We start from the raw sequence: 57,089 nt of genomic DNA, 5'->3' as shown, positions 1-57,089 counted from the left end.
GCTGCCGTCGGCGATCAGTGAATTTAGCGCTGCCTGCACCGGTTTCACCAGTTCGGAGCCTTTTGGCAGGGCGATGGCCACCGTGGTGCCGTCGATGTTGATATCACCGGCCAGCGTCAGCGGTTTGACGTGGGCGGCCTGGTAGCGCAGCCCTTCATACGGGCCGAAAAACATCGGTACGCGGCCGCTGATCACCGCTTGCACCCCGGCCGGGCGGTCCGGGAAGATCGGCATGGTGATGGCCGGTTTGCCGGCGGCGACGCATTGATCGCTGGCCTGCTGCAGACGGGTTATTTGCGAGGTGCCTGCGCCGGCGCCGACGGTCTGGCCGCACAACTGGGCCAGCTCGGTGTAAGGGCCAAGCGCAGCGTCTTTGCGGGCGATCAAGGCCAGCTTGGAAGCGTTGTAATAGCCGACGAAGTCCACCTGCTGGAAGCGCTTTTTGTTGGCGTCAATGTTGGCTAGCGCGACGTCATAACGGCCGGACTTCAGGCCGGGGATGATGTTGTCGAAACCGCCGGTGTCCTTCCAGTGGATCGCCACGCCCAGGCGATCGGCAATCGCGCTCATCACGTCGATTTCACGCCCGGCCAGCGTTTTGTTGTCCGCCTGGTAAAAAGTGGTCGGCGGGGTGTTCGGGTTAGTGCCGGCAACGATATAGCCGGCCTTTTTGATTGATTCAGGCAGGCTGTCGTGCAGCGCCGGATCGGCGGCAGCTTTCACCGCCGCCTTGAAGGGAACATCGCCTTCAGCGGCATGACCGGCGGCCAACGGCGCCAGCGTGGAGGAAGCCAACAGCAGGGACAGTACGGTGCGTTTGAATGTGGTTTTCATCATAATTTCCCTGCGGATTAAGCCGATTTTACGTTAGCGAAGTTGATTGCCGGTTCAGGCAGGCCCAGGTTTTCACGCAGGGTTGCATACTGATACTCCTCACGGAACAGGCCACGGCGGCGCAGCTCCGGGATCACCAGCTCGACGAACAGTTCCAGTTGGTTGGGCAACACCGCCGGCATGATGTTGAAGCCGTCTGCGCCTTGCTGTTCCAGCCATAGCTGGAAGTCGTCGGCGATCTCTTCGGCGGTACCTACCACCACGCGGTGGCCGCGCGAACCGGCCGCGACGGCCGCCAGCTCGCGCAGCGTCAGGTTTTCCCGCGCGGCCAGATCGGTCAGCAGTTTCACGCGGCTTTGGCCGCCTTCGGTGGCGCCCACGTTCGGCACCGGGCCGTCCAGCGGGTAATCGCTCAAATCGAAACCAAAGCGCGCCGACAGCTGTTCAATGCCGTTATCGATATCCACCAGTTGATTCAACTGATACCAGGTTTCCTGCGCTTCTTCTTTGGTACGGCCGACAATCGGCATCACACCTGGCAGGATCAGCAGGTGGTCCGGGTTGCGGCCGGCGTCGACCACGTATTTTTTCTGACTGCGGTAGAAAGCCTGTCCTTCTTCCAGGCTGGCGGCGGCGGTGAACACCACTTCGGCGGTTTCCGCCGCCAGCTGTTGGCCGGCCGGGGACGATCCGGCCTCAATGATCACTGGCCGCCCCTGCGGTGAGCGGGAAATGTTCAGCGGGCCCTGCACCGAGAAATGCTTGCCTTTATGGTTGGCGGCGTGGATTTTCTCGTCTATGGCGTACACGCCATTTTGCTTGTCGCGCACGATGGCGTCTTTTTCCCAGCCGTCCCACAGTTTGTAGCTGGCCTCGAGGAATTCCCGCGCCACTTCATAGCGCTCGGCGTGCGACGGCAGATCTTCACGGCTGAAGTTGCGCGCCGCATCGCTGGAGAAAGAGGTCACCACGTTCCAGGCGGCGCGGCCGTGGCTGATATGGTCGATGGAGGCCATGGCGCGCGCCAGGTGGAAGGGTTGATCGAAAGTGGTGGAGGCGGTCGCCGCCAGCCCGATATGGCGGGTGTTGACCGCCAGCGCCGCGAGCAGCGTCAGCGGCTCCAGGCGTGACATCGTCGAGGGCAGTCGGTGCACGCTGGTCGCTAATGCGTCGCCGACGAAGAACATATCGAAGGTGCCTTCTTCGGCTGTTTTTGCGATCCAGGTGAACCAGTCGATATCGGTCGGCGAACCGCTGGCGCCTTCTGCGCGCCATCCCCCGATGTGGTGCCCCAGCGCCTGAACGAACAGGCCGAGACGGAGTTGGCGCGAGGGTGTTGAAGGTGAAGTACTCATAATTATTCCTGTTTTATTATTAATTTAACAATGCAATCAGTCGCGGCAGCGCGCCAGGGGACATGAGGGCGCAGTCGCGGATAACGCTTTCGCCTTCGAGGCCCGGAAGCAGCTGGAGAATGGCGCGCAGCTTGGCGTCGAGGTCTGTTGGCCGGGCGGCGGTTTGCTTTCTTGTGACCATGTCACTTATTTGCCTTCCGTCCTGCAGTGTCAGGGTCAGGCGATGGAAGCGCATCTCCGGATCGAGCGCGTCCGGCGGGGCCGCGGGATCGACATGGCGCTCAACTTTTGCCGCCAGGGCGGCGATAGCCGTATCGACCGGCTGTTCGCCGTAATGCATCAGCGGGACCTCGCCGTGGTATAGCGCATCGGCGATGACGTATTCGAGGCTAAAGCGCGCTTCCACACCGGTGGCCGGTTGGCGAATATAGGGCGCGGTATCTGCACCGGGCGGAAAACTGACCTCAATCTTTGCGATCTCCGCAAGGGCGTCGCCTTGTTCCTGCAGCCGCGCGCGCAGAGCGAGCGCCGCCTCGGCCGCGCTGTGAGTGCCACCGCAGGTCGGATACCGCTTGAACTCCAGCCCCGGCTGCAGGATGCGCCAGGGAGTGCCCCAACCGGCGGTCAGACATTCCGGTTTTTGCCGGCCGCCGCCGTGGGAAGTCAGCAGGCTGTCCAGCACGCCCTCCGGTTGGCCGATGAAACCGGCCTGAGCCAGCAGGGCGGCGTTGACCGCGTTGCGTGCCGCCAGGCCGGCGTGCAGCGGTTTGGCCGCCGAACCGAACTGGCTGCGCAGGCCCGCCGCCTGCGTAGCCGCCAGGCCCAGAGCAATCTGCGTTTGCCGCTGGTCAAGCTGCAGATAACGCGCCACGGCGGCGCAGGCGGCGACCGCGCCCAGGGTGGCGGTGCTGTGAAAACCCAGTACGTAATGTTGCGTGCCAGCGGCCAATCCCAGCCGGCCAGCGGCCTCTACGCCGATGACATAGGCGGTTAACAGCTCAGCGACATTGTCACTCTCACCGTTCAGCGCCAGCAGGGCGGAGAGCACTACGGTGCTCGGATGGCCACGCAGCGCAGGATGGTAATCATCGAAGTCCAACGAGTGGCTGACATAGCCATAGCGCAGTGCGCGGTTCTCGCTGCCGTTCGGCGGAAACGTCGTGCCGATCGCTGCCAGACCGGCATCGCTCAACGCCCCGCGGGCAATCGGCAGCGCGCAGGCGAAGTAATCTTTCACGCCGCGGCGAGCGGCTGACAGGGCGGTTTCATCCGGCTGGCTGTTCAATATCAGATGAGCGAATTGGGCGGTTATCGGTAATGACAAGGCGTTAACACCTGAATTTATAGATGGTTATGCACGAGTGCGGGGTGAAAGGTATTGTGTGGCGGTTTTCTTTGTCCCGAAAGAACGAACGGCGCTTCCATATCGCTGAATGGAATATCACGACGGCGCTGCGCCGCCGTCAGGGCTGCTGGTAGGCGCGGCAGGCTGCGCTTTAGCTATTTTTGTGCAAAGCAAAACTGAATTTGTTCTAGCACGGTAGAGGACTTAGGCCGAGAAAAGGCGAACGCTCATGATGTCGATAAATGCCCTGAGACGCGGGGTAAGATGTTTGCTTGAAGGCCAGAGAATTTTGAGACTGCCACTGTGTTGGCAGTGGTCGCCAAGCACCGGTTGGAGCCGCTGCTGCTCCAGCGCCTGTCGCACCGCGAAATCGGGCAGGCAGGCGATGCCCAGGCCCTGTTCCGCCAGGTAAATCAGCGTATCGACGGTGTTGCATACCGTGCGCTTGCCCAGGCCTTCGTCGAGCAGTTTATCTCCGCCCGCCACCGGCCAGGTCTCGACTTTGCCGGTGGTGGGGAATCTGTATAACAGGCAGGCGTGATCGCGCAGTTCTGCCGGCTGGCGGGGTATTCCCGCCCGGCGCAGATAGTCCGGCGCCGCCACCAGCTGTAGGTGAAACGTGCCCAGTTGGCGGCTCATTAAGCGAGAATCCTCGGTATCGCCCACGCGGATCACCGCATCGAACCCTTCTTCGATCACCGCGACCCGACGGTCGGAAAAATCGGCTTCCAGCTCAATATCGGGATAGTTCCGGACAAATTCCGCCAATACCGGATTTAACAGGCCTCCCACCAGCGGCAGACTGACGCGCAGTTTGCCGCGCGGCGCGCTATGCGTATCACTGATATCCCGTTCCGCCGCCGCCATCTCCTCCAGAATGCGCTGACACCGCAGCAGAAACCGCCGCCCCTCGGCGGTTAGCGTCATGCTGCGCGTGCTGCGGTGAAACAGACGCACGCCCAATCGGTTCTCCAGGCGGGCGATGCTTTTCCCCACCGCCGAGGCCGAGATGCCGAGCACGCGGCCGGCGTCAACGAAGCTGAGAGTTTCAGCGGCCTGCACGAAGGCGCTCACGCCGGCTAAGTTATCCATCGTTTGTCCTATTACGGACGTTAATGTCCGTTATGAAGGGAAATCTAGCCTGTTTTTCCGCTAATCGCCAGGCCCTATGCTCGGTGACTACAGCATGGGCTGATTATCTGGAGCAATGACGATGAGTGCATATGGGCATACCGCGGGCGTGATAGACCGGGCGATCGATAACGCGCTGGCGGAAAAACGGCTGGTTGGCGCAGTGGTTTTGGTGGCGCAGGGGGGCGATATGTTTTATCGCCGCGCGGCGGGGCTGGCGGATCGCGAAGCCGGCCGGCCGATGGCGTTCAATACGCTGTTCCGTCTGGCTTCGGTATCCAAACCGATCGTGTCCACGGCGGCGCTGGCATTGATGGCGCAAGGCCGTATGCAGCTGGAAGATCCCATCACCCGTTGGCTGCCGCATTTTCGTCCGCGGCTGGCGGATGGCACCACGCCGTTGATGACGTTACGGCATCTCATGACCCACACCGCCGGACTAAGCTACCGTTTTTTCCAGCCGGAAGGGGGATTTTACGCCCAATCGGCGGTCTCCGACGGCATGGATGAGGCGTCTGTCAGCCTGCAGGAGAACGTGCGGCGTATTGCCTGCGCCCCTTTGCTGGCGCCGCCCGGCGCGGCGTGGCGCTATTCCATCGCGACCGATGTCCTGGGCGCGGCGATCGAACAGGCGAGCGGCCTGCCGCTGGCGCAGGCAGTAAAAAAATGGGTGACCGGGCCGCTGGCGATGACGGATACCGATTTCCTGGCGGTGGATCCTGCACGTTTGGCGGCCGCTTACGCCGATCATCCCGGCGAGCCGCGCCGCCTGCGCCAACCGGATCATTTACCGTTTATCGATGGCAGCGCCGGTTTTCATCTGTCGCCGGCGCGAGCGTTGGATCCGTTGGCTTACGCCTCAGGCGGTGCCGGCATGGTCGGCTCGGCCGAGGATTTCCTGCGCCTGCTGGAAGCGTTGCGCCAGGGAGGAACGCCGGTGCTGCCAACCGATTGGGTGACGGCGTTCACCAGCAACCAAATCGGCGATTTGTCGATGCCGTTTTGGCCGGGGCGCGGTTTCGGCCTCGGCATTACCGTACTGAAAGACCCCATCGCCGCGCAAACGCCGGAGTCCGTGGGGACCTGGCGAATGGGCGGCACCTATGGCCATTCCTGGTTCGTCGATCCTGTCCGGCAGCTCAGCGTCGTCGCGTTTACCAACACGGCGCTGGAGGGCATGTCCGGCGCCTTTGTCGGCGAGATTTGTCAGGCGGTCTATGCCGCGACGGGAGCGATGCAATGCGCCTGATGCCGCCGATTTTCTTCCTCGCGCTGGGGTTGTTCGGCGTCTACTGCATCGAGTTCGGCGTGGTGGGCATTTTGCCGCAGATCATCGCACGGTATGGCATCTCCACGGCGCAGGCCGGCTGGCTGGTCGGGATCTTCGCCCTGACCATCGCGCTGTTCGGGCCGCTGTTGGTGCTGCTGGCGTCGCGATTCAATCGCAAACGCATGTTGTTGATCGCGTTGACCGTGTTTGCGGCGGCCAGCGCGCTGTCCGCTCAGACGGACAGTTTCGCCATGCTCATGCTGCTGCGTATTGTGCCGGCGCTGTTTCATCCGATCTATTTTTCGCTGGCCATGGTGGCGGCCGCGGCGCTTTATCCCCCGCATCAGGCCACCAAAGCAACCGCCTATGCGTTCATCGGCACCAGCATGGGCATGGTGTTGGGGATACCGTTGACGCAATGGATCGCCGGGCAGTTCAGCTATGAAGCCTCGTTCCGGTTCTGTGCCTGGGTCAATCTCCTGGCGGCGGCGGGATTGCTGATGCGGTTGCCCGACGTCGTCGTTCAGCGCCTCAGTTATGGCAAACAGCTGACGATCCTGCGCAGCGGGACGCTGTGGCTGAATATCATCACCTGCGTGCTGATCTTTGCCGCCATGTTCGCCGTCTATGCTTACGCGGCTGAATATCTCAGCCGTGAAATCGGCCTCAGCGGCGGCGCCATCGGCTTTCTTCTGGTGGCGTTCGGCGTGGGCGGTGTCGCGGGCAACCTGTTGGCCGGCAAGGGGTTGAGCCGCCATCGAGCGCTGACGGTGCTGCTGCACCCGCTAGCCTTGATTGCGGCTTATGCGCTGCTGTATCACTACGGCAGCGCGAATATCGGTTCGATGACGGCGCTTTGTCTGTATTGGGGAGCGGCGCACACCAGCGGTTTGATCGTGACGCAGATCTGGCTGACATCCGAAGCCCCCCAGGCGCCGGCGTTCGCCACCGGGCTGTATATCGCCTTTATCAATCTGGGCGTGGCGCTGGGCTCGCTGGCGGGCGGCTGGTCCATCACCGCGTGGGGGCTACAGGGCAGCCTGCTGTGCGGAGCCTTATTCGCTGCGCTGGCGGTGATTACGATCGCCGCCAGGCTCCGGCTGCAGCGGCAGGCTACCGTTGCGTTGCGTCGATCATCGCCATCACCTGCCGGAACATCGCGCTTTCCGCATCCGCCAGCTCGTTGACCAGCGTAAAGTGATTGCAGTGACGGTCGGCCAGCAGGTGGACGTCGAGGCCGCGCGCCAGGCAGGCGTCATAATAGGCCTGCGTCTGGTTTTTGAACCCCTGGGTTTCGCGGTGGCCGACGTCGAGCAGGATCTGCGGCGCATGCGCTTTCTCCGGCAGCAAAAACAGCGGGCTGAGAGTTTGCGCCTGTTCGGGCGTCAGGTGCAGCCAGTCGTTGATGTAGATATCGCACAGCGGGCGCAGATCGTAGAGGCCGCTCAGCGCCAGCGCGCCTTTGATCGCATCGGGCGGCAGGCGATAGCGTTGCTGCCAGCCGTCGGCGATCAGCATGCCGCACAGGTGGCCGCCGGCCGAACTGCCGCTGACGAAAATGCGCGCCGGATCGATGCCGAACGGCGCCCCGTGATGATAAAGCCAGGCGACGGCGCTGCGCACCTCATGCACGATCTCCGCCAGCGTCGCTTCCGGCGCCAGCGTATATTCCAGCGTGGCGACCGCCACACCGCGGCGGGCGAACGCGGCGGCCATCGAGCAGGCTTCCTCTTTGCGCTGCGAATGCCAGTAGCCGCCATGAATAAAGATCAGCAGCGGGGCGGGCTGTGCGCTGGCCGGGAACAGATCGAGACGCTCGGCGGCGCTCATGCCGTAGCGCAGATCGTAAATGCCCGGTGTCTGCGCTTTGGCGCGCTGCGCCAGCGCGGCATAGTCCGCCATGCAGGCGTCAAAATCCTCCACCGAAGCGCGGGCGTTGTATTGCGCGGCGCGGGCGCTCAGGTCTTCAAACGTCAGATCGATGTTCATGCGTTTCTCCGGATTGTTATGCGTTATGTCTTCATCATCGTCCCGCAGGGGAAAAGATGTTTGATCTCCGGTGCGCACAATTGCGGCTTCTCCAATGCTGTTATCTGCTGTATATTGCCGTTTTATGCTTTTTTAATGCGGAATAATCCCATGCACAAAGCGGCACGACAGCGCCATTTACTGGATTTGCTCAGCGAACGCGGGCAGGCGGCGGTGGCGGAGTTGGCCAGCGCCATCGGTGTTTCGGTCGATACCGTGCGCCGCGACTTGGCCGATCTTGAGCGGCAGGGGTTGGCGCAGAAACATCACGGCGGCGCGATAGCGCTCGAACCGTCCGGCATGCCGCGCCAGGCGCGCGCGGCGCTGTTGCCGCAGGTCAAGCAGCGGCTCGGCCGCGCGGTGGCCGCACAGATCCCGCCCGGCAGCACCCTGATGCTGGATGCGGGCAGTACGCTGTTGGCGGTGGCGCAAGCGTTGCGCGGCCCGGCGACGGTGATCACCGCCTCGCTGGATATCGCGCAGTGCCTGAGCGATAAGCCGGAGATCCAACTGATCCTGCTCGGCGGCCAGTGGGACGCGCGCCAACGGCTGTTCGCCGGCAGCGCGACGCTGGCGTTGCTGGAACGCTACCGCGCGGACATCGCTTTGCTGGGCGCCTGTGCGGTGCATTCTCAGCTGGGGCTGAGCGCCGGCGAAGAGGCCGATGCAGAGGTCAAACGCGCCATGCTGGCCAACAGCGGCGAGCGCTGGCTGGTGGCCGACCATATGAAGCTGGATCGCTGCGAGCCGCATCACGTGGCGGATCTGGCGCAGATCCAACGCCTGTTTACCGATCGCCCATGGGATAACCTGGACGAGCAATCAATGATTGAACTTTGTGTCGTCGCCGACGACCGCTAGAGGAGAACACTGATGAACGATAACGCTCAACCGTTGCAGGTGGCGCTGATTGGTTACGGCTTTGTCGGCAAGGCGTTTCATGCGCCGCTGATTAACGCGGTGCCGGGTCTGGCGCTGAACGTGGTGGCTTCGCGCGATGCCGCCAAAGTCCATGCCGATCTGCCGCACGTGCGCGTGATCGCCGATCCGCTGGAGGCGATCCGCTTGCCGGAAGTGGACCTGGTGGTGATTGCTTCGCCGAACGCCACCCATGCGCCGCTGGCGCTGGCTGCGCTGGAAGCGGGCAAGCACGTGGTGGTGGATAAGCCGTTTACGCTGGATTTGGCGCAGGCGCGCACGCTGATTGCGGCGGCGGAGAAGCACGGCCGTCTGCTGTCGGTATTCCAGAATCGCCGCTGGGACAGCGATTTCCTGGGCGTGAAGCAGGTGATCGAGCAGGGACTGATCGGCAAGGTAACGCACTTTGAGTCGCACATCGATCGTTACCGCCCAGAAGTGCGGGTGCGCTGGCGCGAGCAGAATCTGCCGGGTAGCGGGCTGTGGTTCGATCTGGGGCCGCACATGGTCGATCAGGCGCTGCAGCTGTTCGGTTTGCCGCACAGCGTGCAGGCCAACATCGCCACGCTGCGCGCCAATGCGCAGATCAATGACTGGGCGCATGTGGTGCTGAACTACCCGACGCACCGCGTGATTTTGCATGGCAGCATGCTGGTGGCGGGCGGCGTCGCGCGCTTTACCGTGCACGGCGAGAAAGGCAGCGTGGTCAAAGCGCGCGCCGACGGGCAGGAGAGCCAACTGCTGGCCGGCGTAACGCCGGGTTCGGCGGAGTGGGGTAAAGACGACGACGCGATGCGCCTGTTTATCGGCACGGAGCCGGTGTGTACGTTGCCGACGCCGGATGGCGATCAGCGCCAATATTACTTCCAGGTGCGTGACGCGCTGCGCGGCGCCGGCGCCAACCCGGTCACCGCATCGCAGGCGTTGGCGGTGATGGCGGTGCTGGAAGCGGCCACCCTGGCGGCGGAAACCGGCGTAACCCAAACGCTGCCGCTCACCGAGGCGGAGATCGCCGCCTGGTAACGCATCGCGCCAGATAAGGCGTCAGATGCATTGATACAGTGCATCGCATGCGCCTTCCGCCATCCCAACCCCTGACATAGGCTAACCCTCAGTCTATGTCAGGAGTGCTTATCATGTTATCCCATCCTTCGCCGCAGGGCGTCCGCGGCATACTGGCCGCACTTTCTCTGTGTATGCTGCTGTCATCGCTCGGCATCAGCATCGCCAACGTCGGGCTGCCGGCGCTCGCCACCGCATTCCATGCGTCGTTCCAGGCAGTGCAGTGGGTGCTGCTCTGCTATTTGTTGGCCGTCACCACCTGCATCATCGGCATCGGCCGCTTGGGCGACAGCCTCAATCGTCGCCGCCTGCTGCTGGCGGGCATCGCGCTGTTTACCGCCGCTTCGCTGGCTTGTGCGTTGGCTCCGCAGCTGTGGCTGCTGCTGGCGGCGCGCCTGGCGCAGGGGCTGGGGGGCGCAGTCATGATGTCAATCACCATGGCGCTGGCGGGCGAGGCGCTGGGCACGGAAAAGATCGGCCGCGCGATGGGGCTGCTAGGCACTATGTCGGCCGTGGGCACCGCGCTGGGGCCGTCGTTGGGCGGCGCGCTGATCGCCGGCTTCGGCTGGCGAACGATATTCCTGATCAACCTGCCGCTGGGGCTGCTGGCGCTGTGGCTCGCCTGGCGATACTTGCCGAATGGGGCGCGGGCTGCGACGCGCCCTGAACCGTTCGACCGCGCCGGCACGCTGCTGCTGGGCGGCGCATTGCTTTGCTACTCGCTGGCGATGACTCTGGGACGCGGTGATTTCGGCGCGCTTAACCTGGCGTTGGTGTTGGGCGCTCTGTTGGCGGCAGGGGTGTTTATCCGCGTGGAGCGCCGCGCCGTGTCGCCGCTGTTGGCGCCGACGATGTTCCGCCATCCGGCCCTGACGGCGGGGCTGGCGGCCAGCGCGTTGGTCATGACGGTGATGACCGCCACGCTGGTGGTCGGGCCGTTTTATCTGTCGCGCGCGCTGGGGTTAAGCGCCGCGCAGGTGGGGCTGGTGATGTCGGCGGGGCCGGCGGTGGCGATCCTGACCGGTATTCCGGCGGGTTATCTGGTGGATCGCTTTGGATCGCAGCGCATCGCCCAGCTTGGGCTGGCGGCAGTGGCCGCCGGGGCGGGATTGCTGTCGCTGCTGGGCCGCTGGGGCGTACTCGGCTATGTCGCGCCGATCGCGCTGTTGACCGCCGGTTATGCGCTGTTTCAGGTGGCCAACAACACGGTGCTGATGAAGGATCTGTTTCCCGAACGACGCGGGTTGATCGCCGGCATGGTCAATCTGGCGCGCAATCTGGGGGCGATCACCGGCGCGTCGGCGATGGGGGCGCTGTTTTATCTGGCCTCGCAGCGGGTGGCGGGCGCTGCGGCGGCCGCGGCTTACGGCATGCGCGTCACCTACGGCGCGGCGGCGTTGCTGGCGTTGGCGGCATTGCTTATCGCCTTCGGCGGCCGCCGACTGGCGCTGCGTTATGACGCGCGCTGAACGGCGTAGCGTTCTTGCACGAAACCGTTGTCCGACTGGGTGACGGCGAGCAGACGCAGGCGCTGCTCAGGGGCATCGGCGCCGAACAAGGGAATGCCGCCGCCCAGCAGCAGCGGCACGCGCGTAATCGTCAATTCGTCGATCAACCCGGCCTGCAGGAAACGCTGCACGGTCTGGCCGCCGTCGATATACAGGTGACGGCAGCCGGCTTCGGCCAACCGCGCCACGACGCTGGCCGGTTCGCCGCTCATCCAGCGGACAGGCTCTGCACTCTGCGGTGCGGATTGCGTCGTCAGTACCACCACCGGCAGTTCTCCATAGGGCCATTCGGGAAAGGCGCGGACTTTTTCATAGGTATGGCGGCCCATCACCAGCGCGTCGATGTCGGCGATAAACGCTTCAAAACTCAGGCCATTGAGCAACGACACCGCGTACTCGGGCCGCAGCAGCCAATCGATGTCGCCGTCCGGGCCGGCAATGAATCCGTCTACGCTGGTGGCGATGTAAACCGAGCATTTCATCAGGCGAGATCTCCGCGGTAAACCACATGGACCTTGTTGCCGTCGGGATCGCGCAGGTAAGCGCCGAAATAGCCTTTGCCGTAGTGCGCGCGCTCGCCGGGTTCGCCTTCACTGATGCCACCCGCCAGCAGGCCGGCGGCGTAGGCGCGTTTAACCGCCAGCTCGTCGGCGGCGAGAAAGGCCAGCATGCTGCCGTTGCCGGCGCTGGCGGGCTGTCTGTCGAAGGGTTGGTAGGCATAAAACCGCGGCAGCGTTTGGCCCGGCATCACCCAGCAGCGGGCGGCGGGGCCGCCGTCCGGCGTCACTTCCCGCCGTTGTAAACCCAATGGCAACAAAATGGCGTCGTAGAACGCGGCGGCGGCGTCCAGATCGCTGACGCCGACGGTAATATGGCTGAACATGGCGCGTTTCCTTTCCCAAGAGAGAATAATGAACGGATAAAACAGTAGCAGCGATAGCGCAGGATGGACAGACCGCCGTGGAGGATTCGGATTAGGGACGCGCGCAGGGGGGCAAAGCGCGCTTCACGGTTTGTGGGGCGGGCCGCCTCAATTGCTCTCTACGCGAGGATTGGCGTGGGTCGGCTGGCTGGGATAATCCACCTGATGCTTGTGCAGATAATCGCGTATCAGCTGGCGCACCACCTGGGAAGGGGTGACGTCCTGCTGCAGGCACAGCTCTTCCAGGGCTTTCTTTTTGTCCGGGTCAATCAGCACCGTTAGCCGCGCCGTTTTCTTTTCCATCAGGATCCTCCAGAGAATGATGACTGAATGATAATACCATGTGAGCGAAGCGGCCAGCCAGACCGCGCCGCCGCTCGTCTTTAGCGGAAATGCAGCCGCTCTATCTTGCGTGACAGGTAGCCGAGTTCGCAGTTGAACAGCTCGCCGCTGCCGGCGGCCAGCGTGCGCAGCGTGCTGAGCGGCAGCGACACCTGGGCCGGCGTAGCATAAATGATCACGTTGCCGCTGGGGGCGATGCAAAACAGCACGGTGGCGAATATCCGGTGCAGGCTGTGGTACAGCAGGCTGTTTTCGTCGGGCAGATCGTGGTAATTCAGCACCAGCCAGCCCCCGTTATTCAGCCGCGCGGCGCAGTTCTCCAGGAATGTCTGGGTGCCTTGCTGCGGATCCATGGCGAACGCCGAATAGAGATCGGAGAAAATCAGATCGTAACGCGTCTCGGCGGGCGGGCGCACGAAGTCCATGGCGTCGGCGGTGCGCAGGCTGATGGTGTCGGTGGCCGGCAGCGTAAAATAGCGGCTCGCGACGGCGATTACCGCGGCGCGCAGCTCGACGACCTCCAGGCGCATAGCCGGATCGAGCGCGTGCAGCGCACGCAGCAGGCTGCCGCCGCCTAACCCCAGGATCAACGCCGACGTCGGCGGCTGCCAGGCCACCGCCATCAGCATCGCTTTGATGTAGTTGTGGATCGGCTGCGCGGGGTTGCTGAGGCTCATCTTGCTTTGCTCGCAGATGCCGTCAAACCGCAGCGTGCGGTAGTCCTTGTGATCGGAAACGATGATTTCGCCCCAGGCGTCGGCTTCGCGAGCGATCACCTGGCCACGCGGGGAGAAATCGAGGGTTCTGAGTAAGCTGTCAACCAGAGACATGGTATTCGCAGGACTCCTTTGGCAAGCGGCCTGTTTACTTACGGGCGCACATGAAATCGGCGGTGCAAATGCGCCGGCCATCGATGCTGGCACGGCCGGTGAAGCGGGCGATCGCGCCGCGCCGGCGTACAAAGGCGACCTCCATCAACACCTGGTCGCCGGGACGGGCGGCGCGATAAAACCGCGCCCGCTGAATGGAAGCGAAGTAGTAATGTTCCCCTTCGTTCAGCGCCCCGAGATAGTAATGCGCCAGCAGACCGGTGCTTTGCGCCAGCGCTTCCACCAACAGCACGCCAGGAAAACCGGCGAAGCGCGCATGGCCGCTCCAGAACGTCGGCTCATTGGCAGTGATGTTCTTGATGGCGCTCAGCCGCCCTTCGGCGATGCAGGTGCCGGCGGGCAGCACGCGATCGACCAACAGACAGGGATAGCGATGAGGCAGAATCGCCTGAATATCGTGGAATTGCAGGGGGTGACCATGTAATGGCATGAGGGAGCGTGATCCTGTCTGCGGCGAATCCGGCGCGATGGCCGGCGTTCGGTCCATAATGAGTGTAATGACATTATAATAAAATTATCATCAGATGTGCCAGATGAAAGACATGACGGCGACGACGGTTGGGAAACAGCGAAGGAGGGGAAGACACCCGATCCTGACGATCGGGCGTGGCGGCGCGTTTAGTGCCTGGAGCGGGTCACCTTGTCCAGATAGCCCATCACGAAGGCGGAGAGCACGAAGGTGAGGTGGATGATCACATACCACATCAGCTTGTTGTCCGGCACGTTCTTGGCGTCCATAAACACCCGCAGCAGGTGAATGGAAGAGATGGCGACGATGGACGCGGCGACTTTGTTTTTCAGCGAGGTGGCGTCCATTTTGCCCAGCCAGCTCAGCTTTTCTTTCCCTTCGGTGATATCCAGCTGCGAGACGAAGTTTTCATACCCGGAGAACATCACCATGACCAACAGCCCGCCGACCAGCGCCATGTCGACCAGCGACAGCAGGGTCAGGATCAGGTCGGCTTCGGCGATAGAAAAAATGTTGGGCAGGACGTGCAAGATCTCCTGAAAAAATTTGATAGACAGGGCGACCAGGGCCAGTGAAAGGCCGAAATAAACCGGTGCGAGCAGCCAGCGGGAGGCGTACATCGTGTTTTCGAGCAAGCGTTCAATCATAAAATTTTATTAAATACGTGGCTAAAAGAGCGCTCAGTATAACGCAGGAGACCCGGACGAAATCAACCGCTTGCGCCGGTAAAGGGCAATATCAGGCCGCTGCGCGCGCCGTTTTGCGCCCGCTGCGGATCCACAGCGCCACGGCCCCCGCAGCCGTCGCCAGCGCCACGACGCCCGGCCAGCCCGCGCTTGCCAGAATGCGGCTGCCGAGGACGGCGCCGGTCGCCATGCCGATGAATACGCCGGTGAACAAGAGGGCGTTCAAGCGGCTGCGGGCCGCCGGTTCGAGACCGTAGACGATGGTTTGGTGCGCGATCAGCGTCGCCTGGATGCCCAGATCGAATCCGACGGCGCTCAGCGCAATGAGCGCCAGCTGCGCCGGGAGCGGCAATAGCGGAAGCAGAAACATCAGGGCGAAGGCGGCCAGAACCAGTCCCGCGCCGATGCGGGTCACGGCGTCAGGGCCGTGCCGATCGGCCAGACTTCCCGCCAACGGGGCCGCCAGCGCACCCGCCGCCCCCGCCAGGCCAAACGCGCCGGCCGCCGCGCTGCCGATCTGGTAGCGCTCCGCCAGCATCAACGCCAGCGTTGACCAGAAAGCGCTGAAGCCCAATGACAGAAAACCTTGCGCCAGCGTTGCGCGCCGCAGCTCGGGATACGCGGCCCACAGATGCCCCAGCGAGCGCAGCAGCGCGGGGTAACTCAGCGCGTTATGAGGGCGAAGACGCGGCAACATGCGCCAGATCGCCAGCGTGATCGGCAAAACGCCCAGCGCCGCCAGCGCGTAAACGCTGCGCCAGCCGGCGTACTCGGCGAGCGCGCCGCTGAACACGCGCGACAGCAGAATGCCGGCCAACAGCCCGGTCATCACCGCGCCGACGGTTTTGCCGCGGCTGGCCTCCGGCGCCAGCGTGGCGGCGGCGGGGATAATGTCCTGCGCGACGGTGGCGGTCAGGCCTATCGCCAGGCTGCTGAGCAACAACAGCGGGAACGAGGCGGCAAACGCGCAAAGCAGCAGCGTCAGCGTCAGCAGCGCGCCTTTGATCAGAATAATCCGCCGGCGATCGTATCGGTCGCCAAGCGGCGCCAACAGCAAAATGCCCAGCGCATAACCCAACTGGGTCAGCGTCGGCACCATGCCGGCATCGGCGACGCCGGCGTGAAAATCGGCGCCCATCATGCCGAGCATGGGCTGGCTGTAATAGATTGAAGCGACGCTGAGGCCGGCGCCGGCCGCCAGCAGAAACACGACGTTGGCGGACGGGGCGCCGTAGGTGGCGGAAGTGCTCATGACAAAGATCCCTGCAAAGTGAATGTGCGGCTATTTTTACCGCTTGCTTCATTCCGCTGTAGCCCCCTCGCAGGTAAAACTGTTATACACTTAACGTATGAATAAAATTAATTTACCCAACGGCGACCGCATAACTTTGCTGCATACGCTGGTGCGCATCGTCGAGAGCGGCAGCCTGTCGGCGGCGGCGCAGCAGCTGGGCACCTCACAACCGACGATCAGTCGGCGTCTGCAGGCGTTGGAGCAGCTGCTGGGCGCCAAACTGATCCAGCGGACGACTCACGCCCTCAAACTGACCGACGACGGCGAGCGCTGTTACCGCCAGGCGCGGGGGCTGATCGAACAATGGCAAAGCCTGGAAGAAGGGCTGGGCGGCGCGCGCGACGAACCGGTCGGGGTGTTGCGCGTGCGGGCGCCGCACGCTTTCGGCCAGGATCAGCTGATCGGTCCGTTGGGCGAGTACTTGCGGCGCTACCCGCAAACTTACGTTGAGTGGACGCTGAACGATCATTCTCCGGACTTTATTCCCGAAGGCGTGGATTGCGCCATTCACGTCGGTGCGGTGACCGATCCGTCGGTCGTGGCGGTGTTGCTGGCGGAGGTGCCGCGCAGCACGGTAGCGTCGCCGGCGCTGCTGACGAGCCGAGAGCCGGTTCGCTGTCTTGACGATTTGGCGCGGTTGCCGTGGCTGGCGTTGAACAGTTTTTATCGCAATGAAGTGGTGCTGACCCATGTTGAGCGCGGCGAGCAGGGGCGGTTCGATATCACGCCGAGGTTGAGCACCGACAGCCTGTACGCGGTGCGCAAGGCGGCGCTGGAGGGGCTGGGCGTCGCGATTGTCTCCTCCTGGCTGGTGCGGGACGATGTGGCCGACGGGGCGCTGCAAACCGTGTTGCCGGCCTGGCGCGCCGCGCCGCTGCCTATCTACCTGCTGTATCCCTACGCCAGCTATTACCCGGCTCGCCTGCGCAAGTTCATGGAAATGATGAAGGAAGTGATGCCGCGCATTCTCGGCGCGCGGCCGCCGGCGGCGGGCTGACGCCGTTCAGTGCCGGGCTTTTTTGCCGTCGTTGTGGCCGAGGGAACGCTCGGGAAAGCTGTGATCGCGCAGCCGCTGCTTTAACTGCGCCGCATCGGGGAAGCCGCCGTCAATTTTGCGATCCCAAATCATCACGCCATCGACGCTGATTTGATATACCCCGCCGGTGCCCGGCATCAGGGTGACGGAGGCGAGATCGTCGCCGAAGGTATTGAGCAGCTCTTGCGCCATCCAGCCGGCGCGCAGCAACCAATTGCATTGTGAACAGTAGTGAATCGTAACGGCGGGGGCATTTTTCATCGTTGATCGACCGGTTAGTGGTGACGGCTTGCAATCAGCCTGATGGCTCGCAAGCGATGGTGGCTGTGTATCGCCAAATAGTCAAGCGCCTGCGGAAGCCGCGAGGCGCGGATAACGATGACGGTCGCTATGGCTTGCTTTTGGCAAACCATTCGACCCCGCGCAACATGCCCGCCCAGTAAAATTTGGGTAAAAACCAGGCCTTCAGCCACCATGCCATACGGCTGGGATGCGTGTTGTCGAACAGAGGAAAGGTGGGGAGCAATTTACTGTCGTAACCAAACTCCGCCAGAACAACCTTGCCTTTCTCTACCGTCAATGGGCAGGAGCCATAACCATCATACCGTGCCGCATCAGGAGCGCCGTTAAGCTGCGCCGCGATGTTCTCTGCCACCACCACCACCTGTTTGCGAGCCGCCGCCAGGGTTTTGGCATTTGGCGTGGCGCAACAGTCGCCAACCGCAAAAATCGTCTGCCACTGCTTATGCCGTAGGGTGAATTTATCCACGTCGCACCAACCTGACTCGTCAGACAACCCACTTTGCGAAATGAACGCCGGCGCAGATTGCGGCGGCACTACGTGCAGCATATCGAAGGGCAGTGTCACTTCGCGTTTGCCTTCTTCATCACCGTCCAGAGAAAAGGTCGCTTGCCGGCGCTGCCCATCAACGCGAACTAAATTATGCCGGAAGTTGACCTGTGCGCGGTATTTTTTCAAGTAATCGGTCAGCGGAGGAACAAATTGCGGCACGCCGAATACCGCCGCGCCCGCCAGGCAAAAATTGACGTTAATATTATTAAGGACACCTTGTCGCCGCCAGTGATCGCATGAAAGGTATAAGGCTTTTTGCGGCGCGCCGGCGCATTTTATCGGAATTGGTGGTTGAGAAAATATCGCCTCGCCGCCTTGCATTTCACGAACCAGTTTCCAGGTGTATTCCGCAAGATCAAAACGATAATTAGAGGTGACGCCATTCATTCCCAACGTTTCTTCAAGACCCTCTATTTTATCCCAACGTAAAACGAGGCCGCAGGCAACAATAAGGAAGTCGTAGTTTATTTTCTGCCCTTGGCGGGTCTCGACATATTTTTGGCCGGGCTCCACTCTGACCACGCTATCCTGAATCCATGCGGTTCCTGGGGGGATGACGGCGTGCATCGAACGCCGCGTTTTATTGATATCAAAGAGCCCGCCGCCCACCAGGGTCCATGCCGGTTGATAATAATGACAGTCGCCAGGTTCAATTACCGTTATATCAATGCCTTTAACTCGCTTCCTTATGCTTGCCACGACGCTTATTCCAGATGAACCACCGCCAATAACAACAACTTTTTTCTGGGTGTTTATTTTTTCCGGTTTCATGCAGGCCTCCTTTCATAAGAAAGTAGGGGGTTGATGCCCAAATTAAAAGGGAATTCATAGAACTTATGGTTATATTGAAAATCACATATTCGATTTAGCTATATGTAATAGCTGAGTGTAATAAGTTATTTGACAATCAATGCGAACTGATCGTTAATAAATACCACAAACACCGTTCAGGAATTAACGCATTGGATTTTTTCCATTTTACTTTTTATACCCTGATGTTATTGGTGATAACCGGAGGAATAGTCGGATTTCTCTTGGCCCTGACAGGCGGAGGCGGCTCCATCGTTTGTGTGCCGCTGCTGCTGTATATGGTGCAAATCCCGGATACGCATTTGGTGATCGGCACCAGCGCCATGGCCGTCGCCGTCAGCGCGCTGCTCAACCTTTTTGCGCACGCCGCCAAAGGAAACGTCCGGTGGCGAACCGGCATTGTCGTGTCGCTGGTCGCGGTGGCAGGGACGCTGGCAGGTTCACAGATGGGAAAAATCACGGACGGGCGCTATCTAACCCTGCCTTTCGCTTTGCTGATGTTGATTGTCGCCGGATTAACGCTGAAAAAAAATCACCGGGCCGGCAACGGTTTGGCTTCTCCGGATGCAACCTTTCATCCCGCCATCGTGTGGCCCGGCGTGTTGGCGCTGGGCGCGGTGGCCGGCTTTCTGGGTATCGGCGGCGGATTTTTAGTGGTGCCGGCGCTGCTCTGGTTTTTCCGCTTTTCGCTGCTTGAAGCGGTGGCCACCTCGCTGGTGGTGGTTTCTGCCATGGGTTTATCGACGAGCGCAAGCTATGCCTTGTCCGGCAAGGTGTCGCTCGTCATCACGTGCTGGCTGATCGTCGGCGGTGTTCTGGGGGGCGTCGTGGGGGTTGCGCTCACCGAACGCCTGAAGAAACGCGAGGACATTATCCGTGTGCTCTACGCCGCCATGCTCTTGGTGCTGGCCCTTTATATGCTTTTTAAAAGCTTATAAGACAGAAGGAAAAAATATGCGCATCCGTACATACCATCATCAGCTCTCCTTTTCGGGGGCGCCCGCAGCGAGTGATTTCGCTACCCTGCATCAACAAGGCTACCGGCTTATCGTCAACAACCGGCCAGATGAAGAACCGGGGGAGCATCTATCCCATCAGCAAGAGAAAACGCTGGCTGAAGGCATGGGCATAGACTACGTCTATCTTCCTTACACGTTCGACACGCTGACCTGGGAGACCGTTTATACCTTCCATTACCTGTTGCGGCGAGGCAAGAAGACCCTGGCGCACTGCCGGAGCGGGGCGCGCTCAGCCTGCCTTGCTCTGCTGCATGCGCTGCGCGAAGGGCGGATCGATGAAGCGCGATTCCGCAGCCAATGCGAAGAATATGGCGCGGATGCCGATAAGGCGCTCAGCTGGTATCGCCGGCATCAGTCCGTTCAGTCTCATGCGCAAGTGCACGCATTTTATGAGCCGGAAAGCGGCAGCCTGCAGTATGTCGTCGCCGATCCCGAGGCGCGTCGCTGCGCCATCATCGACCCGGTACTGGATTTTGACCGCCGATCGGGCACGGTATCGCATCAGCAGGCGCACACCATTTTGAGCTTTATCCGGCAGCAAGGGTGGGGCGTGGCCTGGGTGCTGGATACGCACCCGCATGCCGACCATTTTTCTGCCGCAACCTGGCTGGCGCAGAAAACCGGCGCCCTCAGCGGCATAGGCGAAAAAATTACCGCCGTGCAGGGGCTGTGGCAAGACATCTATAATTTGAAGGAACTGCCTCCCGCCGAGACCGTGTGGGATGCGCTGTTTGCGGATGGGGACGTCTTTTTTATCGGCAACCTGCGCGCTGAAGTCTTGCTGTCTCCTGGCCACACCCTGGCTTCCGTCACATATCACATTGCCGATGCGGCGTTTATTCACGATACGTTTTTCATGCCTGACAGCGGCACCGCAAGGGCCGATTTCCCCGGCGGAAATGCGGAAGCCCTGTGGGATTCGTTGCAGCGGATCTTGAGCCTGCCAGCGGATACCCGCCTGTTTACCGGCCACGATTATCGCCCGGCGGGGCGTGAGGCCCGCTGGGAAAGCACCGTGCGAGAGCAGCGCGAGAACAACCCCTGGGTGGCCAACATGGATAAAGCCCAATTTATCGCGCAAAGAAAGCAGCGAGACGCCACGTTGCCGCATCCGGAATTGATGTTGATGGCGCTGCAGGTCAACATTCGCGGCGGCGTTCTGCCTGATTGCGAAGATGATGGGCGGCACTACCTCAAAATCCCTGTTAATCGCTTCAAGGGGTAAATCAAGCCAGAGAGGCGCGATCGTTCACGGCTGCCAATCTCAAGGCGATCGCGCCGTCTGTTAATGGTTTTTTATGAAATAATCAGACTGATTCATATTTAATTATTTGTTTTTACACAAAACACGCGGCGCTTGCCCTCGCCGAATACAGTCACTACATTAACAACTGTACTTCCCACACTGCTAAGGAAAACACCATGAAAGCTGCCGTAGTGACGAAAAACCATACCGTAGACATTCAGGATAAAGTGCTGCGCCCGCTGAAGCACGGCGAAGCGGCGTTGAAAATGGAGTGTTGCGGGGTGTGCCACACCGATTTGCACGTGAAAAACGGCGATTTCGGCGAGGTGCCGGGCATTACGTTGGGGCATGAGGGCATCGGCGTGGTCTCCGCCGTCGGTGAGGGCGTCACCTCGTTAAAAGTGGGTGACCGCGCTAGCGTCGCCTGGTTTTACCAGGGTTGCGGCCACTGCGAATACTGCGTCAGCGGCAACGAGACCCTGTGTCGCTCGGTGAAAAACGCCGGCTACAGCGTTGACGGCGGCATGGCGGAAGAGTGCATTGTGGTGGCGGACTATGCGGTGAAAGTGCCGGACGGGCTCGATTCTTTCGCCGCCAGCAGCATCACCTGCGCCGGCGTCACCACCTACAAGGCGGTGAAGATTTCCGATATCAAGCCGGGGCAGTGGATCGCCATTTATGGCCTGGGCGGGCTGGGCAACCTGGCGTTGCAGTACGCCAAGAACGTGTTTAACGCCAAAGTGATCGCCATCGACGTCAATGATGGCCAGCTGGAGTTCGCCAAACAGATTGGCGCCGATCTGACTATCAACTCCAAAACGCAAAACGCGGAGGAGATCATTCAGCAGCAAACCGGCGGTGCTCACGCGGCGGTGGTGACGGCGGTGGCGAAAGCCGCCTTCAACTCGGCGGTCAATGCGGTGCGCGCCGGCGGTAAAGTGGTGGCCGTGGGGCTGCCGCCGGAGAGCATGGATCTGAGCATTCCGCGCCTGGTGCTGGACGGCATTCAGGTGGTGGGTTCGCTGGTGGGCACGCGCGAAGATCTGAAAGAGGCGTTCCAGTTCGCCGCCGAAGGCAAAGTGACGCCGAAAGTGACCAAACGGCCATTGGGCGATATCAACGCCATCTTCGAGGAGATGAAGGCGGGCACCATTCGCGGTCGCATGGTGATCGATCTCGGCATGGCGAAGTAGGCCACGCGAAAAAAGAAGGCCACCTGCGGGTGGCCTTCTTGTTATCTCATTACGCCGGCTTCAGAACAGGCCCAGCGGTTTGGCGTCGTAGCTGACCAGCAGGTTTTTCACCTGCTGATAGTGCGACAGCGCCGCCTTGTGGGTCTCGCGCCCGATGCCGGAGTTTTTGTAGCCGCCGAACGCGGCGTGCGCCGGGTACAGGTGGTAGCAGTTGGTCCATACGCGGCCGGCCTTGATCGCGCGTCCCATGCGGTAGGCGCGGTTGATGTCGCGGGTCCACAGCCCGGCGCCCAGCCCGAACTCGGTGTCGTTGGCCAGCGCCAGGGCTTCGGCTTCATCCTTGAAGGTGGTGACGCCAATCACCGGCCCGAAGATCTCCTCGCGGAAGAAACGCATGCTGTTGTCGCCGGTGATCAGCGTCGGCTGCAGGTAGAAACCGTTTTGCACTTCGTCGCCGCGCTGAGCGGGCTCGCCGCCCGCAACGATTTTGCCGCCCTCGTTTTTAGCGATGTCGATGTAGGACAGGATCTTGTCGTACTGCTGTTTTGACGCCTGGGCGCCGATCATGGTCTCGGTGTCGAGGGGATCGCCCTGGCGGATGGTGGCGATACGCGCCAGCACTTTCTCCATAAACTGCGGGTAGATGGACTCCTGGATCAGCGCGCGTGAAGGGCAGGTGCAAACCTCTCCCTGGTTGAAAAAGCCCAGCACCAGCCCCTCAACCGCCTTATCGATAAACGCCGGCTCCGCCTGCATGATGTCTTCAAAATAAATGTTCGGCGATTTGCCGCCCAGCTCGACGGTGCTGGGGATGATGTTCTCCGCCGCACAGGCGAGAATGTGGCGGCCGACCGGCGTGGAGCCGGTGAAGGCGATTTTTTCGATGCGTTTGCTGCGCGCCAGCGCTTCGCCGGCCTCGGCGCCGAAACCTTGCACCACGTTGAGCACCCCCGGCGGCAGCAGATCGCCGATCTCTTCCATCAGCACGCTGATGCCGAGCGGCGTCTGTTCCGCCGGTTTCAGCACCACGCAGTTACCGCCCGCCAGCGCCGGCGCCAGTTTCCAGGCGGCCATCAGCAGCGGGAAGTTCCACGGGATAATCTGGCCGACCACGCCCAGCGGTTCATAGATATGATAGGCCACGGTATTTGGGTCGATCTCCGCCGCGGTGCCTTCCTGCGCGCGCAGGCAGCCGGCGAAGTAGCGGAAATGGTCGACCGCCAGCGGCAGATCGGCATTCAGGGTTTCGCGGATCGGTTTGCCGTTGTCCCAGGTTTCGGTCAGCGCCAGCATCTCCAGCCGCGACTCGATGCGATCGGCGATGGCCAACAGCACATTGGCGCGTTCCTGCACGCTGGTTTTACCCCAGGCGTCCGCCGCCGCATGCGCCGCGTCAAGCGCCAGCTCGATGTCTTTGGCGTCGGAACGCGGGAATTCGGCGATCGGCTGGCCGGTCACCGGCGAGGTGTTGGTGAAGTAGTTGCCGGATACCGGTTCGACAAATTTGCCGCCAATGTAGTTGCCATAGCGTGGACGGAACGAAACCAGCGAGCCAGGCAAACCGGGGTGAACATATTTCATGTGAAGCACCTCTCTGCAGATGATAACCGGCGCTATTGCGCTGCGCCTGTGAGTGCGGCCTGTCGCCGCAGCACAGAGAAGCACGCCCCGTGCCAGATTAGCGACGGACGTAGCGTTATTAAAAAAATGGCTATTTATTAAATTGTTAAGCACTGATGTGGGTAAGCCAATCGAGCGGTGCCGCTGCCGCCGATGATTTTTTGTGTTCCGTGTCGCAACGCCTGATGCACATCCATGATACATATTTGCAACACTTGCAGCCGGGGGAGAAACGCATGTTGCCTGACGACCGCTTGCTCACTGAGAGCGCCAGTTTGCTGACCCACCCGCTGGCGGAATCCTGGCAGCGCAGCCGCAGTTACGGCCTGACGCGCGCCGATCAACATATCCCGTTTATCAAAGCCGGTCTGCTCGAAGAACTCCGCAGCCGCAACGACTGGGTGCCGCAACGGGTACAGCCGCTGATCGAACAGTTGGGCGCGCAAATCACGCGTCAACCGGCCATCGTGGTGATCGCCGACGCCGACGGGCTGGTGTTGGAAACCCGTGGCAATCACGATTTTCTGCACAAGGCGTCGCGCTTTGCGCTGGCGCCGGGCAACCAGTGGGGAGAAGCGGAGCGGGGCACCAACGCCATCGGCACTGCGCTGGCGCTGGGCGCTTTCTGCGAAGTGCGCGGCGATCAGCATTTTCTCAACCAAAACGCCGGATTGAACTGCACCGCCGCGCCGATCTACCGGCCGGATGGCCATATTGCCGGCATACTGGATCTCTCTGCCCCGGCCCAGCGCCCGTATCCTGATGCGCAGCGTCTGATCATGCAGGCGGTGCGCCATATCGAACACCGCTGGGTCAGAAGCGCGATCGCCGATCGTCACTGGACGCTGCGCCTGCACGCCGACGCTGGGCGCCTGGGCAGCGCGCAGGAACTGCTGCTGGTGTTTCACGACGAAGTGCTGATCGCCGCCAATCGGCTGGCGATGGTCGAGTTCCAACTCTCGCCGGCCGCATTCGGCTCGCTTGAATTCGCTCAGCTGTTCCCCGATCTGTTGCGGCAACCCTCCGGCGCGCCGCGCCAGACGCTGGCCGGCAATCAACGGCACTATTATTCGCTGCTCGAGGCGCCCCAGCGTCGCGTTAGCGCTCTGCGTTCGACGCCGCCGGCGGAACGGCACGACGAGCAGCATCAGAAAGCGTTGCGCATTCTCAACGCCGGCCTTTCTCTGTGCGTGACCGGCGAAACCGGCTGCGGCAAGGAGCACTTCAGCCGCCGCCTGTTTCAGGAAAGTCGCTGGCGCAACGGCAACTTCGTGGCGATCAACTGCGCGGCGCTGCCGGAACCGCTGATCGAGTCCGAACTGTTCGGCTATGCGCCGGGGGCGTTTACCGGCGCCAACCCCAAAGGCTATATCGGCAAGATCCGCGAGGCGGACGGCGGCGTGCTGTTCCTCGATGAAATCGGCGACATGCCGGCGGGCCTGCAAACGCGCCTGCTGCGGGTGTTGCAGGAGAAAACGGTCACGCCGCTCGGCAGCCGCAGCGCCTATGCGGTCGATTTCGCGCTGGTTTGCGCGACGCACCACGATCTGCATCGGCAGGTGCAAACGGGGGCGTTTCGCGAAGATTTATTGTATCGCATACAGGAATACAGCCTGCGCATCCCGCCGCTCAGAGAGCGGGCGCAATTGGAGGCGTTCATTCTGCAGCTGTGGCGGGAGCTGGGCGGCGAACGGCGCGACATTCGCCTGTTGCCGGAGGCGCTGGCGATGCTGGCGCGCTACCCGTGGCCCGGCAACGTGCGGCAATTGTTAAGTACGCTCAAGGTGCTGCTGGCGCTGGCGGACGATCGCGCAGTGCTCACCCTGGACGATCTGCCGCAGTCGATCGCGGTGCTGTCGCCGCGCCAGGCATGCACCGACGCCGGCGGCGAGGATCTGCAGGCGGCGATCGACAGGGCGGGCGGCAATCTCAGCCGGGCGGCGAAGGCGCTCGGCGTTTCGCGCAGCACGCTGTACCGCAAGCTGGGGAGGCGAAGAGCGGCAGAGGAATGATATTTCTCGATTGACCGGCGATAAGGCCCCGCTGCGCGGGGCCTGTTGCTCTCTCAATCCCCCAGTCCCGGCGGGTTAATCTCGGAATGGGCAATCTTCTCGTCGCTCTCCGCCCAGCGATCCAGCACCTGCAGATAACTGCCGTTGGCGATGGCGCTGTTGAGCGAAGCCTGCACCGCGTCCACCAGGCCGTTGCCTTTCTTCAGCGTGACGGCGATGTTGGCGGTCTTCGGCCAGCCGCCGGGCACGATGCCCACCAGCCGGGTTTTACCGGTCAGCCGCGCCTGATAAGCGCCGGAGACGTTGGGTCCGAAGGTGGCGTCGGCGCGGCCCGACTGAATGGCCAGCGTGGAGGCGGCCTTATCGGTGACGTACACCGGCTGCAGCGGCGCTAATCCCTTGGCGCGGTTCTCCTTGTCCCAGGCCAGCAGCACCGCTTCCTGATTGGTGCCGGAATCGACGATGATCTTTTTACCGGCGATATCCGGCGCCGTTTTGATCTGGGTGATTTTACTGTCGGACTTGACGTAGAAGCCCAGCGTATCCTGCCGATAGGTGGCGAAATCGAATTTTGTCTTGCGTTCGTTGGTCACGGTGATGTTGTAAACCGCGGCGTCATATTTACCGGAGGCCACCCCCAGCGGCCAGTCTTCCCACGACGTGGGCACCAGCCTGAGTTTCAACCCCAAACCGTCGGCCACCAGGCGCGCGATGTCCGCCTCGCTGCCGATCACCGTTTTATTGTCGCGGGCATACAGGCCGAACGGCGGGCCGCTGCCCAGCAGGGAAATGGCCACCGTCAGCGTGCCGGGCTCCACGAACTTGAAACCGGCGGGGATTTTGGCGACCGCCTCGGCGTTCTTCACCGTATGGATCGGCGTTTCGTTGGCGACGAGATCCACGCCCGGTGCGGCGGCGGCGGAAAAACTCAGCAGCGCCGCCATCACTATCATCTTTTTGCTATCTATCATTATGTTAATTACCTTCATTATTAGGACTGTCACAGGGTCGTTGCACTATCTCTGAAGGCTAAAGGGCTGTGAACGAACAAAATCAACTATCCAATCTTGGAAAAATCATGAGGCGCCTCTGGCGGCGCTGAATCGATCGAGGATGAACCATGCCGTCGCGTTTCGCTACGTTGGGCCGCATACCGCGCGGCGTGTGGGTATTGGGTGGCGTGAGCCTGCTGATGGACGTTTCCTCGGAAATGATCCATAGCCTGTTGCCGCTGTTTATGGCGACGACGCTCGGCGCCAGCGTGATTGTCATCGGTCTGATCGAAGGGCTGGCGGAGGCGACGGCGTTGATCGTCAAGGTGTTCTCCGGCGTGCTCAGCGATTACCTTGGCAAACGCAAAGGGCTGGCGCTGCTGGGCTACGGGTTGGGCGCCATCAGCAAACCGTTTTTCGCCATCGCGTCGTCGTCCGGCATGGTGATGAGCGCGCGCCTGCTGGATCGCGTGGGCAAAGGCATTCGCGGGGCGCCGCGTGATGCCCTGGTGGCCGACGTGACGCCGCCGGAAATTCGCGGCGCGGCTTTCGGGCTGCGCCAGTCGCTGGATACCGTCGGCGCCTTTTTAGGGCCGCTGCTGGCCGTCGGTCTGATGCTGCTGTGGCACAACGATTTTCGCGCCATCTTCTGGGTGGCGGCGATCCCGGCGGCGCTGGCGATTGCGCTGCTGTTTTTCGGCCTGAAAGAGCCGGCCGCCGCGATAACCCACAAGCGCACCAACCCGATCACTCGCGCCAACCTGCGGCTGCTGGGGCGCAGCTATTGGTGGGTGGTGAGCATCGGCGCGCTTCAGTGAAGCGTTCCTGGTGTTGAAGGCGCAGCAGGGCGGCACGCCGCTGGCGCTGATCCCGCTGGTGATGGTCGCCATGAATCTGGTCTACGCCTGCTCGGCCTATCCGTTCGGAAAACTGTCCGACCGCATGAGCCATGAAGGATTGCTGAAAGCCGGGTTGCTGGTGCTGATCGCCGCCGACCTGGTATTGGCGCTGAGCGATCATTGGGGCGGGGTGCTTTTTGGCGTCGCGCTGTGGGGCGTGCACATGGGCATGACCCAGGGGCTATTGGCGGCGATGGTGGCACATACCGCGCCGGCGCACCTGCGCGGCACCGCGTTCGGCATGTTCAATCTGATCGGTGGCGTGGCGCTGCTGCTGGCGAGTCTGGGGGCCGGAACCCTGTGGGAGCTGTTCGGTTCCGCCTCCACCTTCTACGCCGGGGCGCTCATCTGCGTGGTGACGCTTATCGGCATGAAGCTGGCGCCGTTCGGCGAACGGCGGCCGTGAAAGCGGCGGCGCTGAACGCCGCCGCGCGGTTTACGCCGGATGGGCGTCATTCTCGTTGCCGCCAATCGCCAGGTAATCCGTGTAGATTTGTGGCGCGCCGGAGAACGACGCCAGTGTTTTCCACTCGTCATACATGCGTTCGGTGTCCTGATGCTCGGCCACGAACCTGAGCGCTTGCTCGGTTGAGACATCGAGCTCCGGATGGAACGCGTTGAGCGACGCCAGACTTTCAATGATCAGCATCACCGCGTATTGGTCCAGCCGATTGCCGCTCTGGCCCTTCAGCAGGTGAAACTTCCAGCCCGGGTAGTCTTCCACGCGGTGGATGTTGTCGATAATGAACCGTTCAAACCGCTCGGGCGAGACGCCCGCTTTAAGCGCCAGGTTATGAATGCCGATGACACGCTGAATGCTTTCCTTTCCCGGTTCGCTGCGGTAATTGGGGCCGGGCGGCAATGAACTGCGGCTATTCTCGGCCACCAGACGGTAACAGGTGTAAAGGGTCGGCAGTTCGGCGAAGGTCGCGAAGGTTTTCCACTCCTCAATCAGCGCGGCGGCCTCCGGACGCTGCCGCCAAAAGGCGTGCGCCTCGTCGGTCAGCTCGCCGTTGCCGTCGATATAGCGCGCGTAGGTGGCGGCGTCTTTAGCCTGATAAACCATCAGGTACTGATTTTCACGCTCGCCGCGCAGGCCGCGCAGCAGCGTCCATCGCCAGCCGGGATAGCCGGGATGGCGACGCCTTTATGGCGAACGAACGCTTCGAAACGATCCGAGGCGACGCCCCGTTTCAGGTTGATTCCCACGTAGTGCAGGGAGAAAACCGGCGTGGTTGATGCATGCATTAAACGATCCTCGCAAGTTAAGTTAGTGAGATGTGTTCGTCACGGCTTTGGCGCTGATGCTGACCAGTAACAGGCACAGCAACGTGCAGCCGAAAGCCAGGGCCAGACTGGTGTAATTGGCGATAAAACCGATCAGCGCCGGGCCGGTTAATAAGCCGAGATAGCCGACCAGCGTCACGGCCGGAAACGCCTGGCCAGGCGGCACCTGTTTTTGATTGCCGACGGCGTTGAACAGAATGGGAACGATGTTGGCGATGCCCAGGCCGGCGAGCATCAACCCGCCAAAGGCGGCCGATGCCAGCGGGACGGTGACGGTCAACAGCACGCCTGCCGCAGCGCACAGGCTGCCGAGCAGCAGAGTGCGGAAGCGCCCGACGGCGCCGATCAGCCTGTCGCCATACAGCCGCCCGCAGGCCACGGCGACGGCGTACAGCGTGAATCCGATCCCCGCCTGCGATTTGGCCACGCCTCGCTCGGCATGCAGGAATAATGCCGACCAGTCGAGCATCGCCCCTTCGGTCAGGAACACGAAGAAACAGAGCAGGGCGATAAACAGGATCTTGCCGTGGGCCAGCGCCCACCGCGCGCCGCCCCGTCGCCGCTCGCCGATGCCGCCGTGCGCCAGTAAATCGCCGGCGACGATCAGCAGCAGGATCGCGATGAGGAGGGCGATCAGGCCGATGGCCTGGGCCGGGGCGAGGCCTGCCAGCAGCAACAGACTGACGCCGCCGGCGCCGGCAATGCCGCCAAGGCTGTAGAAGCCATGAAAACCGGACATTTTCGCCTGGCCGCTCTCCCGCTCGACGATTATCGCCTGTGAGTTCATCGCCACATCCATGATGCCGTTGACGGCGCCAAATACCCCCAATGCCGTCCCCATCAACAGCGGAGCATCGAGTAACGCCAACAGCGGCAAGTCGATGCATAGCAAGGCGCCAGCGCCCAGCAACACGGCGCGGCACCCCAGTTTGGCGATCAGATAACCGGCGAAGGGCATGATCGCCATGGAGCCGGCGGCGAGGCAAAACAGCAGCAAACCGAGCGCGCCATCATCGATGCCCAATCGCGCTTTCACGAAAGGGATCAACGGCGCCCAGGCGGCCATGCCCAACCCGGCGAGGAAGAAGATCGCTCGGGTGGCGATTTGCCGGCGATGATTCTCTGCGGCCTCGCCGGTTAGCCAAGGTAGCATCATGACGATCGGCTCTGTGCGACGGACAGATAATCGGTATAAATCTGCGGTGAACCGGAAAATGACGCCAGTTGCTTCCACTCTTCATACATTTGCTTGGTGTCGCGATGCGCTTTGGCGAAGGTTGCCGCTTCGGCGGTGGCGATATCGGGCTCCGGATAGAACACGTCCAGCGCCGCCAGGCTGACGATTTCCATCATCACCGCGTACTGGTCGAGCCGATTGCCGCGCTCTCCCTTCAGCAAGTGAAACTTCCAGCCCGGATAATCCTCAATGCGATGGTGATTTTCGGCGATAAAGCGTTCGAATTGCGCCGGGGTCACGCCTTCGCGCAGCGCCAGATTGTGGATGCCGATAATGCGCGCCTCGGGCGGTTCGCCCGGCCGTTCCCGGTAGCGCGGACCGGGCGGCACGTCGCTTTTTCTGTTCTCAGCCAGCAGGCGATAATCGCTGAACAGCGTCGGCAGCAGGCTGTAGGTGCCCAGTTTTCGCCACTCGGCGAGGATTTCCTGCGCGGCGGCATGCCGCCGCCAGAATTCGTGCGCGTGCGCCGTTCGCTGCCCGGTGGCGGTGACGTAACGATCGCGCTGCTCGGCGCTGTCAATCTCGTACAGCATCAGGTATTGCCCGACGCGTTCGCCGCGCAGGCCGCGCAGCAACGTCCAGCGCCAGCCGGGATAACAGGGGATATGCACGCCTTGTTCGCGCACGAAGGTTTCAAACTGTTGTGGCGTGACGCCGGCTTCGGTATCGATGCCGATGTAATAGAAGCTGAATACCGGTTTGGGATCGGAGACTGTCGTCGTCATCTTTCACTCCTGATTGGCGAATGCGGCGGAAAATTGGGTATTGATAATGGCTTCGACCAGCGTGACGCCGATGGGCGTGAGCGTCACGCACGGACCATCGACGGTGACCAGCGCTTTATCCACCAGGGTTTTCAACGTGCGGCGGATGACCGGGTTAGCAAACAGGCTGTTGCCGTCAAAGCGCCGTTTAAACACCCGATCGTCCACCGGCAGCAAGGTGGAGAGCGCCATTTTGAAGGCGTTCACTTCACGCTGGATCGGGGAGAAACCGCGGCTTTCCTCGATGGGCAGGCGGTCTTGGTTGAGCGCCTCCTTGTACTTCTTGTAACCGGTGATGTTGATGGCTTCGGATCGCGTCGATTTGGAGCTGCCGCCCAAACCGATCGCCACTTCCGGATACTGCTTGTCGAGATCGGTGATGAGCGATTTCCACTTTTCCGGCTGTTGATCATTGCGGTGAAAGTACATGGTGGGGTGTTCGGTATAGCCGCCATTCAGGTAGTTCTCGACCAGCTCGCGCATTTGGTACTGTTTGCCCAGCCCAGGGAAGCGCAGGTTGTTGATGCTGATCAGCCCCTTTTTCTGCCACAGGCTTTCGCGCTCGCCCGAGACGCCGGTGCGATTTTTAATAAACTCATCCATGTGCAGCTTGGTGCAGACGACGTGCGACAGATTCAGCTCGAGGGTTTTTTCCATGTCGTATTTCACGTCGTCCACGCTTTGGCCCAGCATGCCGTAAATGAGATCCACGCTGACCCAATCAATGCCGAGCGCGCGCGCATGATGAATGGTCTCCACGCACTCTTCGGCCGAGTGCATACGCCCGCAGGCGGTGATGATGTCGTCATTGAAGGATTGGGTGCCGAAACTGATTTTGCTGAAGCCGAGCTCTTTCAGCAGCGCCAGATAGGCTTTGTTCAGGGTGCCGGGCTCCCCTTCGAAGCGCAGGGTGGCGTTGGCGAAGTTAAAGTGGCTGAAGTAGAAGGCCATCATGCGGCGCAGTTCCGGCTCCGGCAGCAAGGACGGCGTGCCGCCAAAGACGTTGAATTCGCCGATTTCCACTTCGGCCAGGCTGGGCACGCGCGCCAGCCACATTTGCGCCTCCTTGATGTTGAAATCGACCAAATCGCGGAATACCGCCTGAGAGGTGGGCGCCTTGGGATTGAGGATCACCGTGGGGTACTGACAAAAATGGCAGCGATAGCGGCAGGTCGGGATATAGGCCCAGAGGTGGATTTTGCCCGCCTGGCGAATGTCGGCCTCCATATCGGCAAAAAACGCGGCCAGCGGGTAATCGACGAGATCGCCGGGGAACACGTGACAGCCGAACGGATCCTTATGGACGTACTCCAGAAAGGCCCGGTTTTCCGGTTGCGCCAGGAACGCGTTCACCCGCGGCGTGGGATAGTTTTCATCGATATCCAGCAATGAGTGCAAGGCTTCGTCGTTCATCAGAATACCCCTCCGTTGCCGAAATAGTTGTGGGCTTCGCCGGACTCGCGGTCTTCACAGAAGTAATAAACAAAGCGGGTGAAATCCTCGTCTTTGATCGTATCGAAGCAGGCCGGCAATGCGGGCGGGAAGCCGATATCGTCACCGACGGCACGCCGCATGGCGGCAAACAACGCATCGCGAAATTCGAGGTAGAGCCGATAGGCGGGGGTTTTGTAGGCATGGATCGGTTTGAAATCGATGAGGCGCATCTCGTGTTTCAGCTCGTGAATGCGACGGTAGAGGCTGTCGGCCAGCGGGCAGGAGAAGAAATCGCGCACTTCGCTGTTTTCCAACAGCAGATACGGATTGAGCAGCACCGGCAGTAAGATATTTTTTGGCGTGTAGTCCTTGACCGAGTAGTCCCAGGCCAGTTTCGCCTCCGCCGGCGTGGCGTCCGCCAGCGCGGTTTTCTGCCGCTCAACGTCCGGCCGGACGTCCTTCATGATAATGATGCCGTCCTTGCCGTAGGCGATGCCGTTAATCACCTCATCGAGAATGGTGTCCACCCGGCGGCTGTTGATCTCAACGTAAGCATGGCGAGCGTAAACCGGCTTGCCGCCGTAGGCGATGACCTTAATGCCGAAGTCCCAGTCGTCGGACAGGTGTTCGACAAAGCGGCCATGGTTGAGCTGGTAGAAGATTTCGATGCCGCCTACCGCGTCATACAGGCTGCGCTCCACCCCGAACCCTTTGCCGTCGGGGAAGCCGCCGAACAGGGAGAACGAAAATTCGCGCAGACGCAGCGTTTTTTGGATCTCGCGGAACAGGTTGGGGCGGTGCTCAAACTCTGCGGGAGGGTAGTAATAGTTGCAGGTGCCCAGGTCGCCTTGTTGCTCGATCATGGTATTCACCAGCTCGTAAAGCCAAAATGCATCCACGGTGCAATCGGCATCGGCGGAAACGATATAGTGCTTGCGTTTATTTCCCAGCCGGCTGTCGCGGGCTTTAGAACGCAGCGACGCATAGTCCATGCCGCGTTTTCTGGCCGAGGAGACACCCTGCACCGTTTCGGCGATAACATGAATGGCCATAGCCGGATGCCTTTCACTAAACGCGTTTATTTTAGCGACGGAATCATCGGTGGAGTTGTTATCAACGACAATCAGTTCGTAAGTGTCGTGGGTGATTAATTCATTCTTGGTGTGCTGATTGAACAGCGAAAGTAAAACCGCCTCAATACGGTCGCTTTCATTATAAACGGGCAGTACGACAGACACAAAAACAGTATCACGCATAGATCCTCCAAGGGCTAATGAAAGTCCACAGTTAGAAATGGCTTGTCTGAAAATGAAATGTCACGTCATTCGATGATTAGCTGATATTTAAGAACTCCATGACGTTGTTGGATAAAATCCGCTTGCCCAGCGCGTAATTCTTTTCCGCCACGCGCTTCATCTTCTCCTTGTTATTAATGAACCGGTAGACTTCCTGGATGAATTCGTCGTTCGGCGGCCCATCCTGTAACTCGGAGATCGGCATGACGGGCGCTTCAAACCCATGCCGGCCGTAGACTTCGTGATAATATTCGTAGCGAGTGGTGATATAGCAACGGCGGCAACTGATCGCTTCGCCGATAGGATTGCCATAGCTATCATAATCATACGAGGTGAGAAAAGAGACCAGGTCGCAAGAGTGATAGAGGTCCTCTATGCAAAACGCGTCGTTTTCCGAGCGCATATCGACATGAGGAAGCATGCCGACGAATTTGACATAGGGGAGAACATTCAGTTCCTGCGCCAATTTAGCGAGTTGCAGATAACATGACGGATTTTCATATTCATTGCCGGCGATCGCCAAATAGGCGCGTCGCGTGTTGTGGTCGCGGATAAATAAATCGTTAAGCCGGCTGATCAGTATAATATCGCGATCCAATCTTTTCTGAGGGATGATGCGGGTGGTTCTGGCAATGAGAAGATCATTATCGCGAATATTCATCTGCTTTCTGACATTCGTTCTTTCGTGACTGTCCGAGAAGTCATAGGTATTTTTCTTTACCTCGACATGGACATCATGATTGCACCAGGCCTCCAGCTTTTGCTTCAGATCGTGATTGAGCGTGACATAGGTAATGTATTTTGAAGGGATTGGTTTGATGGCGTGAGAATAAGGCGGCGGGCCGTATTTGAGCACCTTTTTTTCGCTGTTCCACATCAGGTCATGATCGCGCCAGATGACGAAACGCGTCAGTCGATAACGTCGGCCATAATCTTCGATCGCCAGATACAGCGCTTTGGTATAGATGATGTTTTCCGGCAGCGTGCCGTTTTCCACCACCACATGGCTGATTGCGAGCGCTTCCCATTGGGCGATGAGGCGATCCGCCAGCTGCCGCGCCGTCAACGCGATGGTATGCAACAAAGCGGCTTTTTCTTGCTCGTCAATGGGCGTTTTCTGGCCGATCAACGCCGCGTGCGCGTAGTCGAGAAAGGCGGGGTGGTAATCTGGAATCGACGTGATGTCGTCCAGGCGGACCAGCGTAAAGACATCGCGGTAGATGTCATGCTCATACTGATAGGGTTTATTAAAGTTTCCCTTATCAATCTTGATGTCGTATCCCAAATCAAGATAAGAGCGAAATCCACAGGCTTGCAGTCGTTTGGCAATCTTCATTGCTTCCACCGTGATCCCCGAGACCGAGACGGCATCGAACGAAATGAACATTGCATTCTTCTCTTGCCTTTCGTGCATCGCAGTACCTCCTGCTATTATTTGTAGTGCATTGATTTAAATTAACTATTTCTTAACAAGTCTCCGGTAACGTTCCCAATTGAGTGGAAAAAGAATCGTTTTGACGCTCTGGAATACACTCAAATCTGACAGAACGGAAGCTTAACCGTTCAAAAATGTAAAGATACGTTTATGCTTTGTGAGGGCTCTCACAAATCTTCCGGTGCGGGAGGCGTGAAACAAGCAGAGGAAAAGAGGGGGGACCAAGCCCCCCGAATGTGGGGCATGCGATGCCGATTTAACGATTCGCCATGCCGCCTTCGGTAGGCTGAAGTATCGCCTGCAGCAGCGTCGGCACCTGCTGGGATCCCACCGCCGGGCTGAACAAAAACCCCTGGCCGATATGGAAACCGGCTTCGCACAGCGTTTGGCGCTGCTGCTCGGTTTCCACGCCTTCGGCGATGATATCGATCGACAGCTTTTGACCGAGAATGCCGATGCTTTCCACGATCGCCAGGATCGCCGGTTCGGTGTTCATGCGTTGAATGAAGTCGCAGTCCAGCTTAATGCAGTCCAGCGGGTAGTCCATGATATGGCTGAACGAGGAGTGGCCAGTGCCGAAGTCGTCCAGCGCGATACGGATACCCATCTCTTTGAGCATGTGCAGCGCGCGCAGTACGTATTTCGAACCGTGCTTGTTGAACGCGTGTTCGGTCACTTCCAGTTCGATCAGGTGGTGGGGAATGTGGAACTTCAGCAGGCGTTGCAGGAAGGTTTCGGCGTAGTTGTCGCGTAAAAACTCGATCGGCGACACGTTCAGCGAAACGGGCCGCACTGCCACGCCGGCCGCGCGCCAGCGGGCGATATCGGCGAAGACTTTCAGCTGCATGGCTTCGCTGATTTTGGTCGCCAGTTCGTAGTCGTTGAAGGCCTCGCTGACCGTCGCCGGCAGCTGTATGCCGTTTTGCGGGCAATGCCAGCGCAGCAGCGCTTCGAAGCCGACGATGCTGCCATCGGCGAGGCTGACCTTCGGCTGGTAGTTGGGGCGAATGCAATTATCGCGCACGATCTGGCGCGCGTAGTTGAGCTGACTGGCGCGGGCGCGGGCTTTGTCCATCATCTTGCTGTCGAACATGTAGACGCCGCCGCGGCCGCCTTCTTTCAGTTCATACAGCGCGGTATCGGCGCACTTCATCAGCTCTGACGCATCGCGGGCATCTTTGGGATAGATGGCGCCACCGATGCTCATGCCGCAATGCAACGTCTTGCCGCCGTGGGTGATCGGCGTCTCCAGCTGCAGCAGAAACTTGTTGGCGATGCGGAAAATATCCTGCTCGTTTTCGACGTCGCTGATCACGACGGCGAACTCGTCGCCGCCGAGGCGAGAGACGAACGAATGAGTATTCATGCAGGCGCTGAGCCTTTTGCCCAGCACCCGCAGCAGATGATCGCCCGCCGCGTGGCCCAGCGTATCGTTCACCAGTTTGAAATGGTCAAGATCCAGCAGCATCAGCCCGAGCGACTTGTTGCCGTGCAGGGCACGCTTCATCTCTTGCTTCAGCTTTTTCTTGAAGAGGCGCCGGTTGGGCAGGCCGGTCAGTTCGTCATACTCGCTGGCAAACAGCAGGCGTTGCTCCATCACGCGCTGCGACGTCACATCCCGTGAGACGCACAAGATCTCGGCTACGGCGCCGTGCTCATCGCTGACGGGAGAGAGGATGTTGTCCCAATGCTGTTTTTTGCCCTGCGGCGTCACGCTCAATCCCGCGAAACGCGCATTCTTACCGGCTTTGACGCTGCGCAACGCTTTGCTGCCGCGGCGGCGAACTTCGGGCGACAACAGCCCCAGCCAGGGCATGCCAAACTCTTTTTGCGCCGGATCGAGGCCGAGCGCCAGGCTGCCGGAGCGGTTCATGTGGCGCAGCGTGCCGTCGCGATTGATCACTTTGATGCAGTCGACGCTGGCGTCCAGCATGTCTTGCTGGATAGAGAGCGCCTGAACGTTTTGCTGGCGTTGCAGCATTTGCGGATGGATGTCGGTAGCGGTGAGGTACCAGCTGGGCTCCAGCGCCTTGCCGTCCTGGCGGGCGTTAAACGCCAGCATAAACCACCGGTAGGCGCCGCTGCGCTCGCGCAGACGGGCTTCGCCGGCGAACGAGGAGAGGGCAACGATGGCCTGGCGCCATTGCGCGGCCAGGCGTTCGCGATCGTCAGGGTGCAGGGCCTCGAGCCAGTCTGCGGCGCCGTGCTCACCGGCGATTGCGCCGGTATAGTCGCGCCACTGCTTGTTGAAGTAACCGCCAAGGCGGTTGCCGAAACAGATCAGACCCGGCAAGTCGTCTACGATTTCGCTGTAGAGGTCGATCGGATTTTTGTTATTAGTCTGCTCGGGCAACAGGCTCATGCGGTATTTCCTCGGAAAATTACCCATATTCTTGCTCTATAGCAGAGCCTCTTTCAATATAGTCTTGCCAATGAAAATGGGAATAGCCAGCGGGCGCGGCTAAAAATCGGCCTGGTAGCATGAAATAGATTACGCAAGAACGCATTAGGAATACTCCTGTTATTTATAAGCCCCTCTTATATTGCATCGAAAAATAAGTGCTCCGACCAGGCGGTTTAATAACCGCAAAAAAGTAATCAAACCTGATGTTTCTTTTTGAGGAAATGTTCAGTCTTTCTGCTGCTCTTTCACTCGTCATACCGCCTCTCTTATGCATCATGACTGACAAAATCCGCATGTCGGGCGGTAAAAAGTGCCATGTTATGCCCGGCTCAGCGGTGGCCGACGCACTTGTCGCCGACGTTTGCGGTGAAAGTTATGATGCAAATCAAGAAATGTTTTGTTTCATCTGTTGACACTTTGCTTACGTATAAGATAGCCTCGCGAATGAAAATCATTAACAAAACTGGATGATTGAGCGGGATGCACTCACAGCCTGATTCTCGCGCTTCGGCCGGATGGCCGAGCCGTGCCGGTATAACGGCGCCGGGTTTATCGCCGGCAAACGTACATTCGCCACCTGTCTGCACTTCTGCGCCCTAAGCGTATGGCGTGGTGACATCTTCATGTCCGCACGCCCGAATTCTTATCACTCAGCCTGTTTTATGCGGCCCGCGTCGGGCAGGCATGCGTTATCTGTCGTTTCACGATCATAGGAGGTTTCAGCGCAGTTAAAACGTCAGTTTTCTTCTGGGTATAAATAAACATGGAGCGTAAAATGATACTTAATAAAAAATTGAAGTTAGCGTATTGCGTGTTTCTTGGTTGTTATGGCTTGTCTCTTCATTCATCTCTTGCTGCTTATCGGGAACCAGGACAATTAGGTTCGCCCGACAGTTGGAAAACCGCAGAATTTAATCGCCAATGGGGGCTTGAGGCTATTTCCGCCGAGTTCGCCTATGCCAGAGGCTATACCGGAAAAGGCGTGACGATTGGCGTTATTGATGATGCCATTCTCTCTCATCCGGAATTTGCCGGTAAACTGACGCGGCTGGATAACGGCAGCTATAATTTCTCGTATGATAAACAAGATAATATGTCATTCGGCACGCATGGCACGCATGTCGCCGGTATTGCAGCCGCCAAAAGAGACGGCTCCGGTATGCATGGCGTCGCCTACGACGCGGACATTATCGGCGCCAAGTTGAACGACTTCGGCAATCGCAACGGCCGCGAAGAACTGATCCAGAGCCCAGCCCGGGTTATCAATAACAGCTGGGGGATCCCACCGGCGGTCAGAAAGGATGCCAATGGCAACACCATTTGGCTGCCGAACGGGCGGCCTGACTATGTGGCGTGGGTGAAAACCGACGTCATCAATGAAGTGATGCGCAATAAGTCCAACCTGGAATGGGGCAGCGAGCAACCCGTGCCCACCGGCGGGCACAGCGCCATGGCGACGCTGCTGCGCGCCGCCAAGCATGGCAAGCTGATCGTTTTCTCGGCCGGCAATTACAATAACTACAATATTCCTGAGGCGCAAAAGTCACTGCCCTATGCTTTCCCTGAGGTATTAAACAATTATCTGATCGTGACCAATCTGAGTAATAACGATAAGTTAAGCGTTTCCTCAACCAGCTGCGGACATACGGCCAGTTTTTGCGTGTCAGCGCCGGGCAGCAGTATTTACAGCAGCGTAGGAGAGCTGGTTTCCAATACCGGCGGGGCGGTGAACCGCGAAGCCTATAATAAGGGCGAGCTGACGGTTAAACCCGATTACGGAAATATGTCGGGCACCTCCATGGCGGCGCCACACGTCACCGGATTTGCCGCCGTATTGATGCAGCGCTTCCCTTATATGAGCGCAGCTCAAATATCCGCGGTCATCAAAACCACTGCCACCGATTTAGGCGAGGCCGGCATTGATCATTTATTCGGTTGGGGCCGCGTCAATTTACGCGATGCGATCAACGGGCCGAAGATGTTTATCACCCAAGAGGATATTCCGCAGGAATTCTATGTGCCGGGTTCCAACAGTGAAAAACAGTTTGTGGTGAATATCCCCGGTCTTGGGAATATCGTCGAAGCCGGAACCCCGGTTGAGCGGCGTTGCACGTCGGGCGAATGCGACTTCGATTCGTGGAGCAATGACATCCGCGGCCACGGCGGGTTGACCAAAACGGGCGCCGGTACGCTGGCGCTGTTAGGCAATAATACATACAGTGGTAACACCTGGGTGAAACAGGGCGTGCTGGCGATCAACGGTTCGGTGGCGTCCAATGTCTATATCGAAAATAGCGGCACGCTGGCCGGCGACGGCACGGTGGGGGCGTTCAGAGCGGTTCGGGGCGGCAGCGTGACGCCGGGAAATGGCATAGGTACGCTGCACGTGTTGCATGACGCCGTGTTTGATCGCGGTTCGCAGTATAACGTCGAGGTCGCAGACAATGGCCGCAGCGATAAAATCGAAGCGCGGCGCGCTTTCCTCTACGGCGGCAGTGTGAACGTCAGCCTGGAGCACAGCAAAAACCTGCTGTCGCAAAATGAGGCGCAAAGCCTGCTGGGCAACAAATACACCATCCTGACGACGACGGATGGCGTGACCGGCCGCTTCGAAAATGCCAATCCTTCGTATCCGTTTGTCAACGTGACGCTGGACTATCAGGGCAATGACGTCGGCCTTGGGATCACGCGCACCGCCGCCCGTTTTGACAGCCTGGCCAGCACCGAAAACGAGAAAGCGGTCGCCCGCGCGGTGGAAACGCTCAACGCCACGGAACCGGTCACGGAAACGGCCAAACGCAGCGTCGCGGCGCCTACCGCTGAAGCGCTAACCGCCCTGCAGGGCGTTGAAGGCGAGGCGACAGCCGTTACCGAAGCGACCAGCCCCGTGGCCGGCCATCCGGTTTATGAAAGCTTCCTCGGCTTCACTTCGGCCAGAGAATTGCAGCAGGCGACCCGTCAACTGTCCGGCCAGATCCACGCGGATATGGCTTCCGCCCAGATCAACGAAAGCCGTAATCTGCGCGATACCGCCACCGAGCGCTTGCGCCAGGCTGAAGGCCGCCGCACCGCTTCCGATATCAAAGCGGATGATAATGGCGCCTGGGCGAAACTGCTGGGCAATTGGGGGCATGCTTCCGGCAACGACAACGCCACCGGTTACCAGACATCCACCTATGGCGTGCTGTTGGGTCTGGACAGCGAACTGTTTGACGACGGCCGTCTGGGCGTGATGACCGGGTATACCCGCACGTCGCTGGATGGCGGCTATCAGTCAGATGCTCACAGCGACAACTACCATCTGGGGCTGTACGGCGACAAACGTTTCGGCGCGTTGGCGCTGCGAGCGGGCGGCACCTATACCTGGCATCGCATCGACACGTCGCGCTCGGTAAACTACGGCGTGCAGGCGGATCGCGAAAAGGCCCGCTATAACGCGCGCACCGGTCAGCTGTTTATCGAAAGCGGTTACGATTGGAGCAACGACGTGGTCAATCTTGAGCCGTTCGCCAACCTGGCGTACACCCACTATCGCAACGAGGGGATCAACGAGCAAGGCGGGGCGGCGGCGCTGCGCGGCGATAAGCAAAGTCAGTCCGCCACCGCTTCGACGCTGGGCCTGCGCGCCGATACGCAATGGCAGACCGACAGCGTGGCGATCGCGCTGCGCGGCGAGCTGGGTTGGCAACATCAGTACGGCAAGCTGGAGCGTAAAACACAGCTGATGTTCAAACGCAGCGATGCGGCGTTCGACGTGAACAGCGTCCCCGTTTCCCGTGACGGGGCGGTTCTGAAGGCGGGCGTCGATGTTTGGGTTAACAAAAACGCCGTGTTGTCCCTCGGTTACGGCGGGCAATTGTCGTCCAACCATCAGGACAACAGCGTCAATGCCGGTCTGACCTGGCGCTTCTGATAGCCGTTGATCCGTTTCACGCTACTCAGCCCCCATCGCAACGATGGGGGTTTTTTATGGGGCGCGCGGAAGTGACAGGCCGGGCGGCGGTGTCTTCACAGGATAAAGGCGCGTTAGAACAGGATGTTTCTAATGAAAAGAGGAAAAGGCATGAAAATGAAACGGATGGTTAATATTCTGCTGTTCAGGCAATAAACCCAAAAAAAAGGGGACGTCATGCAACGTCTCCCTCTAAATGCCCATTGAGCGCGGTTCGCCGCTTTATTTAACCGGCGTTCCGGCGATTATTTATCCAGCGCGTAGGCGATGACGTAATCACCGCGATCCGGCGACTGACGTGCGCCGCCGGCGGAAATGACGACATACTGCTTACCGGTGGTCGGCGAGACGTAACTCATCGGCGTGCCGCCGCTGCCGACCGGCAAGCGCGCTTTCCACAGCTCTTGCCCGGTGGACGAATCAAAGGCGCGCAGATAATAATCCTGCGTACCGGCGATAAACACCAGGCCGCCTTGAGTCGCCAGCGTGCCGCCCAGCGTCGGCATGCCGACCGGCATCTGCGCGCGCATTTTGATGCCGAACGGCCCGGTATCCTGCACCGTTCCTACCGGAACCTGCCACACCACTTTGCGCGTCTGCAAATCGATGGCGGAGAGGGTGCCGAACGGCGGTTTTTGGCAAGGAATGCCCAGCGGCGACATGAAGCGATTCTTATTGACGGCATACGGCGTGCCTTTGAGCGGGACGGCGCCCATGCCGGTATTCACGGCCTCACCGCCGTTGCCGGCCGGCGCGCCTGCGTCGGCTTTCTGCGGGATCATCTGCACCCACAGGCCCAGACGCATATCGTTGGCGAAAATATAACGGTTGTTCGGGTCGGTAGAGAGACCGCCCCAGTTCATGCCGCCCAGCGAGCCGGGGAAGCTGAGGGAAACGTCGGTGTCCGGCGCGGTGAACAGGCCGTCATAACGCATCGATTTAAAGCTGATGCGGCACATCAATTGATCGAATGGCGTAGCGCCCCACATGTCGGACTCGCTGAGCTTCTGCGCGCCAATCTGCGGCATGCCGACGGAGAACGGCTGCGTGGCGGAATATTGCTCGCCCGGAATGGTGCGGGTCTTCACCGGCAGTTCCTTCACTTCGGTCAGCGGTTTGCCGGTATGGCGATCCAGCACGAAGATCTGCCCGCTTTTGGTGCCGATAACCAGCGCAGGGCGGGTGGTGCCGTCCTGCATCGGGAAATCGAGCAGGCTGGGCTGCATCGGCAGATCGAAGTCCCACAGATCGTTATGCACGGTCTGATAGACCCATTTCTCTTTGCCGGTGGTCGCGTCGAGCGCCAGCACCGAGGCGCCGTATCGGTGATCCAGCGCGTTGCGGTTGGCGCCCCACAGATCGACGGAGGAGCTGCCCATCGGCAGGAAGACTGTGTTCATCGCCGGATCGTACGACATCGGCGCCCAGGAGTTCGGGGTGCTGCGCACGAAGTGTTGATCCGGTTTCAGGGCAGCGTTCGGCTGCGGATTGCCCGGGTCAAACGCCCAGCGCATTTCGCCGGTGATCACGTTGAAGCCGCGCAACACGCCGCCGGGCATATCGGTTTGCACGTTATCGGCAACGCGTCCGCCGACCACCACGGTGGTACCGGCCAGCGTCGGCGCCGACGTCAGTTGATATTTCGGATCGGCGGCGTCGCCCAGACCGGCCTTCAGGTCCACCACGCCCTGGTTGCCGAAGTGTTGGCAGAATTCGCCGTTGTCGGCGTTAATCGCCATCAGGCGCGCGTCGATGGTGTTCATCAATATGCGCCGTTGGCAGCTGTCGCCGGCCGCCAGCGCGACGGGCGCGGCGGGGGTTGAACCCGGCACGCTCGGCGCGGGCAACGGCTTGTTGACGTCGAAGTAGGCCAGGCCGCGACAGCGGTTCCATACCTGCGACTTGGCGTTGACTTCTCGCCGCCAAATTTCTTCGCCGCTGTCGGCGTCGACGGCGATCACATTGTTATGCGGCGTGCACAGGAAAATGCGGTTGCCGATCTGCAGCGGCGTTTGCTGATCTTCCGCGCCGTTGCCATCTGGGCTGATAGGGATGTCACCCGTATGGAACGTCCAGGCGACTTTCAGCTCCCGCACGTTATCGCGGGTGATCTGATCCAGCGCGACGAAACGGCTGCCGCCCGGCGTATTGCCGTAGTTATCCCAATCCTTCTGCTGTTGCGCTTTATCAACCGGGATCAGCGGCAGCGGCTGGCCGCTGAAGGCAACGGTGGGATGCGGCTGGAACATTTGGATAAAGGCGCCGATCATGCCGACCGCCAGCAAGGCGGAGAGCAGGTAAGCCGGCTTGGCCAACGGCGCTTTGCCTTCGCGCTTGCGCAGCGCCGGCCAGGTGAGGAAGGCCAGCAGCATCAGGCCGGTCGGCACCATCAGGCGGGAAATCAACGGCCAGAAATCAAAACCGGCGTCCAACGGCGCCCAAATGACGGTGCCGATGAACACCGCCAGGAACAGCCAAACCGCTGAGGACTTGCGGCGGAAAAACTGAATGGCCGACAGCAGGATGACGAGGCCGGCAATCAGGAAGTAGGCGCTGCCGCCCAGCGTGAGCAGTTTGCCGCCGGCGACGGTGAAGAACAGGCCGGTGGCGGCCAGGATGATGCCCAACAGGCAACACCACAGCGTAAGTTTTATGCCCGAACGTGCATTGGCATCTGACATTGAATAATCTCCGATAACATACTGATTCTTAAAGGTGAAAAGGTCGTTATTGGCGACTATTGTAACATTGATGGAGGTGCGCTTGTTAAGGATATGTAACTGTTTTTATGAGGGAAAAGCCGACGTTATCGGCACAACCTCGGTTTGGCTTAGAGGAATATCCGTTTCTGCCAGTGTACGAGCTGCGCGGCAGTCAGAGAGGCAACCTGCGCCACCCGGTGGCGATTTTCCAGGGCGATTTCCCGGGCGCGCTGTAGCGGCTCGGCGCTGAGGCGCTGCACGCTTTGCCGCAGCGCCTGTTGCGCCAGCTCCAGTTCGCCGGCGCCGAGGTGCGCCAGTTCATGGCGCATCTGCAGCAAGAATTCGTCGGTTAACTGCCGCAGCTGCTCAACGGCGAACGTCGGGGATTGCAGCGCAAACAGCAGGCCTTCGGCATCGGCGCTGCGATGAAAGGCGCATTGCACCACGTAACCCACGTTACGCTCGACGCGCAACTGCTGGAAGTAACGCGGCGCGTAAAGCCGGGCCAGCACGCGCAGCGCCCAACGCCCTTCGGCTTCGTCGTTTGGCAGCGGGTAAAATTGCAGCAAGGCGTGTTCTGCGCCGCTTTCCGTCAGGGTGACGGGGTGGTGATGCAGAGGCGTCGGACGCTTAACCTCGTCGGTTATGGGAAAAGGAAAGTCATACAGCAAATGCGACAGCCGCCGTTTTAACTCGCCGTCGCCGCCGACCAGGGTGGCGTGCCAGAGTGGGTCCGTTGCCGTTGATACGCTCAACGCCGCCGGCAATTGGGCTAACAGGCGGCGAATGGCGATATCGTTTTGCGCTTTGAGCTGCGCGTGGCGCAGGTTTCTCGCCGCCTCGTTGATGACGGCCGGCGGCAGCGCCGCCAGGGCCCGATTCACGACGTTCAGGCCGTGGCAGAGCAGCGCTGCGCTGCCCGCCAGCTGTAACAACCACACGCCCTGGTGGCGCTCGAAGCTTAAATGTCCCTCCCGATGCGCTAACTCGGCCGCTCCAGGGCGCAATGCCGCCTGCAAACCACAGGCCTGTTCTTCGCTGAGAGCGCCATGCGGCGATGGGCGCAGCAGCAGCACCGGCTGCGCTTCGTCGGGGTGCAGATGCCGCAGCGGCGCCTGGCCGGCCGGCAGGGGCGGGATCGGCAGCGCCGCCGAGGTGGAGAAAAAGCGGAAAGGATCTATTGTGGGCGTCGGCACGGTGCGGACGAAGGGCGCGAGCGCCAACGGCAGCCCTTGAATTTCACGCGTTTCACCGCCTCCCTCGGGCAGCACGGCCAGACGGCGATGCGGCGCGCTAATCAGCGCCGAAATATGCCGTGGCCAATCGTCGTTCGGCTCCACCGGCGGCAGCCCAAATGCTCTGGCGCGCAACTGATCGAGCGGCGCCAAACGGTGGAAATCGCGGTTTGCCAGTTGCCCGAAATGCGCAAGCTGAGCCGGTGTCAGCGCGATCAGCGCCTGCAACCAGGCCAGCAAGGCGCTTTCGATGTGGGCGGCTTCAGACGCCGAGCCGTGATTGACGGTAAAAATAAAACTCAGCAGGGCGCTGTTTTCAGCGCAGCGGGCGTAATCCAGCCTAACGGCGTCGGCCCACGCGTGAGCGCGCAGCCGTGCCAGCAGCCCGCCAGGGGCTTCGTCCAGCAATAAACGCTCCAGCCGCCGCAGCCAGCCGCGTGAACGGGAGTGCGGCAGGGCAAACACCAACCGCAGCTGCGGCGCGCCGGGCAGAGACAGCGTGTAATCTTGCCCGGCGGCCAGCGGCGGCAATGCCTCGGGCGGCGCGACGCTGCCCGGCGGCAAGGCGCCGCCGTAGCGCTGCGCCAGCGCATGCAACTGCTCGAGCGATTGCGGGCCTTGCAGCCACAGCGTGATGTTCGGCGCGCGGTAATAGTGGTGGTGAAACTGCCGCAGCACCCGCTGCAACGCGGGAATATCGCTGCCGAAAGCGGCGCGGCTGCCGATATGAAAGCGGTGCAACGCGTCAATGCCGCTGAACATCTGCCGCTGCGCCGCTTCGCAGCGGGTTTCACCGTCGGCGCGCAGCAGGCGATATTCGGCGTCGATGACCTCGATCTCCTGGGCGATTGCCTCAGCCGCCAGCTGTGGGATGGCGAGCATATCGATCAGCCTGGCCAACCCCTCCGCCAGCTGTTCGGCGCCCACCTCAAAGAAAAACGCGGTTTGCGTGGCCTGGGTCGTGGCGTTTAACCGGCCGCCGACCGCCGGCGTCCAGCCCATCAGCCCATCCTGCGCGCTAAAGTTCACGCTGCCGCGAAACAGCATATGCTCCAGCAGATGCGCCAGGCCCGGCCAGGCGGCAGGCGCTTGAAAGCTGCCCGCCTCGATGCGCACCAGCGCGGCGGCGGCCTCGGCGTCAGGGGTGCTAATCGCCCTGACGGCCAAACCGTTATCGAGCTGCCACGAGGCGGCGAGTGTCATCGTCAGCCCTTGAAGATCAATCGGGAGTTGGTCTGATTGCGAAAACGCAGCTGATCGATGCCGATCTGCGAGCTATTCGCCGCTTCACGCGCCGCCAGAATGGTGCCATGGTGCGGCGACTTGCCGCACACCGGATCGGCGTTGTCGGCGTCGCCGGTCAGCATGAACGCCTGGCAGCGGCAGCCGCCGTAGTCTTTCTCTTTCTCCGAACAGGAACGGCAGGGCTCAGGCATCCAGTCATAGCCGCGATAGCGGTTAAAGCCGAAGGAGTGATACCAGATATGCTGCAGATCGTGCTCCAGCACCGACGGAAAGGCGATCGGTAACTGACGGGCGCTGTGACAGGGTAACGCCATGCCTTCCGGCGTCACGCTCATGAAAATAGCCCCCCAACCGCCCATGCAGCCTTTGGGGCGTTCCTCATAGTAATCCGGCGTGACGAACAGCAGGTTGGCCAGCTTGCCGTCGGCAGCCATGCGTTCGCGATAGCGTTTCACCACGGCTTCCGCCTCGGCGATCTGTTCGCGGGTCGGCAGCAGGCCTTCACGGTTCAGGTGCGCCCAGCCGTAGAACTGGCAGGTCGCCAGCTCGACGTCGTCGGCATCCAGCTGGATCGCCAGTTCGATGATGCGGTCGATCTGGCCGATATTATGGCGATGCAAGACGAAGTTAAGCACCATCGGATAGCCGAGCGCCTTGACCGCCTTGGCCATCGCCAGCTTCTGCTGAAACGCCTTGGCGGAGCCCGCCAGTGCAGCGTTCAGCGTTTCATCGCTGGCCTGAAAACTGATCTGAATATGATCCAGCCCGGCGTCGGCGAAGGTCTGCAGCTTTTTCTCGGTCAGGCCGATGCCGGAGGTGATCAGGTTGGTGTAAAACCCGAGATCGCGCGCGGCGGCGATCAGCTCGGGCAGGTCTTTACGCACCAACGGCTCGCCGCCGGAGAAACCGAGCTGTACGCTGCCCATCGCCCGCGCCTGGCGAAACACCGCGATCCATTGCTCGGTCGTCAGCTCTTTTTCCTGCGCGGCAAAGTCGAGCGGGTTGGAGCAATAGGGGCACTGCAGCGGGCAGCGATAGGTCAGCTCCGCCAGCAGCCAGAGCGGCGGATTTACCGCCGGCGCGCGTGGCTCAGTCACGGAAGGTCACCCATTTTTGTTCGTAGGCGCGCTGGAAAAACGCCAGCACGTCGTCCGCCAGCCCCTCGGCGCCGGGGAAGCGGGCGTTCAGCTGCGCGATGATGCCGTTCAGCGTGGTGTTGCCGTCAACCAGCTGCAGGATGGCGGCGGCGCTGTCGTTCAGTTTGGCCATGCCTTCCGGGTAGAGGATCACGTGGCTGTTTTGCACCTGCTCCCATTGCAGGCGGTAGCCGCGGCGGAAGACGGGGGTGTGTTCAGGATTCAGTGTCATTACACCAGCCTCTGATTGTGCCAGACCCGCGCGGCGGTCACGCTGTGGTAAGGCGGGCGGTTCAGGGTATAGGCCATGCTCATGGCGTCCAGCATGCTCCACAAAATATCCAGCTTGAACTGCAGGATTTCCAGCATGCGCTGCTGTTTTTCAACGGTATCGCAATAGTCCAGCGCCAGCGCCAGTCCGTGCTCCACGTCGCGGTTGGCCTGGCCGAGGCGACTGCGGAAATAGTCGTAGCCGGCGGCGTCGATCCACGGGTAGTGCTGCGGCCAGCTGTCGAGGCGCGACTGGTGGATCTGCGGCGCGAACAGCTCGGTCAGCGAGCTGCAGGCCGCTTCCTGCCAACAGGCGCGGCGCGCGAAGTTGACGTAGGCATCCACCGCGAAACGCACGCCGGGCAGCACCAGCTGCTCGGATAGCAGGGCGTCGCGCTGCAGCCCAACCGCCTCGCCCAGGCGCAGCCAGGCCTCGATGCCGCCTTCGCTGCCGCCGTAACCGTCGTGATCCAGAATGCGCTGCACCCATTTGCGACGGGTTTCCGGCTGCGGGCAGTTGGCCATGATCGCCGCATCCTTGATCGGAATGCTGGTCTGATAGTAGAAACGGTTGGCCACCCAGCCCTGGATCTGCTCACGGGTCGCTTCGCCGTTGTGCATCGCGATGTGATACGGGTGATGGATATGATAATAAGCGCCTTTGGCGCGCAGCGCCGCTTCAAATGCCTGCGGAGTCAGGGGGAGTGGTTGCGTCATGGCGATTCCCTACAGTTCGATATTCATGCCGTCCCAGCTCACTTCGATGCCGGCGGCGCTCAGGCTCTGCCGTTCCGCGGAGTCTTCATTGAGGATCGGGTTGGTATTGTTAATGTGGATCAAGATCTTGCGTTTGGCGGGCAAGGTGCTGAGCAGGGCAGCCAGCCCGTGCTCTTCCGCCAGCGCCAGGTGCCCCATGTCTTTGCCGGTATTGCGCCCCACGCCGGCGTTGGCCAGCTCGTTGTCGCGCCAGAGCGTGCCGTCGATCAGCAGACAATCCGCCCGGCGCAGCCAGGGCATCAAAGCCTCGTCCGGCTCACCCAGGCCCGGCGCGTACAGCAGACCGACCCCGCGCGCGGTATCTTCGATAAACAGCGCCACGTTGTGGCCCGGCAGCGGGCGATCGCGGTACGGCGAATAGGGCGGCGCGTTGCTGAGCAGCGGAATGGCGGTGAAGCGCACGTTTGGGCAGACCGCCGTGTGGAACGGCTCGCCGGGCGTCACCGGGTGATGGATCAACCCGCCGTTCCAGTGAGAGAGCATGGGAAACACCGGGAAACCGGTGCTGAGATCGTCGTGCACTTCGGGGGTGCACCAGACCTGATGCGGGCAGCCCTCACGCAAATTGAGCAAGCCCGCGCTGTGATCGATCTGGCTGTCGGTCAGCACGATCGCGCCGATGCCGGTGCCGCGCAGCACGTCGGGATTGTTCAATTCGGGCGAGGCCAGCAGCTGATGGCAAATGTCCGGGGAAACGTTGCACAGCACCCAGTTTTTACCGTCGTCGCTGACGGCGATGGAAGACTGCGTGCGGCGCGTGGCGTTGATGCTGTAGCTGCGAACGCCCCGGCAGTTGTCGCAGTTGCAATTCCACTGGGGAAAGCCGCCGCCCGCTGCCGAGCCGAGAACTTTTATCTGCATGTCTGAACCAGAAAAAGAAGGAAAGAAATGCCCGCGCGAAAGGCGGGCAGACAGGCGATTAACGGTTGGAAATGTACAGTGTCACTTCCAGCCCCAGACGCAGGTCAACAAACTCAGGTTTGGTCCAGGTAGTCATAGCGGTGCTCCTTTGCATGCATCGTGATAGTTCGAAGCCAATGAGAAAAATTCGCATTCGGCTGGCTCAATGTTGACGAAATGTGACGGAGATCGCAACCGTTAAAGCGTAACCGGGTTATTCACCCCAGGTGGCGGAGAGCACGTTCAGCCAGTTGCGCCAGGTCAGCTTCTCCAGCAGCCGGTCGTCAAACCCCGCCTGCTTGAGCGCTTGCGTCAGGCGCGGCAGGCCTGCGGCGTCCTCCAACGGTTGCGGTACGTTAACCCCGTCAAAATCTGAGCCAAATCCCACGCGATCTTCACCAAGTTTAGCGATCAAATACTCAACGTGTTTAACAATTTCTGTTAAGCCTGTCGTTGCACTGTCACGTTTTCCGTCAGCCCGCAGGAAGGCGGTGCCGAAATTGACGCCGACCATACCGTCGCTCTGGGCGATAGCGTCCAGCTGCGTATCGGTCAGGTTGCGCGGCTGCGGGCAGAGGGCGTGGGCATTGGAGTGGGTGGCGACCAGCGGTGCGGTGCTCAACGCGGCGGTTTGCCAGAAGGTTTTCTCGTTCATGTGCGAGACGTCAATCATGATGCGGCGCTGGTTGCAGGCGCGGATCAGCGCTTCACCGGCCGGCGTCAGGCCGGGGCCGGTATCGGGTGAGCCGGGGAATGGCCCGCTGACGCCGGTGCCGAAGGCGTTCGGCAGATTCCAGAACGGCCCGATGCTGCGCACGCCCAGCCGATAGAAGGCCGCCAGCTGCGTCAGCGCCGCGTCGATCATGCCGGCGCCTTCGATATGCAGCACCGCGGCGATTTGCCCGTCGAGGCGGCACTGTTCTATCTCGGTAGCCGTGCGGCAGAGGCGCAACTGCCCCTGAGAGGCGCGTTCCAACTGGTGCAGGATGGCTATCTGCCGTTCGGCTATCGCCAGCGGATCGAACGCGGCCTGCGCGTCCTCCAGCGTTTGATTACGCATCTGGGCGATATAGCTGACCGGAGGAATAAACACCGCGAACAGCCCGCCGCAGAATCCGCCGCGCCGCATACGTGGAAAGTCGAGGTGGCCCGGCGTGACGTGCGAATAAAAGGCGCTGACCGGATCGTCATCGTGCTGCAGCCACAGGTTGAGCAGCAGGTCGTTATGGCCGTCGAACACCGGCCAAAGAGGGGGAAGCGTCATGGGCGTTTCACTGTGTCAGGCATCATGCACGCTATGTTGTACGATCGCGCGAGGGGGAACAACCCCCGCGCGATGAGGGAGTTAAAGGCGTATCGACAGCTCGACGTCATCCGCGAACGGCGTGGAGAGATAACCCGACGCCGGAGAACGCACGCGCGTCAGATAATCCGGGCTGTAATCGGCGTTGTCGGCGACGATCAGCGCGCCGGGGCGCAGACGATTTTCCAGCAGCGCGAGGATATCGGGGTAAAGCCCCTTGGCGCCGTCCAGCAACAGCAGGTCGACAGTGGCCGGCAGATCGTCGCGCAGCGTTTCCAGGGCATCGCCCACGCGGATCTCCACCAGATCGACGACGCCGCCTTTGGTCAGGTTGTGGCGCGCCTGCGCCGCTTTGCTCGGTTCAAATTCGCAGGTGATCAACCGGCCGCCGCCGTTGTCGCGCAGCGCGGCGGCCAGGTGCAGCGTTGAAATACCGAACGACGTGCCGAATTCGACGATGTTTTGCGCCCGACAACCGCGCGCCAGCATGTACAGCAATGCGCCGGTTTCCGGCGACACCGCCAGGGGGAAATCCTTCAGGCGATGGTAGAGTTCACGATAGTCGGTTTTACTCTGCATCAGTCGATTTTGCTCTTCGTCAGGCACGTCGCGGAACAGGGAGGCGAGCGCCGGTGAACGGCCGGCGGCCTGCTGGAACAGGGTGCTTAGCAGCGGCGCCAACGGCGCGGTGGTCAGGGTACTCATGGCAAAACTCCCGTAGAAAAAGTGAGCGCGAAAGCGCGTGCCGCTATAATATGACGAACTATTCGCATTTCTCTATTCGCATTGGCCGCCCGCTATGATTGAACGCCGCAGTAAGCAAATTTCCTCGAGAAAACAACCGCAACAGGCGCGATCCGCCGAATTGGTCTCCGCCATTTTGACCGCCGCTATTCAGGTTTTGGCGCAGGAGGGCGCCGCGCGTTTCACTACCGCCAGAGTGGCTGAACGCGCCGGCGTCAGTATCGGTTCGCTTTATCAGTATTTTCCCAACAAAGCGGCGATCCTGTTCCGTTTGCAAAGCGACGAATGGCGGCAGACCACCGCCATGCTGAGCGGCATTCTGGCCGATCGAGAGACTGCGCCGTTCGAGCGTTTGCGGTTGCTGGTGCAGACATTTATCCGTTCGGAATGTGAAGAGGCGCAGATGCGCGTGGCGCTGAACGATGCGGCGCCGTTGTACCGCGATGCGCCAGAGGCGCAGGCGGCGAAGGCCACCGGCAAAGACATCGTGCAGGTGTTTATGGGCGAAGCGTTGCCCGATGCGGCGGAAGGCGTCCGTACGTTGGCAGGCGAGCTGATCGTCGGCACGCTGGGGGCGGCGGGCAAGCAATTCTCCGAAACGCCGCGCAGCGATGCGGAGATTGTGGCTTATGCCGACGCGATGGCGGACATGTTTTGCGCCTATCTGGCCGATTTAAACGGGCGAGCGGCGCCGTAAGGGAATGTTTAGTGACATTGTCACTTGATGAGCACGGTGCCTACGCCCGTTGGCGGCAGACGGCCAACACCAACTGCCGCAGCCAGCGGTGCTCCGCTTCAGCGTCCAGGCGCGGGTGCCACATTTGCGAGACGGTAATGGGCGGCGTTTTCACCGGCAGCTCGAACATGCGCAGCGGGCCGTCGTCCGGATGAGCATGCACAAAGGAGGCGGGCAACAGCGCCAGCAGGTCTGAGGCTTGCGCTACCGCCAGCGCGGCCGGAAAGCTCGGCACCACGGCGGCAATCTGGCGCATCAGCCCCAGCTCCGCCAACGCGGCGTCTACCGGCCCGAGAATGCGCCCGCTGCGCGAGGCCACCACGTGGCCGCAGGCGGCGTACTCGGCGGCGCCTATCCTGGGCCGCTGCGCCAGTGGATGCGCGCTTCTCATCACGCCGACGAAGCGGTCGCGAAACAGCGCCTGCAGGCGGATTTCCGGCCCCATTTCGCCCAGCACGCCAATCTCCAGATCGACCAGGCCCTCACGCAGGGGGCGGTCGCTTTTCTCGGGCTTGGGCGCAAAGCGCAGCCGCGCCCGTGGCGCCTGTTGCGCAGCGGCGGCGATCAGCGCCGGGCCGAAGGCCTCGACGAAGCCGTCGTTGGCGCGCAGCGTAAAGGTCCGGTCGAGCGTGGCGGGATCCAGCGCGTTCGGCGTTGGACGCAGCAGCGCCCGAGCTTCGAATGCCGCGTTTCGCACCCGTTCGCGCAGCGTTTCGGCATAAGGCGTCAGCACCATATGACGCCCGGCGCGCACCAACAGCGGATCGCCGGTGGCCGTGCGCAGTCGGCTGAGGGTGCGGCTCATCGCCGAGGCGCTTAAACCGAGACGTCGCGCCGCGCCAGCTACGCTGCCCGTCGACAGCAGCGCGTCGAGCGCGGTCAGCAGGTTGAAATCAGGGTCGGTCATGCATTTATCCTGTGGCGCCGGAAATAAGAGAAGGCGTTTACTGCAGTATATCAGCGTAAGCGCTGCGTCACTTGCGCTCTGATGGGCAATAAAAAAGCCGATAACCTGGGGGGTATCGGCTTTTAATGCGCAGTGGCGGAGGGTTACACCGGCAGCTGCTGCGCGGTTTTCTCGACCAGCGCCAGCAGCAGCTTGATGTCTTCCAGCGTCACGATCGGGTTAAGCAGCGTCATCTTCAGGCAGGTCACGCCATCGAACTCGGTCACGCCGACGTTGGCGCGGCCCGACTCCAGCAAGGCGTCACCGATGCGCTGGTTGAACAGCGCGACGGCCGCGTCGCCTTTTGCCGCCAGCGGCGCCGGAAGGTAGCGGAACAGCACGCTGGCCAGCTGCGGCTGCATCACCAGTTCCAGCGATTCCTGGTCGGCGATGTAACGCGCCACCTGTTGCGCCAGCGAGACGCCATGATCGATGATCTCGGCATACTGCTTCTGCCCCAGCGCTTCCAGCCCCATCCACAGCTTCAACGCATCGAAGCGGCGGGTGGTCTGCAGCGATTTGGAGACCAGGTTCGGCACGCCTTGCGCTTCGTCAAATTCGGAGTTCAGGTAGGCCGCCTGATAGCGCATCAGCTCGTAGTGGCGCTCGTCTTTCAACAGGAAGGCGCCGCAGCTGATGGTCTGGAAGAACTGCTTATGGAAGTCCAGGGTGATGGAGTCCACCAGCTCCAGGCCGTCCAGGTAGTCGCGGTACTGCTCGGAGAGCAGCAGCGCGCCGCCCCAGGCCGCATCCACGTGCACCCAAATTTTCTGCTCCGCCGCCAGCCGCGCGATATCGCGCAGCGGGTCAATGGCACCGGCATCGGTGGTGCCGGCGGTGGCGACGATCGCCATCACCTGCTCGCCGTTAGCCTTGGCCTGCGCCAGTTTTTGCGCCAGATCGTTCACGTCCATGCGGGCGAAGCGATCGGTTTTCACCAGCGTGACGGACTGGTAGCCAAGGCCCATCAGCGCCATGTTCTTCTGCACCGAGAAGTGGGCGTTTTCAGAACAGAACACTTTCAGCTTGCGCAGATCGCCCACCAGACCGTCCTGCTGCACGGAGTGGCCCTGACGCGCGAAGAATGCATCGCGCGCCAGCATCAGCCCCATCAGGTTGCTCTGGGTGCCGCCGCTGGTGAACACCCCGGCGTCGCCGGGCTGGTAACCGACCTGGGCGCGCAGCCACTCGATCAGCTTCATTTCGATCAGCGTGGCCGACGGGCTCTGATCCCAGGAGTCCATGCTCTGGTTGGTGGCGTTGATCAGCACTTCAGCGGCCTGGCTAATCACCAGGCTCGGGCAGTGCAGGTGCGCCACGCACTGCGGGTGGTGCACCGACAGGCTGTCTTTCAAAAAGTACTCGATGGCGCGCTCGATCGCCGCCTGGTTGCCCAGGCCTTGCGGGGTAAAGTCGAGCTGGATGCGTTCGCGCAGTTCGGCAACGCTTTTGCCCTGATACATCTCGGGCTGTTGCAGCCACTGCACGACGGCTTCACTGCTCTGTGCGATCGCCTGGCGGTAAGCCTCGGCGCTGTGCGCCGAGGAAGCCAGAATCGGGTTTAACTTGGACATCGCGGTCATTCGCTCCAATCAGACTGGCTTGACGCCGGCGGCCAACAGCGCCTGCTCAAATTTATCCAGGAAAATACCCAGCTCATCATTGGTGATCAGCAGGGAAGGCAACAGACGGAGCACGCAGCCGTTGCGCCCGCCGCGCTCCAGGATCAAGCCGGATTCGAAGCATTTTTTCTGCAGCAGCGCGGACAGCTCGCCATCGGCCGGGTAGCAGCCCATGTGATCCTGCGCTTCGTTCGGCTTGACGATCTCGATGCCGATCATCAGGCCCAGACCGCGGACGTGGCCGATCACCGGATAACGTTTCTGCAGCTCGGCCAGCTTGCCTTTGAGCCATTCGCCCTGAGCGGCCACTTTGTCGGCGACCTTATGCTCCTTCAGGTACTGCAGAGTGGTCAGGCCGGTGGCCATCGCCAGCTGGTTGCCGCGGAAGGTGCCGGTGTGGTGGCCCGGTTCCCAGGCGTCGAACTCTTTTTTGATGCCCAGCACCGCGAGCGGCAAGCCGCCGCCGACCGCTTTCGACATCACGATGATGTCCGGCTCGATGCCGGCGTGTTCGAAGGCGAACAGCTTGCCCGTACGGGCGAAACCGGCCTGAACTTCGTCGATGATCAGCAGAATGCCGTGTTCCTGCGTCACTTTGCGAATGCGCTGCAGCCACTCGGCCGGGGCCGGGTTAACCCCGCCTTCGCCCTGAACGGCTTCCAGGATCACCGCCGCCGGTTTACGCACGCCGCTTTCCACGTCGTTAATCAGATTATCGAAGTAGTAGGTCAGCGCCTTGACGCCGGCTTCGCCGCCGATGCCCAGCGGGCAGCGGTATTCATGCGGGTAAGGCATGAATTGCACTTCCGGCATCATGCCGTTGATGGCCGCTTTCGGCGACAGGTTGCCGGTGACCGACAGCGCGCCGTGGGTCATGCCGTGGTAGCCGCCGGAGAAGCTGATCACGCCGGAACGGCCAGTGTGTTTTTTCGCCAGCTTCAGCGCGGCTTCCACCGCATCGGCGCCGGACGGGCCGCAGAACTGCAGGCAGTACCCTTTGCCTTCGCCCGGCAACAGAGAGAGCAGGTAGTCGGAGAAACGATCTTTCAACGGGGTCGTGAGATCGAGAGTATGTAACGGCAAGCCGCTGGTAATGACATTTTGGATGCTTTGCAGGACGTCGGGGTGATTATGTCCAAGAGCCAACGTTCCCGCCCCGGCCAGGCAATCAAGATATTGATTATTCTCAACATCAGTGATCCAAACGCCCTGGGCTTTCGCAATTGCCAACGGCAATTTGCGCGGATAACTCCTAACATTCGACTCAAATTCGGCTTGACGCGCCAAATAGGTTTCATTGTTTCCGTTTAATGAGTTTGCAACTAAAGTATCAATACGGACTTTATCCGTCATCATATCTCTCCTACAACCGAAGGTCTCAAGACGCAACGATTGAATTAATGAATTAGAAAAGTAACTGCCTTGTGAAAAGCGCGACCAATATATGGCTTTTTCGCCTGGGACTCAATAGCCGATTTTGTTTTGAATTGTTTAGTTTTTTCTTAGGCTCATCAATATGTTGTTGATTTGTTGACCGTTGGTTTTGCCGGCAAAAAACAACATTTCTTTAACATTGCGTAAAAATCCTTTTCTGCTTTCCTTTGGCTGCTTCTTTAATGCATTTATTATTAAGGTGAATTTCCGATTAATAACATAAATAGAAAATAGCGGCTTATTTTCATCTATTCACCACCTTAAGTCCTATAGCGGTTATATACACAAAATTTGTGATGAATATAAGCAGTCGAGCGTTAAAAGCGCAGTATCCAGGGTGGTGATTTCTTGCAGATTTTACGTAGCGCGATCAAAACAGCGGGATTTTTGTGCGGCGCTGCAGGCTGTCTTGCACGCCCCAATGCACCAGCGGCAGATCTTCTTTCTGACGGCCTTCGTCGTCAAAGCGTTTCAGCACGGCGGAAGCCAGGTACATC

Annotated in this window: 46 protein-coding genes and 3 pseudogenes (1 of these 49 running past the window's edge); 13 read left to right on the top strand and 36 right to left on the bottom strand. The window is 60.7% G+C overall.

Translation table 11 applies throughout. The features are described 5' to 3' along the window. From ACJ8PE_RS06040 to ACJ8PE_RS06025, 4 genes are all read right to left on the bottom strand, one after another. Positions 1-834, bottom strand: partial view of an ABC transporter substrate-binding protein gene (locus ACJ8PE_RS06040; protein WP_273872884.1) — the 5' portion only. Its footprint begins 81 nt before the window's first position; the window shows 834 of its 915 coding nt (coding positions 1-834); the start codon lies at positions 832-834; the stop codon falls past the left edge of the window. A 17-nt stretch (positions 835-851) separates the two neighbouring features. Beyond that, complete coding sequence (locus ACJ8PE_RS06035) at positions 852-2,189, bottom strand: LLM class flavin-dependent oxidoreductase (protein ID WP_197792326.1); 1,338 nt, start codon at positions 2,187-2,189, stop codon at positions 852-854. 19 nt (positions 2,190-2,208) lie between these two features. Beyond that, a complete protein-coding gene (locus ACJ8PE_RS06030; RefSeq protein WP_197760540.1) occupies positions 2,209-3,513 on the bottom strand; it encodes an MmgE/PrpD family protein in 1,305 nt (434 codons plus the stop codon). Between the two features lie 225 nt (positions 3,514-3,738). Beyond that, a complete protein-coding gene (locus ACJ8PE_RS06025) occupies positions 3,739-4,626 on the bottom strand; it encodes a LysR family transcriptional regulator (RefSeq protein WP_197760539.1) in 888 nt (295 codons plus the stop codon). Positions 4,627-4,747: 121 nt separating this feature from the next. On the opposite strand from ACJ8PE_RS06025, the gene ACJ8PE_RS06020 reads away from it, so the two are divergent. Then, entirely contained in the window at positions 4,748-5,914 is a 1,167-nt protein-coding gene (locus ACJ8PE_RS06020; protein WP_116286865.1) for a serine hydrolase domain-containing protein, read from the top strand. Further along, entirely contained in the window at positions 5,905-7,122 is a 1,218-nt protein-coding gene (locus ACJ8PE_RS06015; protein WP_197792330.1) for an MFS transporter, read from the top strand. The genes ACJ8PE_RS06020 and ACJ8PE_RS06015 overlap by 10 nt, the downstream gene beginning before the upstream one ends. Here ACJ8PE_RS06015 and ACJ8PE_RS06010 read toward each other — a convergent pair. After that, positions 7,049-7,924 carry an alpha/beta hydrolase gene (locus ACJ8PE_RS06010; protein ID WP_197760536.1) on the bottom strand — a complete coding sequence of 292 codons (876 nt, stop codon included), beginning with the start codon at positions 7,922-7,924 and terminating at the stop codon, positions 7,049-7,051. The genes ACJ8PE_RS06015 and ACJ8PE_RS06010 overlap by 74 nt on opposite strands. Before the next feature lie 150 nt (positions 7,925-8,074). On the opposite strand from ACJ8PE_RS06010, the gene ACJ8PE_RS06005 reads away from it, so the two are divergent. The 3 genes from ACJ8PE_RS06005 to ACJ8PE_RS05995 all read left to right on the top strand — a co-directional run bounded on the left by ACJ8PE_RS06005 (position 8,075) and on the right by ACJ8PE_RS05995 (position 11,412). After that, on the top strand, positions 8,075-8,824 hold the full coding sequence (locus tag ACJ8PE_RS06005) for a DeoR/GlpR family DNA-binding transcription regulator (protein ID WP_033650433.1): 750 nt from the start codon (positions 8,075-8,077) through the stop codon (positions 8,822-8,824). Between the two features lie 12 nt (positions 8,825-8,836). After that, complete coding sequence (locus ACJ8PE_RS06000) at positions 8,837-9,904, top strand: oxidoreductase (protein WP_404768922.1); 1,068 nt, start codon at positions 8,837-8,839, stop codon at positions 9,902-9,904. A gap of 113 nt (positions 9,905-10,017) precedes the next feature. Beyond that, positions 10,018-11,412, top strand: coding sequence for an MFS transporter (locus ACJ8PE_RS05995; protein ID WP_404768921.1), 1,395 nt, complete (start codon positions 10,018-10,020; stop codon positions 11,410-11,412). On the opposite strand, the gene ACJ8PE_RS05990 is transcribed toward ACJ8PE_RS05995, so the two are convergent. The 7 genes from ACJ8PE_RS05990 to ACJ8PE_RS05960 form a co-directional block, all read right to left on the bottom strand. After that, positions 11,397-11,933 carry a dihydrofolate reductase family protein gene (locus ACJ8PE_RS05990; RefSeq protein ID WP_442536728.1) on the bottom strand — a complete coding sequence of 179 codons (537 nt, stop codon included), beginning with the start codon at positions 11,931-11,933 and terminating at the stop codon, positions 11,397-11,399. The two genes, ACJ8PE_RS05995 and ACJ8PE_RS05990, sit on opposite strands and share 16 nt — an antisense overlap. After that, positions 11,933-12,334 carry a VOC family protein gene (locus ACJ8PE_RS05985; RefSeq protein ID WP_273872899.1) on the bottom strand — a complete coding sequence of 134 codons (402 nt, stop codon included), beginning with the start codon at positions 12,332-12,334 and terminating at the stop codon, positions 11,933-11,935. Before ACJ8PE_RS05985 ends, ACJ8PE_RS05990 begins: the two co-directional genes overlap by 1 nt. A 147-nt stretch (positions 12,335-12,481) precedes the next feature. Then, positions 12,482-12,676 carry a ribbon-helix-helix protein, CopG family gene (locus ACJ8PE_RS05980; RefSeq protein WP_004928567.1) on the bottom strand — a complete coding sequence of 65 codons (195 nt, stop codon included), beginning with the start codon at positions 12,674-12,676 and terminating at the stop codon, positions 12,482-12,484. An 80-nt stretch (positions 12,677-12,756) separates the two neighbouring features. After that, entirely contained in the window at positions 12,757-13,545 is a 789-nt protein-coding gene (locus tag ACJ8PE_RS05975) for a spermidine synthase (RefSeq protein ID WP_404768920.1), read from the bottom strand. 34 nt (positions 13,546-13,579) lie between these two features. After that, positions 13,580-14,035: a 3-hydroxyacyl-ACP dehydratase FabZ gene (gene fabZ / locus ACJ8PE_RS05970; protein ID WP_033643035.1), complete on the bottom strand. Its 456-nt coding sequence runs from the start codon at positions 14,033-14,035 to the stop codon at positions 13,580-13,582. 188 nt (positions 14,036-14,223) lie between these two features. Next, positions 14,224-14,718, bottom strand: a complete 495-nt coding sequence (locus tag ACJ8PE_RS05965; RefSeq protein ID WP_197760603.1) for a TIGR00645 family protein — start codon at positions 14,716-14,718, stop codon at positions 14,224-14,226. Between the two features lie 94 nt (positions 14,719-14,812). Next, complete coding sequence (locus tag ACJ8PE_RS05960; protein WP_099783037.1) at positions 14,813-16,012, bottom strand: MFS transporter; 1,200 nt, start codon at positions 16,010-16,012, stop codon at positions 14,813-14,815. A gap of 97 nt (positions 16,013-16,109) precedes the next feature. Here ACJ8PE_RS05960 and ACJ8PE_RS05955 point away from each other — a divergent pair, with 97 nt between their 5' ends. Continuing rightward, positions 16,110-17,051, top strand: a complete 942-nt coding sequence (locus ACJ8PE_RS05955; protein WP_047575830.1) for a LysR family transcriptional regulator — start codon at positions 16,110-16,112, stop codon at positions 17,049-17,051. A gap of 6 nt (positions 17,052-17,057) precedes the next feature. Here the strand turns inward: ACJ8PE_RS05955 and ACJ8PE_RS05950 are convergent, their stop codons facing one another. Both ACJ8PE_RS05950 and ACJ8PE_RS05945 read right to left on the bottom strand, forming a co-directional pair. Then, positions 17,058-17,351, bottom strand: a complete 294-nt coding sequence (locus ACJ8PE_RS05950) for a SelT/SelW/SelH family protein (RefSeq protein WP_033643038.1) — start codon at positions 17,349-17,351, stop codon at positions 17,058-17,060. Between the two features lie 127 nt (positions 17,352-17,478). Next, a complete protein-coding gene (locus ACJ8PE_RS05945; RefSeq protein ID WP_197760531.1) occupies positions 17,479-18,714 on the bottom strand; it encodes an NAD(P)/FAD-dependent oxidoreductase in 1,236 nt (411 codons plus the stop codon). Between the two features lie 191 nt (positions 18,715-18,905). Between ACJ8PE_RS05945 and ACJ8PE_RS05940 the strand changes: the two genes are divergently transcribed. From ACJ8PE_RS05940 to adhP, 3 genes are all read left to right on the top strand, one after another. After that, the gene (locus ACJ8PE_RS05940; protein WP_404768919.1) at positions 18,906-19,691 is read left to right on the top strand and encodes a sulfite exporter TauE/SafE family protein; all 786 of its coding nucleotides are present in this window, start codon (positions 18,906-18,908) and stop codon (positions 19,689-19,691) included. A 16-nt stretch (positions 19,692-19,707) separates the two neighbouring features. Next, complete coding sequence (gene blh / locus ACJ8PE_RS05935) at positions 19,708-20,997, top strand: bifunctional sulfur transferase/dioxygenase Blh (protein ID WP_033643041.1); 1,290 nt, start codon at positions 19,708-19,710, stop codon at positions 20,995-20,997. Between the two features lie 197 nt (positions 20,998-21,194). Further along, positions 21,195-22,211 carry an alcohol dehydrogenase AdhP gene (adhP, locus tag ACJ8PE_RS05930; protein WP_033643042.1) on the top strand — a complete coding sequence of 339 codons (1,017 nt, stop codon included), beginning with the start codon at positions 21,195-21,197 and terminating at the stop codon, positions 22,209-22,211. Positions 22,212-22,271: 60 nt separating this feature from the next. Here adhP and exaC read toward each other — a convergent pair whose 3' ends face one another. Beyond that, on the bottom strand, positions 22,272-23,792 hold the full coding sequence (gene exaC, locus ACJ8PE_RS05925; RefSeq protein ID WP_197794375.1) for an acetaldehyde dehydrogenase ExaC: 1,521 nt from the start codon (positions 23,790-23,792) through the stop codon (positions 22,272-22,274). Positions 23,793-24,067: 275 nt separating this feature from the next. On the opposite strand from exaC, the gene ACJ8PE_RS05920 reads away from it, so the two are divergent. Further along, positions 24,068-25,843, top strand: a complete 1,776-nt coding sequence (locus ACJ8PE_RS05920) for a sigma-54-dependent Fis family transcriptional regulator (protein ID WP_197792344.1) — start codon at positions 24,068-24,070, stop codon at positions 25,841-25,843. A 53-nt stretch (positions 25,844-25,896) separates the two neighbouring features. Here the strand turns inward: ACJ8PE_RS05920 and ACJ8PE_RS05915 are convergent, their stop codons facing one another. Next, positions 25,897-26,814, bottom strand: coding sequence for an ABC transporter substrate-binding protein (locus tag ACJ8PE_RS05915; RefSeq protein WP_197792353.1), 918 nt, complete (start codon positions 26,812-26,814; stop codon positions 25,897-25,899). Positions 26,815-26,963: 149 nt separating this feature from the next. Between ACJ8PE_RS05915 and ACJ8PE_RS05910 the strand changes: the two are divergent. Continuing rightward, positions 26,964-28,140, top strand: a pseudogene (locus tag ACJ8PE_RS05910) (MFS transporter). Positions 28,141-28,170: 30 nt separating this feature from the next. On the opposite strand, the pseudogene ACJ8PE_RS05905 reads toward ACJ8PE_RS05910, so the two are convergent. The 7 genes and pseudogenes from ACJ8PE_RS05905 to ACJ8PE_RS05875 all read right to left on the bottom strand — a co-directional run bounded on the left by ACJ8PE_RS05905 (position 28,171) and on the right by ACJ8PE_RS05875 (position 37,548). Further along, positions 28,171-28,982, bottom strand: a pseudogene (locus tag ACJ8PE_RS05905) (hypothetical protein). A gap of 22 nt (positions 28,983-29,004) precedes the next feature. Then, on the bottom strand, positions 29,005-30,177 hold the full coding sequence (locus tag ACJ8PE_RS05900; RefSeq protein ID WP_197760524.1) for an MFS transporter: 1,173 nt from the start codon (positions 30,175-30,177) through the stop codon (positions 29,005-29,007). Next, positions 30,174-30,983, bottom strand: a complete 810-nt coding sequence (locus tag ACJ8PE_RS05895) for a hypothetical protein (protein WP_015377860.1) — start codon at positions 30,981-30,983, stop codon at positions 30,174-30,176. Before ACJ8PE_RS05895 ends, ACJ8PE_RS05900 begins: the two co-directional genes overlap by 4 nt. 3 nt (positions 30,984-30,986) lie before the next feature. Beyond that, positions 30,987-32,435, bottom strand: a complete 1,449-nt coding sequence (locus ACJ8PE_RS05890) for a radical SAM protein (protein WP_197792364.1) — start codon at positions 32,433-32,435, stop codon at positions 30,987-30,989. Next, positions 32,435-33,712 (bottom strand): glycosyltransferase family 2 protein, encoded by a 1,278-nt coding sequence (locus ACJ8PE_RS05885; RefSeq protein WP_197760522.1) that lies wholly within the window; start codon positions 33,710-33,712, stop codon positions 32,435-32,437. The genes ACJ8PE_RS05890 and ACJ8PE_RS05885 overlap by 1 nt, the downstream gene beginning before the upstream one ends. Positions 33,713-33,788: 76 nt before the next feature. Beyond that, positions 33,789-35,165 carry a glycosyl transferase family 2 gene (locus ACJ8PE_RS05880; RefSeq protein ID WP_404768917.1) on the bottom strand — a complete coding sequence of 459 codons (1,377 nt, stop codon included), beginning with the start codon at positions 35,163-35,165 and terminating at the stop codon, positions 33,789-33,791. Between the two features lie 277 nt (positions 35,166-35,442). After that, the gene (locus ACJ8PE_RS05875; RefSeq protein ID WP_197760520.1) at positions 35,443-37,548 is read right to left on the bottom strand and encodes a putative bifunctional diguanylate cyclase/phosphodiesterase; all 2,106 of its coding nucleotides are present in this window, start codon (positions 37,546-37,548) and stop codon (positions 35,443-35,445) included. Positions 37,549-38,572: 1,024 nt separating this feature from the next. Between ACJ8PE_RS05875 and ACJ8PE_RS05870 the strand changes: the two genes are divergently transcribed. Next, entirely contained in the window at positions 38,573-41,503 is a 2,931-nt protein-coding gene (locus tag ACJ8PE_RS05870; RefSeq protein ID WP_442536727.1) for an autotransporter domain-containing protein, read from the top strand. A gap of 284 nt (positions 41,504-41,787) precedes the next feature. Here ACJ8PE_RS05870 and ACJ8PE_RS05865 read toward each other — a convergent pair whose 3' ends face one another. The 9 genes from ACJ8PE_RS05865 to ACJ8PE_RS05825 form a co-directional block, all read right to left on the bottom strand. Beyond that, positions 41,788-44,223 carry a glucose/quinate/shikimate family membrane-bound PQQ-dependent dehydrogenase gene (locus ACJ8PE_RS05865; protein ID WP_197792370.1) on the bottom strand — a complete coding sequence of 812 codons (2,436 nt, stop codon included), beginning with the start codon at positions 44,221-44,223 and terminating at the stop codon, positions 41,788-41,790. Between the two features lie 149 nt (positions 44,224-44,372). Then, positions 44,373-46,682 carry a pyrroloquinoline quinone biosynthesis protein PqqF gene (gene pqqF, locus ACJ8PE_RS05860; RefSeq protein ID WP_442536726.1) on the bottom strand — a complete coding sequence of 770 codons (2,310 nt, stop codon included), beginning with the start codon at positions 46,680-46,682 and terminating at the stop codon, positions 44,373-44,375. Positions 46,683-46,684: 2 nt separating this feature from the next. Next, positions 46,685-47,821, bottom strand: coding sequence for a pyrroloquinoline quinone biosynthesis protein PqqE (pqqE, locus tag ACJ8PE_RS05855; protein WP_197792374.1), 1,137 nt, complete (start codon positions 47,819-47,821; stop codon positions 46,685-46,687). Continuing rightward, positions 47,814-48,092: a pyrroloquinoline quinone biosynthesis peptide chaperone PqqD gene (pqqD, locus tag ACJ8PE_RS05850; RefSeq protein WP_033643059.1), complete on the bottom strand. Its 279-nt coding sequence runs from the start codon at positions 48,090-48,092 to the stop codon at positions 47,814-47,816. The genes pqqE and pqqD overlap by 8 nt, the downstream gene beginning before the upstream one ends. Continuing rightward, positions 48,092-48,847: a pyrroloquinoline-quinone synthase PqqC gene (gene pqqC, locus ACJ8PE_RS05845; RefSeq protein WP_089194742.1), complete on the bottom strand. Its 756-nt coding sequence runs from the start codon at positions 48,845-48,847 to the stop codon at positions 48,092-48,094. The genes pqqD and pqqC overlap by 1 nt, the downstream gene beginning before the upstream one ends. A gap of 9 nt (positions 48,848-48,856) precedes the next feature. After that, entirely contained in the window at positions 48,857-49,768 is a 912-nt protein-coding gene (gene pqqB, locus ACJ8PE_RS05840) for a pyrroloquinoline quinone biosynthesis protein PqqB (RefSeq protein WP_197792376.1), read from the bottom strand. Positions 49,769-49,826: 58 nt separating this feature from the next. Next, positions 49,827-49,904, bottom strand: a complete 78-nt coding sequence (gene pqqA, locus ACJ8PE_RS05835; protein WP_004937827.1) for a pyrroloquinoline quinone precursor peptide PqqA — start codon at positions 49,902-49,904, stop codon at positions 49,827-49,829. Positions 49,905-50,021: 117 nt separating this feature from the next. Further along, positions 50,022-51,071 carry a dipeptidase gene (locus tag ACJ8PE_RS05830; RefSeq protein WP_197792378.1) on the bottom strand — a complete coding sequence of 350 codons (1,050 nt, stop codon included), beginning with the start codon at positions 51,069-51,071 and terminating at the stop codon, positions 50,022-50,024. A gap of 81 nt (positions 51,072-51,152) precedes the next feature. Then, a complete protein-coding gene (locus ACJ8PE_RS05825) occupies positions 51,153-51,815 on the bottom strand; it encodes an O-methyltransferase (RefSeq protein WP_197792379.1) in 663 nt (220 codons plus the stop codon). Positions 51,816-51,909: 94 nt separating this feature from the next. Between ACJ8PE_RS05825 and ACJ8PE_RS05820 the strand changes: the two genes are divergently transcribed. Further along, positions 51,910-52,551, top strand: a complete 642-nt coding sequence (locus ACJ8PE_RS05820; protein WP_197760515.1) for a TetR family transcriptional regulator — start codon at positions 51,910-51,912, stop codon at positions 52,549-52,551. 40 nt (positions 52,552-52,591) lie between these two features. On the opposite strand, the gene ACJ8PE_RS05815 is transcribed toward ACJ8PE_RS05820, so the two are convergent. The 4 genes and pseudogenes from ACJ8PE_RS05815 to ACJ8PE_RS05800 all read right to left on the bottom strand — a co-directional run. After that, positions 52,592-53,497, bottom strand: coding sequence for a LysR family transcriptional regulator (locus ACJ8PE_RS05815; RefSeq protein ID WP_197792380.1), 906 nt, complete (start codon positions 53,495-53,497; stop codon positions 52,592-52,594). A 143-nt stretch (positions 53,498-53,640) separates the two neighbouring features. Continuing rightward, positions 53,641-55,110 carry a pyridoxal phosphate-dependent decarboxylase family protein gene (locus ACJ8PE_RS05810; protein WP_197792381.1) on the bottom strand — a complete coding sequence of 490 codons (1,470 nt, stop codon included), beginning with the start codon at positions 55,108-55,110 and terminating at the stop codon, positions 53,641-53,643. Positions 55,111-55,128: 18 nt separating this feature from the next. Continuing rightward, positions 55,129-56,511: a diaminobutyrate--2-oxoglutarate transaminase gene (locus ACJ8PE_RS05805; protein WP_071845182.1), complete on the bottom strand. Its 1,383-nt coding sequence runs from the start codon at positions 56,509-56,511 to the stop codon at positions 55,129-55,131. A 475-nt stretch (positions 56,512-56,986) separates the two neighbouring features. Continuing rightward, a pseudogene (locus ACJ8PE_RS05800) lies at positions 56,987-57,089 on the bottom strand (acyl-CoA dehydrogenase domain-containing protein); the annotation flags it as partial.

The organism is Serratia sp. CY74737, from assembly GCF_052166775.1.
Lineage (GTDB): Bacteria > Pseudomonadota > Gammaproteobacteria > Enterobacterales > Enterobacteriaceae > Serratia > Serratia ureilytica.
The sequence above is the reverse complement of the archived record's forward strand: the minus strand, read 5'-3'. Positions and strand labels throughout refer to the sequence as shown.

Coding starts and splice junctions, on each gene's coding strand:
- exaC (WP_197794375.1), bottom strand. CDS start 23,792: ATGAAATATGTTCACCCCGGTTTGCCTGGCTCGCTGGTTTCGTTCCGT.
- ACJ8PE_RS05920 (WP_197792344.1), top strand. CDS start 24,068: ATGTTGCCTGACGACCGCTTGCTCACTGAGAGCGCCAGTTTGCTGACC.
- ACJ8PE_RS05985 (WP_273872899.1), bottom strand. CDS start 12,334: ATGTTCAGCCATATTACCGTCGGCGTCAGCGATCTGGACGCCGCCGCC.
- pqqB (WP_197792376.1), bottom strand. CDS start 49,768: ATGCAGATAAAAGTTCTCGGCTCGGCAGCGGGCGGCGGCTTTCCCCAG.
- pqqA (WP_004937827.1), bottom strand. CDS start 49,904: ATGACTACCTGGACCAAACCTGAGTTTGTTGACCTGCGTCTGGGGCTG.
- ACJ8PE_RS05895 (WP_015377860.1), bottom strand. CDS start 30,983: ATGACGACGACAGTCTCCGATCCCAAACCGGTATTCAGCTTCTATTAC.
- ACJ8PE_RS05880 (WP_404768917.1), bottom strand. CDS start 35,165: ATGCACGAAAGGCAAGAGAAGAATGCAATGTTCATTTCGTTCGATGCC.
- ACJ8PE_RS06000 (WP_404768922.1), top strand. CDS start 8,837: ATGAACGATAACGCTCAACCGTTGCAGGTGGCGCTGATTGGTTACGGC.
- ACJ8PE_RS06005 (WP_033650433.1), top strand. CDS start 8,075: ATGCACAAAGCGGCACGACAGCGCCATTTACTGGATTTGCTCAGCGAA.
- ACJ8PE_RS05975 (WP_404768920.1), bottom strand. CDS start 13,545: ATGTCTCTGGTTGACAGCTTACTCAGAACCCTCGATTTCTCCCCGCGT.
- ACJ8PE_RS05830 (WP_197792378.1), bottom strand. CDS start 51,071: ATGACGCTTCCCCCTCTTTGGCCGGTGTTCGACGGCCATAACGACCTG.
- ACJ8PE_RS05820 (WP_197760515.1), top strand. CDS start 51,910: ATGATTGAACGCCGCAGTAAGCAAATTTCCTCGAGAAAACAACCGCAA.
- ACJ8PE_RS05980 (WP_004928567.1), bottom strand. CDS start 12,676: ATGGAAAAGAAAACGGCGCGGCTAACGGTGCTGATTGACCCGGACAAA.
- blh (WP_033643041.1), top strand. CDS start 19,708: ATGCGCATCCGTACATACCATCATCAGCTCTCCTTTTCGGGGGCGCCC.
- ACJ8PE_RS06015 (WP_197792330.1), top strand. CDS start 5,905: ATGCGCCTGATGCCGCCGATTTTCTTCCTCGCGCTGGGGTTGTTCGGC.
- ACJ8PE_RS05815 (WP_197792380.1), bottom strand. CDS start 53,497: ATGACCGACCCTGATTTCAACCTGCTGACCGCGCTCGACGCGCTGCTG.
- pqqD (WP_033643059.1), bottom strand. CDS start 48,092: ATGACACTGAATCCTGAACACACCCCCGTCTTCCGCCGCGGCTACCGC.
- ACJ8PE_RS05900 (WP_197760524.1), bottom strand. CDS start 30,177: ATGATGCTACCTTGGCTAACCGGCGAGGCCGCAGAGAATCATCGCCGG.
- ACJ8PE_RS05805 (WP_071845182.1), bottom strand. CDS start 56,511: ATGACGGATAAAGTCCGTATTGATACTTTAGTTGCAAACTCATTAAAC.
- ACJ8PE_RS06010 (WP_197760536.1), bottom strand. CDS start 7,924: ATGAACATCGATCTGACGTTTGAAGACCTGAGCGCCCGCGCCGCGCAA.
- ACJ8PE_RS05890 (WP_197792364.1), bottom strand. CDS start 32,435: ATGAACGACGAAGCCTTGCACTCATTGCTGGATATCGATGAAAACTAT.
- adhP (WP_033643042.1), top strand. CDS start 21,195: ATGAAAGCTGCCGTAGTGACGAAAAACCATACCGTAGACATTCAGGAT.
- ACJ8PE_RS05885 (WP_197760522.1), bottom strand. CDS start 33,712: ATGCGTGATACTGTTTTTGTGTCTGTCGTACTGCCCGTTTATAATGAA.
- ACJ8PE_RS05865 (WP_197792370.1), bottom strand. CDS start 44,223: ATGTCAGATGCCAATGCACGTTCGGGCATAAAACTTACGCTGTGGTGT.
- ACJ8PE_RS06035 (WP_197792326.1), bottom strand. CDS start 2,189: ATGAGTACTTCACCTTCAACACCCTCGCGCCAACTCCGTCTCGGCCTG.
- ACJ8PE_RS05955 (WP_047575830.1), top strand. CDS start 16,110: ATGAATAAAATTAATTTACCCAACGGCGACCGCATAACTTTGCTGCAT.
- ACJ8PE_RS05875 (WP_197760520.1), bottom strand. CDS start 37,548: ATGAGCCTGTTGCCCGAGCAGACTAATAACAAAAATCCGATCGACCTC.
- ACJ8PE_RS06020 (WP_116286865.1), top strand. CDS start 4,748: ATGAGTGCATATGGGCATACCGCGGGCGTGATAGACCGGGCGATCGAT.
- pqqC (WP_089194742.1), bottom strand. CDS start 48,847: ATGACGCAACCACTCCCCCTGACTCCGCAGGCATTTGAAGCGGCGCTG.
- ACJ8PE_RS05990 (WP_442536728.1), bottom strand. CDS start 11,933: ATGAAATGCTCGGTTTACATCGCCACCAGCGTAGACGGATTCATTGCC.
- ACJ8PE_RS05950 (WP_033643038.1), bottom strand. CDS start 17,351: ATGAAAAATGCCCCCGCCGTTACGATTCACTACTGTTCACAATGCAAT.
- ACJ8PE_RS05825 (WP_197792379.1), bottom strand. CDS start 51,815: ATGAGTACCCTGACCACCGCGCCGTTGGCGCCGCTGCTAAGCACCCTG.
- ACJ8PE_RS05960 (WP_099783037.1), bottom strand. CDS start 16,012: ATGAGCACTTCCGCCACCTACGGCGCCCCGTCCGCCAACGTCGTGTTT.
- ACJ8PE_RS05915 (WP_197792353.1), bottom strand. CDS start 26,814: ATGATAGATAGCAAAAAGATGATAGTGATGGCGGCGCTGCTGAGTTTT.
- ACJ8PE_RS05810 (WP_197792381.1), bottom strand. CDS start 55,110: ATGTCCAAGTTAAACCCGATTCTGGCTTCCTCGGCGCACAGCGCCGAG.
- fabZ (WP_033643035.1), bottom strand. CDS start 14,035: ATGCCATTACATGGTCACCCCCTGCAATTCCACGATATTCAGGCGATT.
- ACJ8PE_RS06025 (WP_197760539.1), bottom strand. CDS start 4,626: ATGGATAACTTAGCCGGCGTGAGCGCCTTCGTGCAGGCCGCTGAAACT.
- ACJ8PE_RS05995 (WP_404768921.1), top strand. CDS start 10,018: ATGTTATCCCATCCTTCGCCGCAGGGCGTCCGCGGCATACTGGCCGCA.
- pqqF (WP_442536726.1), bottom strand. CDS start 46,682: ATGACACTCGCCGCCTCGTGGCAGCTCGATAACGGTTTGGCCGTCAGG.
- ACJ8PE_RS05945 (WP_197760531.1), bottom strand. CDS start 18,714: ATGAAACCGGAAAAAATAAACACCCAGAAAAAAGTTGTTGTTATTGGC.